Origin of the sequence: Arthrobacter sp. ISL-69 (genome assembly GCF_018613775.1) — a bacterium.
In the GTDB taxonomy this organism is placed as follows: Bacteria; Actinomycetota; Actinomycetes; order Actinomycetales; family Micrococcaceae; genus Arthrobacter.
Genome location: NZ_JAGGPO010000012.1, coordinates 1 through 56,522, shown reverse-complemented (window position 1 = coordinate 56,522; position 56,522 = coordinate 1). Strand labels below are relative to the sequence as shown.

At 65.6% G+C, this 56,522-nt stretch carries 54 protein-coding genes, 1 tRNA gene and 1 other RNA gene (1 of these 56 running past the window's edge); 37 read left to right on the top strand and 19 right to left on the bottom strand.

The window, feature by feature from the left end; genetic code table 11:
- Positions 1-789, top strand: the 3' portion of a protein-coding gene (locus tag J7I79_RS08295; RefSeq protein ID WP_214952497.1) for an ABC transporter ATP-binding protein. Its footprint begins 348 nt before the window's first position; the window shows 789 of its 1,137 coding nt (coding positions 349-1,137); the start codon falls outside the window, past its left edge; it ends in the stop codon at positions 787-789.
- A gap of 50 nt (positions 790-839) precedes the next feature.
- Here J7I79_RS08295 and J7I79_RS08290 read toward each other — a convergent pair whose 3' ends face one another.
- A complete protein-coding gene (locus J7I79_RS08290; protein WP_214952182.1) occupies positions 840-1,436 on the bottom strand; it encodes a YdeI family protein in 597 nt (198 codons plus the stop codon).
- A gap of 95 nt (positions 1,437-1,531) precedes the next feature.
- Between J7I79_RS08290 and J7I79_RS08285 the strand changes: the two genes are divergently transcribed.
- The 6 genes from J7I79_RS08285 (at position 1,532) to J7I79_RS08260 (ending at position 7,380) form a co-directional block, all read left to right on the top strand.
- On the top strand, positions 1,532-2,248 hold the full coding sequence (locus J7I79_RS08285; protein WP_214952180.1) for a VOC family protein: 717 nt from the start codon (positions 1,532-1,534) through the stop codon (positions 2,246-2,248).
- Between the two features lie 135 nt (positions 2,249-2,383).
- Entirely contained in the window at positions 2,384-2,923 is a 540-nt protein-coding gene (locus J7I79_RS08280; protein WP_028271117.1) for an NUDIX hydrolase family protein, read from the top strand.
- Between the two features lie 156 nt (positions 2,924-3,079).
- Positions 3,080-4,135, top strand: coding sequence for a DUF6707 family protein (locus tag J7I79_RS08275; protein WP_214952178.1), 1,056 nt, complete (start codon positions 3,080-3,082; stop codon positions 4,133-4,135).
- Positions 4,136-4,195: 60 nt separating this feature from the next.
- Positions 4,196-4,921 carry an SRPBCC domain-containing protein gene (locus J7I79_RS08270; RefSeq protein ID WP_214952176.1) on the top strand — a complete coding sequence of 242 codons (726 nt, stop codon included), beginning with the start codon at positions 4,196-4,198 and terminating at the stop codon, positions 4,919-4,921.
- 43 nt (positions 4,922-4,964) lie between these two features.
- Positions 4,965-6,269, top strand: coding sequence for a tRNA guanosine(34) transglycosylase Tgt (gene tgt / locus J7I79_RS08265; RefSeq protein WP_214952174.1), 1,305 nt, complete (start codon positions 4,965-4,967; stop codon positions 6,267-6,269).
- 145 nt (positions 6,270-6,414) lie between these two features.
- Positions 6,415-7,380: a type IV toxin-antitoxin system AbiEi family antitoxin domain-containing protein gene (locus J7I79_RS08260; protein WP_214952172.1), complete on the top strand. Its 966-nt coding sequence runs from the start codon at positions 6,415-6,417 to the stop codon at positions 7,378-7,380.
- 94 nt (positions 7,381-7,474) lie between these two features.
- On the opposite strand, the gene J7I79_RS08255 is transcribed toward J7I79_RS08260, so the two are convergent.
- Positions 7,475-8,170, bottom strand: coding sequence for a queuosine precursor transporter (locus J7I79_RS08255; protein WP_214952170.1), 696 nt, complete (start codon positions 8,168-8,170; stop codon positions 7,475-7,477).
- Positions 8,171-8,485: 315 nt separating this feature from the next.
- Between J7I79_RS08255 and J7I79_RS08250 the strand changes: the two genes are divergently transcribed.
- Entirely contained in the window at positions 8,486-9,328 is an 843-nt protein-coding gene (locus J7I79_RS08250) for a hydroxymethylpyrimidine/phosphomethylpyrimidine kinase (RefSeq protein WP_214952168.1), read from the top strand.
- Positions 9,329-9,474: 146 nt separating this feature from the next.
- On the opposite strand, the gene J7I79_RS08245 is transcribed toward J7I79_RS08250, so the two are convergent.
- On the bottom strand, positions 9,475-10,767 hold the full coding sequence (locus J7I79_RS08245; protein WP_214952166.1) for a serpin family protein: 1,293 nt from the start codon (positions 10,765-10,767) through the stop codon (positions 9,475-9,477).
- A 221-nt stretch (positions 10,768-10,988) separates the two neighbouring features.
- Here J7I79_RS08245 and J7I79_RS24205 point away from each other — a divergent pair, with 221 nt between their 5' ends.
- Positions 10,989-11,159: a hypothetical protein gene (locus tag J7I79_RS24205; protein ID WP_251042553.1), complete on the top strand. Its 171-nt coding sequence runs from the start codon at positions 10,989-10,991 to the stop codon at positions 11,157-11,159.
- A 283-nt stretch (positions 11,160-11,442) separates the two neighbouring features.
- Here the strand turns inward: J7I79_RS24205 and J7I79_RS08235 are convergent, their stop codons facing one another.
- Together J7I79_RS08235 and J7I79_RS08230 are read right to left on the bottom strand one after the other, a co-directional pair.
- The gene (locus J7I79_RS08235; protein WP_214952495.1) at positions 11,443-13,191 is read right to left on the bottom strand and encodes a pyruvate dehydrogenase; all 1,749 of its coding nucleotides are present in this window, start codon (positions 13,189-13,191) and stop codon (positions 11,443-11,445) included.
- Between the two features lie 248 nt (positions 13,192-13,439).
- Positions 13,440-14,834 carry an MFS transporter gene (locus J7I79_RS08230; protein WP_214952164.1) on the bottom strand — a complete coding sequence of 465 codons (1,395 nt, stop codon included), beginning with the start codon at positions 14,832-14,834 and terminating at the stop codon, positions 13,440-13,442.
- A gap of 369 nt (positions 14,835-15,203) precedes the next feature.
- On the opposite strand from J7I79_RS08230, the gene J7I79_RS08225 reads away from it, so the two are divergent.
- From J7I79_RS08225 to J7I79_RS08215, 3 genes are read left to right on the top strand one after another with little or no spacing between them, the layout of a single operon-like run.
- On the top strand, positions 15,204-15,872 hold the full coding sequence (locus J7I79_RS08225) for a response regulator transcription factor (RefSeq protein ID WP_214952162.1): 669 nt from the start codon (positions 15,204-15,206) through the stop codon (positions 15,870-15,872).
- Complete coding sequence (locus tag J7I79_RS08220) at positions 15,869-17,305, top strand: HAMP domain-containing sensor histidine kinase (protein ID WP_214952160.1); 1,437 nt, start codon at positions 15,869-15,871, stop codon at positions 17,303-17,305. Before J7I79_RS08225 ends, J7I79_RS08220 begins: the two co-directional genes overlap by 4 nt.
- Positions 17,302-18,321, top strand: coding sequence for a TAXI family TRAP transporter solute-binding subunit (locus tag J7I79_RS08215; protein WP_214952158.1), 1,020 nt, complete (start codon positions 17,302-17,304; stop codon positions 18,319-18,321). The genes J7I79_RS08220 and J7I79_RS08215 overlap by 4 nt, the downstream gene beginning before the upstream one ends.
- A 51-nt stretch (positions 18,322-18,372) precedes the next feature.
- Here J7I79_RS08215 and J7I79_RS08210 read toward each other — a convergent pair whose 3' ends face one another.
- Positions 18,373-19,887, bottom strand: a complete 1,515-nt coding sequence (locus J7I79_RS08210) for a helix-turn-helix transcriptional regulator (RefSeq protein WP_214952156.1) — start codon at positions 19,885-19,887, stop codon at positions 18,373-18,375.
- Between the two features lie 154 nt (positions 19,888-20,041).
- On the opposite strand from J7I79_RS08210, the gene aceA reads away from it, so the two are divergent.
- Positions 20,042-21,373: an isocitrate lyase gene (aceA, locus tag J7I79_RS08205; protein ID WP_214952154.1), complete on the top strand. Its 1,332-nt coding sequence runs from the start codon at positions 20,042-20,044 to the stop codon at positions 21,371-21,373.
- Between the two features lie 251 nt (positions 21,374-21,624).
- Positions 21,625-23,289, top strand: a complete 1,665-nt coding sequence (gene aceB / locus J7I79_RS08200; RefSeq protein ID WP_214952152.1) for a malate synthase A — start codon at positions 21,625-21,627, stop codon at positions 23,287-23,289.
- 195 nt (positions 23,290-23,484) lie between these two features.
- Here the strand turns inward: aceB and J7I79_RS08195 are convergent, their stop codons facing one another.
- On the bottom strand, positions 23,485-24,651 hold the full coding sequence (locus J7I79_RS08195) for a CynX/NimT family MFS transporter (protein WP_214952493.1): 1,167 nt from the start codon (positions 24,649-24,651) through the stop codon (positions 23,485-23,487).
- A gap of 107 nt (positions 24,652-24,758) precedes the next feature.
- Positions 24,759-25,991 (bottom strand): ROK family transcriptional regulator, encoded by a 1,233-nt coding sequence (locus tag J7I79_RS08190; RefSeq protein WP_214952150.1) that lies wholly within the window; start codon positions 25,989-25,991, stop codon positions 24,759-24,761.
- Positions 25,992-26,174: 183 nt separating this feature from the next.
- Between J7I79_RS08190 and J7I79_RS08185 the strand changes: the two genes are divergently transcribed.
- The 13 genes from J7I79_RS08185 (at position 26,175) to J7I79_RS08125 (ending at position 38,148) form a co-directional block, all read left to right on the top strand.
- Positions 26,175-26,915, top strand: coding sequence for a sugar phosphate isomerase/epimerase (locus J7I79_RS08185; protein ID WP_214952149.1), 741 nt, complete (start codon positions 26,175-26,177; stop codon positions 26,913-26,915).
- Positions 26,912-28,054: a Gfo/Idh/MocA family protein gene (locus tag J7I79_RS08180; protein ID WP_214952147.1), complete on the top strand. Its 1,143-nt coding sequence runs from the start codon at positions 26,912-26,914 to the stop codon at positions 28,052-28,054. The genes J7I79_RS08185 and J7I79_RS08180 overlap by 4 nt, the downstream gene beginning before the upstream one ends.
- Positions 28,055-28,101: 47 nt before the next feature.
- The gene (locus J7I79_RS08175; RefSeq protein WP_214952145.1) at positions 28,102-29,424 is read left to right on the top strand and encodes a sugar ABC transporter substrate-binding protein; all 1,323 of its coding nucleotides are present in this window, start codon (positions 28,102-28,104) and stop codon (positions 29,422-29,424) included.
- 63 nt (positions 29,425-29,487) lie between these two features.
- The gene (locus J7I79_RS08170; protein WP_214952143.1) at positions 29,488-30,501 is read left to right on the top strand and encodes a carbohydrate ABC transporter permease; all 1,014 of its coding nucleotides are present in this window, start codon (positions 29,488-29,490) and stop codon (positions 30,499-30,501) included.
- Positions 30,494-31,333 carry a carbohydrate ABC transporter permease gene (locus J7I79_RS08165; protein ID WP_104174058.1) on the top strand — a complete coding sequence of 280 codons (840 nt, stop codon included), beginning with the start codon at positions 30,494-30,496 and terminating at the stop codon, positions 31,331-31,333. The genes J7I79_RS08170 and J7I79_RS08165 overlap by 8 nt, the downstream gene beginning before the upstream one ends.
- Positions 31,334-31,421: 88 nt before the next feature.
- Positions 31,422-32,642: a Gfo/Idh/MocA family protein gene (locus J7I79_RS08160; RefSeq protein ID WP_396020179.1), complete on the top strand. Its 1,221-nt coding sequence runs from the start codon at positions 31,422-31,424 to the stop codon at positions 32,640-32,642.
- 1 nt (position 32,643) lies between these two features.
- Positions 32,644-33,645, top strand: coding sequence for a sugar phosphate isomerase/epimerase (locus J7I79_RS08155; RefSeq protein WP_214952141.1), 1,002 nt, complete (start codon positions 32,644-32,646; stop codon positions 33,643-33,645).
- Between the two features lie 6 nt (positions 33,646-33,651).
- On the top strand, positions 33,652-34,542 hold the full coding sequence (locus tag J7I79_RS08150) for a biopolymer transporter Tol (protein WP_214952139.1): 891 nt from the start codon (positions 33,652-33,654) through the stop codon (positions 34,540-34,542).
- Positions 34,543-34,546: 4 nt separating this feature from the next.
- Positions 34,547-35,572: a Gfo/Idh/MocA family protein gene (locus J7I79_RS08145; protein ID WP_214952137.1), complete on the top strand. Its 1,026-nt coding sequence runs from the start codon at positions 34,547-34,549 to the stop codon at positions 35,570-35,572.
- Positions 35,569-36,039, top strand: coding sequence for a heme-degrading domain-containing protein (locus tag J7I79_RS08140; RefSeq protein WP_214952135.1), 471 nt, complete (start codon positions 35,569-35,571; stop codon positions 36,037-36,039). Before J7I79_RS08145 ends, J7I79_RS08140 begins: the two co-directional genes overlap by 4 nt.
- Positions 36,040-36,049: 10 nt before the next feature.
- On the top strand, positions 36,050-36,607 hold the full coding sequence (locus J7I79_RS08135) for a GNAT family N-acetyltransferase (protein WP_214952133.1): 558 nt from the start codon (positions 36,050-36,052) through the stop codon (positions 36,605-36,607).
- A 159-nt stretch (positions 36,608-36,766) separates the two neighbouring features.
- Entirely contained in the window at positions 36,767-37,474 is a 708-nt protein-coding gene (locus J7I79_RS08130) for a DsbA family oxidoreductase (RefSeq protein ID WP_214952131.1), read from the top strand.
- Positions 37,475-37,524: 50 nt separating this feature from the next.
- Complete coding sequence (locus tag J7I79_RS08125) at positions 37,525-38,148, top strand: TetR/AcrR family transcriptional regulator (RefSeq protein ID WP_214952130.1); 624 nt, start codon at positions 37,525-37,527, stop codon at positions 38,146-38,148.
- Between the two features lie 4 nt (positions 38,149-38,152).
- On the opposite strand, the gene J7I79_RS08120 is transcribed toward J7I79_RS08125, so the two are convergent.
- Positions 38,153-38,818: a LytR C-terminal domain-containing protein gene (locus J7I79_RS08120; RefSeq protein WP_214952128.1), complete on the bottom strand. Its 666-nt coding sequence runs from the start codon at positions 38,816-38,818 to the stop codon at positions 38,153-38,155.
- On the bottom strand, positions 38,811-39,110 hold the full coding sequence (locus tag J7I79_RS08115; RefSeq protein ID WP_028272925.1) for a type II toxin-antitoxin system VapB family antitoxin: 300 nt from the start codon (positions 39,108-39,110) through the stop codon (positions 38,811-38,813). The genes J7I79_RS08120 and J7I79_RS08115 overlap by 8 nt, the downstream gene beginning before the upstream one ends.
- Positions 39,111-39,257: 147 nt before the next feature.
- Between J7I79_RS08115 and J7I79_RS08110 the strand changes: the two genes are divergently transcribed.
- Positions 39,258-40,172, top strand: a complete 915-nt coding sequence (locus J7I79_RS08110) for a hypothetical protein (protein WP_214952126.1) — start codon at positions 39,258-39,260, stop codon at positions 40,170-40,172.
- A gap of 241 nt (positions 40,173-40,413) precedes the next feature.
- Complete coding sequence (locus J7I79_RS08105; protein WP_396020178.1) at positions 40,414-41,889, top strand: stealth family protein; 1,476 nt, start codon at positions 40,414-40,416, stop codon at positions 41,887-41,889.
- A gap of 12 nt (positions 41,890-41,901) precedes the next feature.
- Here the strand turns inward: J7I79_RS08105 and J7I79_RS08100 are convergent, their stop codons facing one another.
- The 5 genes from J7I79_RS08100 to J7I79_RS08080 form a co-directional block, all read right to left on the bottom strand.
- Positions 41,902-42,843: a phosphodiesterase gene (locus tag J7I79_RS08100; RefSeq protein ID WP_214952124.1), complete on the bottom strand. Its 942-nt coding sequence runs from the start codon at positions 42,841-42,843 to the stop codon at positions 41,902-41,904.
- 195 nt (positions 42,844-43,038) lie between these two features.
- Complete coding sequence (gene fdhA, locus J7I79_RS08095) at positions 43,039-44,250, bottom strand: formaldehyde dehydrogenase, glutathione-independent (protein ID WP_214952122.1); 1,212 nt, start codon at positions 44,248-44,250, stop codon at positions 43,039-43,041.
- 305 nt (positions 44,251-44,555) lie between these two features.
- Positions 44,556-44,735: a hypothetical protein gene (locus J7I79_RS08090; RefSeq protein WP_214952120.1), complete on the bottom strand. Its 180-nt coding sequence runs from the start codon at positions 44,733-44,735 to the stop codon at positions 44,556-44,558.
- Between the two features lie 243 nt (positions 44,736-44,978).
- A complete protein-coding gene (locus J7I79_RS08085) occupies positions 44,979-45,464 on the bottom strand; it encodes a glutathione peroxidase (RefSeq protein ID WP_214952118.1) in 486 nt (161 codons plus the stop codon).
- Positions 45,465-45,561: 97 nt separating this feature from the next.
- Entirely contained in the window at positions 45,562-46,686 is a 1,125-nt protein-coding gene (locus J7I79_RS08080) for a peptidoglycan DD-metalloendopeptidase family protein (RefSeq protein ID WP_251042550.1), read from the bottom strand.
- 440 nt (positions 46,687-47,126) lie between these two features.
- Here J7I79_RS08080 and J7I79_RS08075 point away from each other — a divergent pair, with 440 nt between their 5' ends.
- Positions 47,127-48,038, top strand: coding sequence for an oxygenase MpaB family protein (locus J7I79_RS08075; protein WP_214952114.1), 912 nt, complete (start codon positions 47,127-47,129; stop codon positions 48,036-48,038).
- Between the two features lie 48 nt (positions 48,039-48,086).
- On the opposite strand, the gene J7I79_RS08070 is transcribed toward J7I79_RS08075, so the two are convergent.
- Positions 48,087-48,171, bottom strand: a tRNA-Ser gene (locus J7I79_RS08070).
- 416 nt (positions 48,172-48,587) lie between these two features.
- Here J7I79_RS08070 and J7I79_RS08065 point away from each other — a divergent pair.
- The 6 genes from J7I79_RS08065 (at position 48,588) to J7I79_RS08040 (ending at position 55,106) form a co-directional block, all read left to right on the top strand.
- Positions 48,588-48,914: a hypothetical protein gene (locus tag J7I79_RS08065; RefSeq protein ID WP_214952112.1), complete on the top strand. Its 327-nt coding sequence runs from the start codon at positions 48,588-48,590 to the stop codon at positions 48,912-48,914.
- 59 nt (positions 48,915-48,973) lie between these two features.
- Positions 48,974-49,070: signal recognition particle sRNA small type (ffs, locus tag J7I79_RS08060), an RNA gene on the top strand.
- 51 nt (positions 49,071-49,121) lie between these two features.
- Positions 49,122-52,283, top strand: coding sequence for a DNA polymerase III subunit gamma and tau (locus tag J7I79_RS08055; protein WP_214952110.1), 3,162 nt, complete (start codon positions 49,122-49,124; stop codon positions 52,281-52,283).
- A 141-nt stretch (positions 52,284-52,424) separates the two neighbouring features.
- Positions 52,425-53,024, top strand: a complete 600-nt coding sequence (recR, locus tag J7I79_RS08050; RefSeq protein WP_214952108.1) for a recombination mediator RecR — start codon at positions 52,425-52,427, stop codon at positions 53,022-53,024.
- A 22-nt stretch (positions 53,025-53,046) separates the two neighbouring features.
- Entirely contained in the window at positions 53,047-53,667 is a 621-nt protein-coding gene (locus tag J7I79_RS08045; protein WP_214952106.1) for a GNAT family N-acetyltransferase, read from the top strand.
- An 80-nt stretch (positions 53,668-53,747) separates the two neighbouring features.
- Positions 53,748-55,106 (top strand): aspartate kinase, encoded by a 1,359-nt coding sequence (locus J7I79_RS08040; protein ID WP_214952104.1) that lies wholly within the window; start codon positions 53,748-53,750, stop codon positions 55,104-55,106.
- Between the two features lie 82 nt (positions 55,107-55,188).
- Here the strand turns inward: J7I79_RS08040 and J7I79_RS08035 are convergent, their stop codons facing one another.
- Together J7I79_RS08035 and J7I79_RS08030 are read right to left on the bottom strand one after the other, a co-directional pair.
- Entirely contained in the window at positions 55,189-55,371 is a 183-nt protein-coding gene (locus J7I79_RS08035) for a hypothetical protein (RefSeq protein ID WP_104174145.1), read from the bottom strand.
- 147 nt (positions 55,372-55,518) lie between these two features.
- A complete protein-coding gene (locus J7I79_RS08030) occupies positions 55,519-55,746 on the bottom strand; it encodes a hypothetical protein (RefSeq protein ID WP_214952102.1) in 228 nt (75 codons plus the stop codon).
- Between the two features lie 80 nt (positions 55,747-55,826).
- Between J7I79_RS08030 and J7I79_RS08025 the strand changes: the two genes are divergently transcribed.
- On the top strand, positions 55,827-56,339 hold the full coding sequence (locus J7I79_RS08025) for a MarR family winged helix-turn-helix transcriptional regulator (RefSeq protein ID WP_214952100.1): 513 nt from the start codon (positions 55,827-55,829) through the stop codon (positions 56,337-56,339).
- Between the two features lie 5 nt (positions 56,340-56,344).
- On the opposite strand, the gene J7I79_RS08020 is transcribed toward J7I79_RS08025, so the two are convergent.
- Positions 56,345-56,522 (bottom strand): integrase core domain-containing protein (locus J7I79_RS08020; RefSeq protein ID WP_214952487.1); only part of this gene is annotated, 178 nt, incomplete at its 5' end.

Sequence of the window (56,522 nt, the reverse complement as noted above, 5' to 3'; positions counted from 1 at the left end):
AAGTTGTCCGGCGGGCGGCGGGAGGTTGCCGCCAGGGTCAACGAACTCCTGGAAATGGTGTCCCTCGACCCGTCCATGGCCAAGCGCCGGCCGCACCAGCTCTCCGGCGGGCAGCAGCAGCGCGTGGCGCTGGCCCGCGCCCTGGCCCGCGAACCGGAGCTCATGCTGCTGGACGAGCCGTTCTCCGCGCTTGACGCCGGCCTCCGCGTGGCCACCCGCCGCGCAGTGGCAAAGGTCCTCAACGAAGCCGGCGTGACCACCATCCTGGTCACGCACGACCAGGCCGAAGCTCTCTCCTTCGCCGACCAGGTGGCCGTGATGCGCGGCGGCAGGCTGGCCCAGATCGGCAACCCGTTTGTGGTCTACACACGCCCCGCAGACCGCGCCACCGCGGAATTCCTGGGCGACGCCGTCATCCTGGACGCCTGGATGGAAGGCTCTCTTGCCACCTGTTCGCTGGGCGGCATACCGGTGCGCAGGCCTCCGGCCCAGGGCCGCGTACAGCTCATGCTGCGTCCCGAACAGATCCGCATCGCCGAGGACGGCCCCATCCGCGGCGTGGTGGTGGATACGGACTACTTCGGCCCGGAAACCACCGTGCGCCTCAAGCTGGCCGTGCCGCCGGAACTGGCGGCCGGCGCCATCCCGGACCACCGTTTTCCCGGCGGCGGCGAAGTAATCACCATCCGGCACTGGAACGCCTCCATCGCGCGGCCGGGCATGGAGCTCTGCCTGCGTGTGGTGGGCGAGGCCGTGGCCTTCCCGGTGGATGCGAACGGGCAGGACTGACGCCGGGCGCCTACCGGGCCCGGGGCCCGGGCACCGGGCGCGGGGCCCGGCTAGTCCGCGGGGCGCTTCTTCTGCGGGTACGGGGTTTCGCCGCGTGCCAGCATCTCCACGAACCCCTTGATCTTGCGCTCCCGGGTGGCTGCCTGCTTGACCGAATTCGTCCGGTAAATCAGGGCGTACCGGTTCACCGACGTCAGCACGTCGAACATGGCCTGCGCCCGCGGTTCGGCCGCAATGGCGGCCGCCAGGTCCTCCGGCAGTTCCGCGGATGCCTGTCCGGAGTACGCAGCCTCCCAGCGGCCGTCCCCCTTGGCGGCGTCGACGGCGGCGCGGCCCGCCGCAGTCATCCTGCCGGCGGCCTCAAGCTTTTCGATGCGGTCCACGTTCCGTGCCGACCAGACACTCTTGGGCCCGCGGCGGGTCATCCGCTGGAAGGAGCTTTCGTCGTCGCGCCGTTTGCCCTGGCCGTCGATCCAGCCGAAGCACAGCGCCTCCTGTAACGCGGCTTCGTAGTCCAGTTCAGTGGTGTTGCCGCCCTTCTTGTGCAGCACCAGCCACACGCCCGGGCTGGTGGCATGGTGCTGTTCCAGCCAGGTGCGCCATTCGGCGGCATCCTTCACCAGGAGTTCCTCGAGTTCAATGGCCATGGCACCATTCTGCTCCACGGGACTCCTCATTCAAGGCGTGGCATCATGGCCATGTCACCAACAATTCTTCGTCAGCCTTCACCCCGGGAGATCCAATGCTGCGTGTCCGCCCCATCCATTTCACCTCGCGCCTGGACCAGTGGGAGCGGCTGCTCACCGACCTGGGAATGATCCGGACCGTCGATGACGGCTCCTGGAAGGAGTACGACGCCGGATCCGGCCGGCTGGCGCTGCACGCCGCCGAGGCCGGCTCCGCAGGGGACGGGACGACGGCGTTCGGCGTCGAAGTGGGCGACCTCGCCGAGTTCGCCCGGCGCACGAACGAGGCCGGAGTGGAAGATGGGACCTCGCCGGCCGAGCTGACCACGGCGGACCACGGCGACACCTGCCGGATCACTGGCGGGGACGGTTTCAGCTTCTTTGCGGACAAAGCCGCCCACAGCACCCAGAGCCCGGACGCCGATCCGGCGCTCGCCGTCGTCGAAGTCTGGTTCACTCCGGATGCCGCGGCCGCCGCACAGACCCTGCGCAATATGGGTGCCCGGCTGCGGCCGGTCCCGGATGACGACGAAACCGCGGATTTCACCGCGAAGAACGGCGGCGTGCTGATGGTGCGCCCCGGAAACGGCAACGCCCGGTCCGGCCTGGGCTTTGAGTACACCGGCGACTTGTCCGCCCTGCGGGACCGGCTGGCCGCTGCGGGCCACCAGGTCACTATGACGGAAGAGGCCTTCGGGCGGACACTGCACGTGGCCAACCCCGACGAGGTGGGCGCCGACGCTCCGGCGCTCTGGCTGTCAGCCCGGCACTGAGGGGCCTTTTGTCGGCGCCGAAGCCGCCGAACCGGCCGTCCTTGTCAGGATCGCGGCAGGGGAACCACTCGAATCCGTCCTCGCCGTGTGAAGTTGCGGCACGGGGTTCGGGCACGGATGGGGTAGAACTTAAGCATGAACGTGCGCACTCCTGACCCGAATCCCGGCTGGCTGTCCGATGAGGACCTCTTCGAAGCCCGGGGCCGGCTTCCCATGGTTTATGTGGAAGCCGTGCCCGTCCGCCTTGATCCCTTGGGGTTCGTGAACGAAGTCGGTACCCTGCTGCAGGCCGACGAGGACGGCACCATGGTCCGTTCCCTCGTGTCCGGCCGCGTCCTCTACCGCGAGACCATCCGCGCGGCCCTGCTCCGCCACATGGAAAAGGACCTGGGTCCGCTGGCGTTCCCGCAGCTGCCCATCAGCCCGGTCCCGTTCACCGTTGCCGAGTATTTCCCGGCGCCGTCCCACACTGGATTCACCGATGACCGCCAGCACGCTGTTTCCCTGGCGTACATCATCCCGGTCACCGGCGAATGCGAGCCCCGCCAGGATGCCCTCGAGCTCACCTGGATGACGCCCGAGGAGGTCCTGAGCCCGGACGTGCAGCTGGAATTCAGCGGCGGCCGCGGCGCCCTGGTCCGGCAGGCGCTCGCGTTCGCTGGAGTGGGCAGCTAAGCACGCCGCAGCGCCTTTCACTGGCGGCGGGCCTGGGGGCCGCTTACAGTGCTGCGGCACCTGCGGGGACGCTCGAAGGAACCCGGGCGTCCCCGACTTCGCGCGGGCCCCTTAGTAGACTGTAGGGCGGACCGCAAGAGAACTTAAGGACTCCCGATGACCCACCCCCCAGCCACCCAGCACTACAGTGAGCTCCAGGCTGGCTCTCTGCAGACCGGCCACCTCCTGCTTCTCCCCGACGGCGAACGGTCCGCCGAAATCCAGAGCGTCCTCGTGGAGGACGACGATTTCGGCACACCGGCCGTGGTCCTTGCAACCCTCACCGGCGGCGGGATCCTGCGCATCGCGGCCGGGTCAACCGTCCTGGTGGCAGGGCCCGGCTCCGCCTCTACCGGTGAGGCCAACGGCTCCCGTTCCGGTGCGGAAACGGTGTCCGAAGAGTCCGACGCCGCCACGTCGCTTCAGGTCGTTGAGCCCCCCGCCGCCCGGGCAGACTCCGCCGGGGAAAGCGGCGCCCCGGCGGCTCCCGCCGTCGTCGTGCCTCCCCGCCCGGCCACAACGCCGGCAACTGCCGCAGCCGCCGGTCCGAGCGAGGAGGAACTGGCACTGATCCCGGAGCCCTCGGGAACGCCGGAGTCCGTGGTTGGGGCCGCCGCGGCAGCACATCCGGACGCACTGGGCGTGATGCTGCTGAGCGACCGGCTGGCCAAGGGCATCAACACCAAATCCGGAAGCTGTCTCAAGGACCTCAGCGACCTGGCCCATGAACTGTTCGTCACCCTCAAGGATGCCGAGGGCGCCCTGGCCGTCGCGGACGTGCTCAACGTGCTGCCGTTCGACGGCAACCCCGGCCGGTGGACGTCCGTCGAGGCGGCGCTGGCCCTGTCCAGCTACATCTGCCGGCAGACCGGGAAAGAGGACCGTGCCGAGGTGTACGAAAAGCTCCTCCGCGCCCCCGACGCCATGGAAACGGACGCGTTCAAGTCCCGCATCAACGCCAAGATCCGGCAGCGCTCCCTCAACGAACCCAACCTGTACGACAAGGAAATCTTCCGGGCCATCGACAACTCGAACCCGGACGCCGAACGCGAATGGCGGCTGCTGCGGCTTGAGGCCCTGATGTTCCTGCGGGCGCACGGCGGCTCGGAAACCATCGGGTTGAAGGAGCTGGAGCGCCGGATCGCCAACGAACTGGAATCCGTCCGGGCTTGAGCCATAGGCCTTGGCCGTTTGGCCCTACCCCGGCGGCGCCTGGAGTTGTAGATTCACCCCATGACGAACAAACTGAGCGTTGTGATTAATTCCGATGCGCAGCAGGTTTGGACAATGCTGCGTGAACCGGCCAAGGTTGCCCAGTGGCACGGCTGGGAGGCCGAGGACCTGGCCGCCGAAATCAACGAAATCTATTTCAAGGACACCGTGGTTGAAGGCCCTGACCACACCAGCCTCACCGTGGACGGCGGGGATGAGTTCGCACTGAAACCCGTTTCCACCGGCACCCAGGTCAGCGTGACGCGGGCAGCCCTGGACCACAATTCCGAGTGGGCCGCCTGGGACGAGGACATCACCCAAAGCTGGCTGACGTTCCTCCAGCAGCTCCGCTTCGCCCTGGAACACCACCCGCACGGCAAGCGCCGCACGGCCTTCTTTTCGGTTCCCGGCGGGGACGGCTCCGCGATCGACAAGCTGGGGCTCCGGGATATCCCCGCGCCCGGTGAGCCGTTCTCGCTGACCCTCGCCAGCGGCGAGAAGATCTCGGGCAAGGTCTGGTACCGCACCAACCACCAGGTGGGGCTCACCGTGCACAGCTACGCCGAACACGGCGATGGCCTGCTGGTCGTCGCCGACCAGCCGCCCATCGCCGAGGTCAGGCCCGACGGCGGATCCATGGTCATCGTGTCCACCTACGAGCTGGGGGCACACCGGCTGGAGGAAATCCGCAGCAGCTGGGACAGCTGGCGGGCTGAGAACTACCCCACATCGGACCCCGTGCACTGACGGCCGGCTAAGTTTCGCCACAGGAAGCTGGCACACTTGAACCGTGCCAGCCAATACTGAACCTTCGCTCTCGTTCGAGCCGGGGGCCGCAGCCCTGCAGTCTGAGTTTTCCTTCGCCGTGGGCAAGCGCCTGAGTGAGACGTGTTCGCCGACGCCGGAGCAGGTGGCCGCCAACGGCGGGGAATTCCTGGGCCGCACCGGCACCATCAGCACCCCGCACGGCGAGATCCGGACGCCGGCGTTCATCGCCGTCGGCACTAAGGCCACGGTGAAGTCCGTGCTGCCCGAATCCATCGCCGAGCTGGGCGCGCAGGCGGTCCTGGCCAACGCCTACCACCTGTACCTCCAGCCGGGGGCTGACATCCTGGACGAGGCCGGCGGGCTGGGCGCCTTCATGAACTGGTCCGGGCCCACCTTCACGGACTCCGGCGGCTTTCAGGTGATGAGCCTGGGCTCGGGCTTCAAAAAGGTCATCGACATGAAGTCGGTTGATTCGTCCGGCCCGGATGACGCCGTGGCGCCGGGCAAGGAGCGGCTGGCCCACGTGGACGAGGAAGGCGTGTGGTTCAAGAGCCACCTCAACGGCGACCGGCACCGCTTCAGCCCCGAGATCTCCATGAACGTCCAGCACCAGATCGGGGCCGACATCATGTTCGCCTTCGACGAGCTGACCACGCTGCAGAACTCCCGCGGCTACCAGGAGGAGTCGCTGGAACGCACCCGACGCTGGGCCGAGCGCTGCATCACCGAGCACTTCAGGCTTACCGCCGAGCGGGCGGGCAAGCCCTACCAGGCGCTCTTCGGCGTGATCCAGGGCGCGCAGTACGAGGACCTGCGCCGCAAGGCCTGCCGGGACCTGGGCGCCATGAACTTCGACGGCTTCGGGATCGGCGGCGCGCTCGAAAAGGAGAACCTGGGCACCATCGTTCGGTGGTGCAACGAGGAGCTGCCCGAGAACAAGCCGAGGCACCTGCTGGGCATCTCCGAACCGGACGACATTTTCACCGCGATCGAGAACGGCGCGGACACCTTCGACTGCGTCTCCCCCACCCGGGTGGCCCGCAACTCGGCGTTCTACACCCCCGACGGGCGGTTCAACCTCTCCGGAGCCAAGTACAAGCGCGACTTCGGCCCGCTGCAGGAAGGCTGCGACTGCTATGCCTGCCTGAACTACTCCCGGGCCTATATCCACCACCTGTTCAAGGCCAAGGAGATGGTCTCGGCCACGCTGATCTCCATCCACAACGAGCGCTTCGTGGTGAAGATGGTGGACGACGCCCGGCTGGCCATCGAAGCCGGCAACTTCTTCGACTTCAAGGCCGAGACTCTGGGTCGCTACTACCCCTAGGGCCGGTCCCGCCCGCCATTTCGACGGTTCCCTGCGCGCTCGACGTCCAGAAACATCTAGCTGGCAGGGAACCGTCGTAACGGCGGTGTCCACATACGGGTGACTTACTCTGGGCCTCGGTCGCTGCAGAGGCAATGGTGGACACATGAACTCACGTTTCCGGGCTTTGCCGTCGACGGAGGACCTTTGGCGGACCGAGCAACTCCTGGAGCGCGGTCTGAATTCACGCTCTATCGCGAATCTGGTTCAAGGCGGAAGCCTCATCCGCGTGCGCCGCGGCTGCTACGCGCGCGGAAGCTGGTGGACGGGGTTGAACGCCACCACCCGTCGACGCCAACTGATCTATGCGCATGCGCACGCAACGCGCACGACGTCGAGCGGCGGCTTTGCGTACAGCCACACCTCTGGTGCCAGCCTGCATCGCCTCCATCTGTGGGGCGTGGATGACACGGTCCACCTGACTCAAGCGGGCTGCCCGGTCTCCCACGGACGCGGGGTGGCGGCCCATACGAGGCGCTTGGGCAGCCACGAACTGTCATTCGTGGATAACCTGCCATGCACCTCGTTGGAGCGGACGGTGGTGGACTGCTGCCTCATGTTCAACGTTCGCCAGTCCCTGATTCTGGTCGACCACGCTGCACGTCTGGGGGCTGACCTGCCACTGATCCGGGTCCAGTGCTCCGCGTTGGCGGGCCGCAACGGAGTCGTGGCTCTGCGCCGGGCACTCGAGCTAGCCGATCCGCGCTCCGAATCGGCCGGCGAGAGCCTAACCCGGGAATTAATCCACAGACTCAAGGTCGCGCCGCCGGAGCTGCAGCTCTTGGTGCGAACACCGTTGGGCGAGCACCGTCTGGACTTCGCATGGCCTAAGCCGAAGGTCGCCTTGGAGTTCGACGGCAAGACCAAGTACTTCGATTACCGGCCAACAAACGAGGTCGTGTTCGCCGAACGCCGCCGCGAGAAAGCGCTCATGGAACAGGGTTGGACCTTCCTCCGGATCGAGTGGAAGGACCTGTTCAACGAGGCAGAGTTCAAATACCGCTTACTCCGAGCGTTGGACCAAGGCGGGGCCCGACAGAAAGCTCCATTTCGACGGTTCCCTACTGGCTAGACGTTGCGAAACATCGGATGGGCGCGGAACCGTCGAAACGGCGGGGGCGGGGTGGACGGAACCCGGAGCGGGCCGCAGCCTATTCGGGAGGCGCTTACGCCCCGTAGCTCGGTTCGCGCTTCTTGATCCAGCCGATGGCCAGGGCGGTCAGCGGCACGAAGAGGAACTCCACCATGGTCTTGTAGAGGAAGCCCACCAGCACGTAGTTCACGAAGGTGCCGAAGTCCGTGATGCCGATGACCGACGCCGCAATGCTGCAGAAGATCAGTGTGTCCACGAATTCGCCGGCCACCGAGGAGCTCATGATCCGCGCCCACAGGGACTTTTCACCCGTGCGCGCCTTCATCTTCACCAGGATCCAGGAGTTGATGGTCTGCCCGGCCAGGAACGCCAGCAGTGAGGCCAGCACAATCTGCGGGACCGGGCCCAGCGCGCCCTCGAGCGCGGCCTGCTTGGAGGTACCGAAATCGTCGTCGAAGCCGGGCAGGGCAATGATCACCCAGTAGCAGATGGAGGCGAACACGGACAGGGCGAACGTGGTGATGATGGCCTTGCGCGCCACCTTGAACCCGTAGACCTCGCTGATGACATCGCCCAGGATATAGGCCAGCGGGAAGAGGAAGAAGCCGCCGTCCGTGATGATCGGACCGATCGCCACGCCTTTGGACGCCCCGATGTTGGACAGGATCAGCACCACGGCCATGAGGGCCAGCATGATGCCGAAGTAGGGGGAACCGATCGAGGCGAATTTCGGCGCCGCAGGGGCGGGGAAAGTCTTGGCGGTAGTCATGGGTGATCCATTCGGAGTGGTTCGCTCGGCTGCCCGGAAAGTCGGCGAGGAGATCGCTGCAGCAGCCGGCTGTATTAGCACTGGGAGAGGCTCCCGCGAACTGCTTCCGCCGGAACCGTTTTCCATTCTCGCATCACCGGGTGCGGCGCGGGCACCGGCCGGCGGAATCAACCAGAAATTTGAACACGTTCAGGTCTTGTGCGTGGGTCCATGTGGAGGATCTGTACCGCAGAGTGGGTGCGTGGACCACCGGGTTTGTTCACATTGGTCATACGCACAATGCGGCCTGTTTGGGCCCGGTGGCAGGATGGGTGGATGACTTCTGCCGCTGTTGAGACGTACCCTTCCGTTGCCCTCACCATTGCCGGGTCCGAAGCGACCGGCGGTGCCGGAGCGCAGGCCGACCTGAAGACGTTCCAGGAACTGGGCGTCTTCGGCATCGCCAACCTGACCTGCATCGTGTCCTTCAACCCGAACGACAACTGGAACCACCGCTTTGTCCCGGTGGACCAGCAGGTCATCGCGGACCAGCTGGAGGCGACGGCGGCGGCATACGGGGCCGCTTCGGGTGCGCCGTCCGTACTGGACACCATGAAGATCGGCATGCTGGGCAGCCCGGCCACCATTTCGACCGTTTCGTCCGCTCTGGCCTCGGGCGGGTTCACCAACGTGGTACTGGACCCGGTGCTGATCTGCAAGGGCCAGGAGCCGGGCCACGCACTGGACACGGACCAGGCACTCAAGACGCAGATCCTGCCGCTGGCCACGTTTGTCACGCCCAACCACTTCGAGGCGGAGTCGCTGTCCGGACTGGAGATCACCGACGTCGAGTCCCTCAAGGCCGCGGCCATCCGCATCCATGAGCTGAGCGGCGCCGCGGTGCTGGCCAAGGGCGGCGTGCGCCTGGCCGGACCCGGCGCCGTCGACGTCTATTACGACGGCGACACCCTGGAAGTCCTGTCCGCCCCCAAGGTGGGCGAAGTGGCCGTCTCCGGCGCCGGCTGTTCCCTGGCCGCCGCGGTAACGGCCGAACTGGCCAAGGGCGCGACCCCGCTCGAGGCTGCCCTCACGGCGAAGGCGTTTGTGACCGCCGGCATCCGCAACCGTATGGTCTCCGGCGCCCCGTTCGACGCCCTGTGGCAGGGCGGCCCGCGCTAGCTCTTCCCCGCCTTACCGGACGCTCTCTCACTTTTCGCACGAAAAACCGGGACGCTCTCTCACTTCTCGCACGAAAAACCGGGACGCTCGCTCACTGGCTGAGAGAGCGTCCCGGTTATCGTTGCAGGATCTGAGAGAGCGTCGGGTCAGGAGCGGGGGTCGGCCACCGTGCCCATGAACAGCGGCAGGCCGGTTTCCACGTGCACGATCTGATAGTGGAACGGCCGGTCGAAGGCGATGGTCCGCTCGGGCTGCGGCGGGGCGCTGGTGACCATTCCGTTGATCTGGGTGACAGCGGCGGCGATGGTGCCCTTTTCAGCGACCGTGATGTTGGCAGCCTGCGCCGCCTGGGTGATCATCATCTTGGGCTGGATTTTGTTGAAGTCCTCGGTGGTGTTGAGGGTCTTCTGCAGGCCGAGCGACTCAAACACCTTCCGCAGGTCAAAACTGCACTTGTGGTCCCAGCGGGGCAGCTGGATCTGCACTGCCTCAAGCGCTGCCGTGTCGAAGGTGTCCGTGATTTCCGTGAGCTTAGCCGCGCCGAAAGCCGCTGAGGCGGGGCGGGATCCGGCATCAGCTCCCGCATCCGGGAGGACCAACCGCATGACGAAACCGTCGGCGTAGGGAAGGTCCACGCCCTGCCAGCCGGCCCCTTCCGCGTACTTCATCTCCAGCTCGTTATGCATTGCCGGCGCTTCGATTTCCTCGCCCGCGGCTGTTGTGAAGGGCAGGTCCGAGGTGTCATTCGGGTCAAACGGCGCCCTCCAGGCGGACGCAAAGTACAGGGAATTGAGCAGGCTGAACGTGTTGTCTGGATCGTACTTTGCGGGGGCCTCCTTGATCCGGCCGCCCGTGTTCCTGTTCACCCACGCATCGATGGCGGGCTTCGTTGCACCCTCATCGCTGAAGTCCACGGGATACACGCCGGTTCCGTAGTGCCGGGCGAGAGTGTCCAGGAAGGACTCACCGGTGGGCACGCCCTTGTCCACGAACAGCCCGTTGGCGGCGTGCATGACAGGTTTCCGCGGCGGGTTGTCCTCATCCACTGCGCCTGGGTCGCCGTCGAACTTCTCGAGCGAGCCGAGAACAGCGTTCATGGCCTCATCGCGATTCTCCAGGGGAAGTTGCAGGACCCTGTCCATCTCCGCAGCAGTCTCGCCCGACGCGCCAGAGCGAAGCATCGCAAGCGCAATCAGCAGGCTCCCGGGTGAGGACACCACGTTCCCGTTGGAGCCGTCCCCGCCGTCGGCCAGCAGGGCCTCGCCGAGGCCCAGGGCGGAAGCCCGGAAGGAGCGCAGTTCGGCGGCATAAGCCGCCCGGTCCACCGAAACCCGCTCCACGCCGTCGGCCTTCAGCAGTTCCGGCGCCGATGCCGAGCAGGCGGTGAGCGCCACCAGGGCACCGGCCGTTGCGATCCTGGCAACGCGGAATGTCTTCATTTTCTCCCCCTTGGCCCTGCCTTGCCGGCACTTGGCGGGAATCCGCCTGTCTCCCTTCAGTCAACCAGCCTGCCCGCGGCAGGACGATGCCCGTAGGGTCACGGTTTGCCGTCGTTTTGGTCTCACCCCTCCGACGCTCTCCCACCATTCGCAACGTTTTCGCCAACGCTCCCGCACTTCCTTCGCGGGCGTATCCTCGTGACATGTCGGAGGAGCACTAAATGGCACAGCATTTCAACACCGTTGACGAGTACATCGCGTCCTTCCCAGCCGAGGTGCAGGGCATACTCCAGGAGGTCCGGCGCAGTTGCCGCTCGGCGGTGCCGCAGTCCGGCGAGATGATCAGCTACGGCCTCCCCACCGTCACCCTGGACAGCAAGTACGTGGTGTAGTTCGCGGGGTGGGCACACCATATTTCCGTTTATCCCGTGCCGGCCGGGGACGCGGACTTCCAGTCTGAGATCGCCCCGTACCGGTCAGCCAAGGGAACGCTGAAATTCCCGTTGGGCAAACCGGTCCCGTACGGGCTCATCGAAAAAACGGCGGCGCTGCTTGCAGGCGAGCGCCGCGGGCGGTAGCGGCCGGCTGTCGCCGCCGTCGGAAGCGTAAGACGCACGGAGGCGTACGACGGCGGGCGGCAGCGCCGCCGTCGTCCGCGGGAAGCGCTTGGGCGGACTACCGCCGCGGGATGTTCCGCAGGTTGCTCCGGGCCATGCTCACGGCCTCACCGGCGCCGCGGTTCAGGACCACTTTGGACATGGCGGTCGCGAAGCCAAGGACCTGCGACCCGGTGATCTTCGGGGGGATGGACAGCGCTTTAGGATCCGTGATGAGTTCCACCAGCGACGGTCCGGGATGCGCGAAGGCCTCCCGGTAGGCCTCCTCAATCCGGGCCGGATCGGTGACGCGGACGGCGTGGAAGCCGAGGGCGCGGGCGACGGCGGAGTAGTCGGCGTCGGGAACGTCCACGCCGAAATCGGGCAGCCCGTCCACGAGCATCTCGAGTTTGACCATGCCCAGGGTGGAGTTGTTGAAGACCACAACGTTCACGGGCAGACGGTGGGCAGCAACGGTGATGAGCTCGCCGAGCAGCATGGACAGCCCGCCGTCGCCCGAGACCGAAATGACCTGCCGTCCGGGGTAGGCCAGTTGCGCGCCGATCGCGTGCGGCAGGGCGTTGGCCATGGAGCCGTGCAGGTACGAGCCGATCAGCCGGCGCGTGCCAAGAGGGTTGATGTAGCGCGCGGTCCAGACGTTGCACATGCCGGTGTCCGCGGTGAAGATGGCGTCCTCCGCCGCCACCTGGTCCAGGATCGAGGCCGCGTACTCCGGGTGGATCGGCTGCTTCTTTTCCACCTTGCGCGTGTAGGCGCCCACGGCCTTGTTCATGAGCCTGTCGTGCTTCTTGAGCATCTGGTTGAGGAAGCGGCGGCTCTTCTTTGGAGCCAGCAGGGGCTTCAGCGCGGTGAGCGTTGGCAGCACGTCGCCATGGACGGCGATGTCGACGTCGGTCCGCCGACCCAGCCTGTGGGCGGCACGGTCCACCTGGGCGGTGCGGGTGCCGGGGAGGAACTGGTCATATGGAAAATCGGTGCCGAGCAGGATCAGCAGGTCCGCGTCCTCGATGCCCTCGGCCGCGGCGCCGTAGCCGAGCAGCCCTGTCATCCCGATGTCGTACGGGTTGTCGTACTGCATGAAGTCCTTGCCCCGCAGCGTGTGGCCGATCGGGGCGCCGATCACTTCTGCGAGGGCGACGACTTCGTCGTGGGCCCCTTGCGTTCCTGCCCCGGCAAAGATGGCAACCTTGTCGGCCGCGTTGATGGCACCGGCGAGCTCCCGGACGCTCACGGCGTCCGGGACGAGGGTTGCGCGCCGGAACGTCGCGGGCAGCGGCGTCTCGCCCGTTGCGTCCAGACCGGCGATATCGCCCGGGAGCGTGACGACGGCGACTCCCCCGAGCCCGACGGCGTGCTGGATCGCGCTGTGCATGACGCGGGGCGCCTGCTCTGCCGTGCTGACCAGTTCCGAGTACACCGAGCATTCGTTGAAGAGCCGGTCCGGATGGGTTTCCTGGAAGAAGCCGCTGCCGATCTGCTTGCTGGGGATGTGCGAAGCAATGGCCAGGACGGGGGCGCCTGAGCGGTTCGCGTCGTACAGCCCGTTGATCAGGTGCAGGTTACCGGGTCCGCAGGACCCTGCGCAGACGGCAAGACGGCCGGTCAGCTGGGCTTCCGCCGCGGCAGCGAACGCGGCGGCTTCCTCGTGCCGGACATGGATCCAGTCGATTCCGCCGTGCTGGGAGCCGCCCGTTTTGCGGACTGCGTCGACGATCGGGTTGAGGCTGTCCCCCACGATCCCGTAAATCCGCTGCACACCGGCAGCCTGGAGTTGTTCGATGAGCTGGGTGGCGAGTTCCTTGGCCATGAGTGCACTTCCCGCGATCACGTTGATGGGCTGACAGGTTGATCAACTGACAGGGCCAATATAGTCCCCACCATCCTCGGAACGCTCTCTCACTTAACACCCGAGACGCTCTCTCACTTTCCAGAAGAAAGTGAAAGAGCGACCGGGTTTTTCCTGCAGGATCTGCGAGAGCGTCCTGGTGGGGTGAGCGTACGACGGCGGGCGACCACCCGCCGTCGTACTCTCCTGGGAACCTCTGCCCCTGGACGCTAGGCGTCCACGAGGTCCTTGTCCTTGTCGTCGTCCTTGCGGGACTGCGACCAGGCGTCGCCCTGTTCGCGGTCCAGGTGCGTGGCCTTCTTGTTTCGCAGGGCGAAGATGTAGACCACCAGCGAGATGGCGATGGCGACGGTGACGTAGGTGAAGAACAGGTCCACCCGCTCGGCCTTCTGGAAGGCCGCGCCGAGCAGCGGAACCGTACCGCCGAAGAGTGAGTTGGCAATCGCGTAGCCCAGCCCCACTCCGAGGGCACGGATGGAGGCCGGGAACAGCTCGGCCTTCACGAGGGCGTTGATGGAGGTGTAGCCGCCAACGATCAGCAGGCCGCCCATCATGAGCAGGAACGCGGTGAACGGGTCCTTGGTGTTGGACAGGGTGGAGAGCAGCGGCCAGGTGAAGAGGACGCCGGTGATGCCGAACCATAGCAACAGCGGCTTGCGGCCCACCTTGTCCGAGATGATGCCGTACACGGGCTGGAGCAGCATGAAGATGAACAGTGCCCAGAAGTTGATCACCGACGTGTCGGTCTTGGCGATGCCGGACGTATCGTTCATGAACTTCAGGATGAAGTTGGTGTACGTGTAGAACGCCACCGTGCCGCCGAGAGTGACGCCGATGCAGATCAGCAGCGGCTTCCAGTACTGCGTGAACAACAGCCTCATGGTGCCCGGCTGGGCTTCGCCGGCGGCGACGGGCCTCTTGGCAGCCTCGACCTGCTCCGCGGAGACGGTTTCCTCCATGGAACGCCGCAGCCACAGGACCACCATGGCCGCCACGCCGCCGATGGCGAATGGAATGCGCCAGCCCCACTCGGTCAGGTCACCCTTGGGCATAATGTTCTGCAGGATGACCAGAACCAGGAGGGCCAGCATCTGGCCGCCGACCAGGGTCACGTACTGGAAGCTGGAGAAGAAGCCGCGGCGCTTGGACGTGGCGGCCTCGGACATGTAGGTGGCGCTGGTGCCGTATTCGCCACCCACGGAGAAGCCCTGGACCAGCCGCACGAGGACCAGCAGGATCATGGCCCAGATGCCAATCTGTTGCTGCGTGGGCAGGATGGCGATCGCGAAGGAACCAGCGGACATCATCGTCACGCTGAGCGTAAGCGCGGCCTTGCGTCCCTTGCGGTCGGCGTAGCGGCCGAAGAACCATGCGCCGACCGGCCGCATCAGGAACGAGGTGGAGAAGACGGCCATTGCCTCAAGGCCGGCCTGAAGATCGTCAGTGGCGTTGAAGAAGTGCGACTGGAAGTATGCCGCAAAAGCGGTGTAGACGTAGACGTCGTACCACTCCACCAGGTTGCCGGCCGAGCCTTTGAGGATGTTGCTCACGGCCCGGCGGGTCTGGGCTGACTCGCTCTGGACTTCGGTTTGCTGGGTGCTCATCGCTGAACCGTCCTTGACGGCGCCGCCACCGGTAACCGTTCCGGGCGTACTTTCGTGCTGTCCACGGCAACATTGCTCATGGTTCCTCCTCGACATCGGCAGTCACCGGAAAGCCGGGGACTCCATCCAAGCTATTCGTGATCCACCGCACAGCCAACGCCGGAGCGGAAGTCCTAACACTTCCTTAGGTTTAGCTCCCGGGTTGCCCAGATGGATCTGCGCTTGCCCTTGCATCTGCCCGCGCCCGGCGGGGCCTGGCCCGCGCATGGTGGGTTCCGGGCCCGTCGGGGCGGAAAATCGGTGGACGGGGTAATCTCCAAAGGCGGGCCGGGGAAGAAAACGCCGCTCATACGGAACAGGAAACAGGCCATGGATGTGCTCATCGTCGAGGACGACGACGCCATGGCGTCCGCCCTCGACGCGGCCGTGGTTTCCGCCGGACACACGGCTTCCCGGGTTGCCCGCGGAGCCGACGCACTCCTGGAACACCGGCGCTTTGAGGTCATCCTGCTCGATCTGGGCCTTCCCGACATGGACGGCCTCGACGTCCTGCGCAAGCTTCGCCAGGTCACACCCGTCCCGATCCTGATCCTCACAGCCCGCGACGACGAGCGCAGCGTGGTGCTTGGCCTGCGGTCCGGAGCCGATGACTACCTCGTCAAGCCGGTGAAACTGGTTGAGCTCCTCGCGCGCATCGAAGCCGTCACCCGGCGGGCAGGCCGCGCAAAGGACAACAGGCAGCGGACCATCGTGCTGGGCGAACTCGAGGTGGACCTCGAACGGCGTGTGGCCGCGATCGGGCCCAGAGTCCTGCCGTTGACCGCCACCGAGTTCGACCTGCTCGCGCTCCTGGCAAGCCACGCTGGTTCGGTGGTCACCCGGGAGCAGATCCTGGACGCGCTGTGGGGCGATGCGTTCCTTGCCTCCTCCCGATCCCTCGACGTGCACCTGACAGGCCTGCGGGCGAAACTCCAGATGCCGGGCTTCATCATCAACGTCCGCGGCGTGGGCTACCGGGTCGAGGCGGGTCCTGCGTGAAGCTGCGAGTCCTCGGTGTCCTTAGCATCCTGTCCGTCCTCATCGTCATCTTCGCCTCCACCGCCATCCTGACGTCGGCCGGCCGTGAGCTTACCCAGGAACTTCAGATCAACCGGGCTGCCGCCCTCAACCGCCTCGCGCAGGTAGCGTTCGACGCCGCCACGGACGGAGGAGACGCCACGCAGTTGCAGACCGAGATGGACAGATACTCGGAACTGTATGGGGAGGGGGTCCTGATCCGCCTCCAGGCAGGCACGCTGCGCTCGGGCGGCCTGAGCGAGGAGAGGGCAGACGTCCGCGATGCGCTGGCCAGGGCGAACCTGAACCTCAACGACACCACGCTCGCTCCGCTTCAGCCTTTCGGAACCGGTTCCGAGGTGATTTCACGCTCCTTCGGCAGCGCAAGCCAGGTTCTCGGCGAGGCGGTCCTGGAAGTGAACCTGGATGCCGCCCGGCAGAAGCTGCGGGAGCGGTGGCTCCTTGTCGGAGTCGCTGCCGCCGCCCTCACAGCAGTGCTCCTCCTCGGCGCCGCCCGCGTGACCAGGTGGGTGCTGCGTCCTGTGCACCGCCTGAATTCGGCGGTAACAGAGCTTGAGGCAACAGGGAGGACCGGCCAGCTTCCTGAGGACGGGCCGCCGGAACTGCGGGAACTGAGCCGTTCCTTCACCAGAATGGCGCGGACGGTCAGCGACAGCATCGACTCCCAGCGCCAGCTGATTGCCGACACGTCCCATCAGCTGCGCAATCCCGTGGGCGCCCTGCGGTTGAGGGTCGACTTACTGCAGCTTGAACTGCAAACAGCCCGGGAACACAAGGCCGCAGCCGGAGTACTGGCGGAACTGGAACGTGTGGAAGAGATCCTGGACGGGGTATTGAAGCTGGCCACGGCCGAGCACAGGGTCTTCGAGGACTCTGCCGGAGGGCCGCTGGGGACCCCTTCCCGCGGGCTCCCGGCGGTGGCTGATCCTTACCCTGTCCTGCAGGAAGAAACCGAACGGGCAGGACCTGCGGCACGGCGCAGCGGCTCATCCATCCTGCTGGACGATCCGCCGGACCCGGCGGTGCACATCGCCTGCAACGCCGCCGAACTGGCCCAGATGGTGGGGGAACTGATCAACAACGCCATCAAATACGCAGCCCCTGCCCGCATCTCGGTGGCGGTCAGGGTCCGCCCGGACGCGGTCGCCGTCGAAATCTCCGACGACGGCCCCGGGCTTTCTGCGGCGGAACGTGCTGCTGCCACAAGCCGGTTCTGGCGTTCCCCGCAGCACCGGGAGATCCGTGGCAACGGCCTGGGCATGACGATCGTGGACAAACTGGCGGGAGCCAACGGGGCCCGCCTGCTGCTGGCGGAAGCCTCGCCGCACGGCCTGATCGCACGCATCGAGTTTCCCCGGGCCGTGGCCCGGCCGGGTAAGGAGGGCACTGCATGACAGGCATGATGTCCGGAGGCCTTCCGCCGAGGCGGACCGCCCTCAAGGCCGGGCTGGCTGCCGGGCTGGCGGGACTGCTTTTGCCGGCCCTCAGCGCCTGCACTCCCGAGGACCGTCCGGGCACGGTGACCGTGGCCGGGGGTGAGCCGGGAGGGTTCTATCTGGAGTTCGCCACGCTGCTGGCGGAGTCCCTCCAGCGTCATGGAGTGGCAGACCATGCGGTGGCCCTGACTACCGGAGGCAGCCTGGACAACCTGGGTCAACTGCTGACAGGGCAGGCCACGTTCGCCGTCGCGCTGGCCGATGCCGCCGCCCAGCAGTTGGCAACACACGGCACGTCGGCCGCCGGAGTCACGGCCCTCGGACGGGTGTACGAAAATTATGTGCATTGCGTCGTGCGGAAAGGCAGCGGCATCCGCGACCTCGCCGGTCTGGCCGGGAGGACAGTGGCTGTCGGCGAGCCCGGTTCCGGGACCTCGTTGACCACTCCTCGCCTGATCGAGGCTGCCGGGCTGGGGTCCGCTGCTGTAGGCACTGCCTCCGCTGCCGCCACCGAAAAAACAGTGAACGTGCTGAACCTCGGGCTCAACGATGGCCTCGCAGCCCTGCAGGACGGATCAGTGGACGCCCTGTTCTGGTCCGGCGGCGTGCCAACGGCCGCGATCGCTGACAGCAACAAGGAGGCCGCCCTGGCATTCCTGGACCTCTCGGCGCTGATTCCCTCTATACGGACCCGCTATGGCCCCTACTACGACCGCGTGCTGATCCCTGAGGGCAGCTACGAGGGCATTCCCGCTGTCTGGACGGTGGGTGTGGCGAATCTCCTCCTGTGCCGGAACGACCTGGACGGGAGAACCGTGAAGAGGACCGTCGAACTGCTGGTGGGGCACGCCGAGGAACTGATCCCCCGCTCCAGCCTGGGGGTCCAGTTCCTCAGCCCGGAGTCGCTGATCAACACCGCCGGCCTGCCGTTGCACCCGGCAGCCGCTGATGCCTACCGGGAACTCCACGGGTAAGGCTTTTCACCGGCCGGGCGTGCAGAGGTCCGCTCAGCGCCCGGAGTGCCCCTAGCTCCCGGAGTGCGCCTGCAGGAACGAATACACCTCGGTCTCGTCCACACCCGGGAAAGCTCCCGGAGGCATGGCGGCCAGCAGGTGGGAGTGCGCCCGGGCGGACGGCCAGGCGTTGCCCGCCCACTCCGAGGTCAGCGCGGCCGGCGGGCGACGGCAGCAGTTCTCGTCCGGGCATGTTGACTTGGACCGTTCGGTGGTTTCACGCCCGCGGAACCATTTCACCTGCGCGTACGGCACCCCGACCGACAGCGAGAACTCGCCGTTCGCGGAGCGCTCGGTCCGGGCCGTGCACCAGTACGTCCCCGCCGGGGTGTCCGTGTACTGGTTGTACGCACTGAACTTGTCCGCCACGTCGAACACCATGCGGCTGGTCCAGTATTTGCACGACGGCTGGCCCTCGATGGCGCCGGTGTGGTCCTGCGGGAACGTCACGCCGTCGTTCTCGTAGGCCTTATAGATGATGCCGCTCTTATGGGTCTTCTGGAAGTGGGTGCGGATGTCCAGGTGCTGGGTGGCCAGGTTGGTGAACCGGTGGGCGGCCGTTTCATAGGACACGGCGAAGGCATCCCGGACGTCCTCCACGGCGATTTCCTTGGCTTGCTTGGCTTTCTGCAGGAAATCCACGGTGGCCTGCTCCGGGAGCATCAGTGCTGCCGCGAAATAGTTGGTAGCGACGCGCTGCATCAGGAAATCCCCGTAGTTGTTGGGGGTCTGGTGGCCCAGGACGTAGTGGCCCAGCGCCTGCAGGAGTACCGACCGGGGGTCGTGGTCCGAGCGCTGGTTCTGCGTCAGGTAAATTCGGTGGTTCTTGAGATCCGTCACGGAACGGGTGGAATGCGGCAGGTCTCCCACATGGTGGAGGGTGAACCCGAGGTGACCGGCAATGTCCGCGATGACGTGATGCGAAAGCGGACCGCTGGTGTGTCCCACCGAGGCCAGGACCTTCTGCGCCTCGGCCTCGTACTCCGGGAAGTAGTTGTTCCGCTCCCGCATCATGGCCCGCAGTTCAGCGTTGGCACGGCGGGCCTCTTCGGGCGTCGCCACCTGCTCATTGAGTTTGCGCTCCAGCTCGTGCTGCAGGCCCACCATGGACTCCAAAACATCCATCGGGAGCCGCGAACTGATGCGGATTTTCGGCAGGTTGAGGGACTCGTAGATGGGGCTGCGCTGGTACCGCTCCAGCTCGATCTCCAGCGCCGCACGCCGGTTTGCCGGCTCCGCCCCGAGCAGCTGGTCAATGGTCACGCCGAGTGCCGTCGCAAGCAGCTGCAGCAGCCCCAGTTTCGGTTCACGCTTACCGTTCTCGATCAGGCTCAGCTGGCTCGGTGCGGTCCCGACGGCGGCACTCAGGTCATCGAGTGTCATGCCGGCCGCTTTGCGCAGGTGCCGCACGCGGCGGCCCAGGCTGATGACGTCCACCTCGGGGGCGCCAGGGGACAACGGCGGCGTGGCGGCTTTGCGGTTCCAGCTTGTAGGGGACATTTCTTGAGCATACGGGAAGAAGTGCACTTCTTTCCATAGTTTTCATCTAGTAACCCAATTGAAAGTGCTGAAAAGTAGATCTCACGGAAAGAAACACCGCACCGGTCCGGGCCGGCCCCCACTGCAAAGGCGCAGGACGGGGTCGGCCCGGACAAACCGGAGCACAAACAAGGAGACAACGATGACTGCAGCATTTGAGCCCACCCAGCAGACGCCCGAAGAGCAGGCCGCGGCACTGGAGCTCGAGTGGGCCGCCAACCCCCGCTGGGCAGGTGTGACCCGTGACTACAAGGCAACGGACGTCGTCCGACTCCGCGGCCGTGTCTCTGAAGAACACACGCTGGCCCGCCGCGGCTCCGAGAAGCTGTGGAAGCAGCTGACCGAAGAGCACAAGGAAGGCAAGTACACCAACGCCCTCGGCGCCCTGACCGGCAACCAGGCCGTGCAGCAGGTCAAGGCCGGCCTCCGCGCCATCTACCTGTCCGGCTGGCAGGTTGCCGCCGACGCCAACAACTCGGGCCACACCTACCCGGACCAGTCGCTGTACCCGGCCAACTCGGTTCCCACCGTGGTCCGCCGCATCAACAACGCCCTTCTCCGCGCCGACCAGATCGAATTCTCCGAGGGCATCCAGACCGTTGAGGACTGGATGGTGCCGATCATTGCCGACGCCGAGGCAGGCTTCGGCGGACCGCTGAACGCCTACGAACTCATGAAATCCATGATCCAGGCCGGCGCCGCTGGCGTTCACTGGGAGGACCAGCTCGCTTCGGAGAAGAAGTGCGGCCACCTCGGCGGCAAGGTGCTGATCCCCACCCAGCAGCACGTCCGCACCCTGAACGCGGCCCGCCTGGCCGCCGACGTCGCCGGCACCCCGTCGGTGGTCATCGCACGCACCGACGCGGAGGCAGCAACCCTGATCACCTCCGACGTCGATCCCCGCGACCAGGAATTCGTACTCCGCGAAGGGGGACAGCCGGTTCGTACGGCGGAGGGCTTCTACAAGGTCCGCAACGGCATCGAACCCTGCATCGCCCGCGCCAAGGCCTACGCCCCGTATTCCGACCTCATCTGGATGGAAACGGGCACCCCGGACCTCGAGCTGGCCCGCAAGTTCGCCGAGGCCGTCAAGGCCGATTTCCCGGACCAGATGCTCTCCTACAACTGCTCGCCCTCGTTCAACTGGCGCAAGCACCTGGACGACGCCACGATCGCCAAGTTCCAGCGTGAACTCGGCGCCATGGGCTTCACGTTCCAGTTCATCACCCTGGCCGGCTTCCACGCCCTGAACTACTCGATGTTCGACCTGGCCCACGGTTACGCCCGTGAAGGCATGAGCGCCTACGTCGAGCTCCAGGAAAAGGAATTCGCCTCCGAGTCCCGCGGCTACACCGCGACCAAGCACCAGCGCGAAGTCGGCACCGGCTACTTCGACGACATCGCAACTGCGCTCAACCCGAACGCATCCACCCTCGCACTGGTCGGATCGACCGAAGAGGGCCAGTTCCACTAACCTTCGCCGCCGAAGGTGAACGGTTCATGCCGCTCACCGAAAGGCACGACGGCGGCGGCACCCATGGTGCCCATGCCATCGGGGCTGGGAAAGGTGATCCGGAAGCGTGCGTAAAAGGGGCCCCGTCCCCGCCCTGGCCGAGCTCTGCGAGGCCAGGGCGGGGACGGGGAATAGCACGCAGAGGATCGCCTTTTTCGGCCCCACACCGCACCCCCGCCGTCGAACATCTGCTTCTCCGAGGAGAGATTGAAATGAACAGCTTCACTGACAACTTCACTATCAACGGGATCACGTTGACCGCGCAGCCGATTTGCCGGCAGGGCGAGGTTCTTACTCCGGATGCTTTGGCGTTTGTTGCCAAGCTGCACCGGGCCACCACGGAACGGCGGCAGGAGCTGCTCCAGGGCCGCCGCAACCGGCGGGCCGAGATCGCCAAGGGGCAGGACCCGCGGTTCCTCCGCGAGACCGAGTCCGTCCGCAATGATCCGAACTGGCGCGTCGCTCCCCCGGCTCCTGGCCTGGAGGACCGCCGCGTGGAGATCACCGGCCCGGTGGACAAGAAGATGACCATCAACGCGCTGAACTCCGGCGCCAAGGTGTGGCTGGCCGACATGGAAGACTCCTCCACACCGTCGTGGCGGAACGTCATCCAGGGCCAGCTGAACCTTACGGACGCACTGGAACGCCAGATCGACTTCACCTCCCCGGAGGGCAAGGACTACAAGCTCCGTCCGGCCGGCGAACTGCCCACCATCGTGGTCCGCCCCCGCGGCTGGCACCTGCCCGAGAAGCACATGCTCATCGACGGCGAACCGATCGCGGGCGGCATCGTGGACTTCGGCCTGTACTTCTTCCACAACGCCCGCCGCCTGCTGGCCCAGGGCAAGGGCCCGTACTTCTACCTGCCGAAGATCGAAAACCACCTCGAAGCACGGTTGTGGAACGATATCTTCATCCTCGCCCAGGACCTCATGGGCATCCCGCAGGGCACCATCCGCGCCACCGTGCTGATCGAGACCATCACCGCCTCCTTCGAGATGGAGGAGATCCTGTACGAACTCCGCGACCACGCCTCGGGCCTGAACGCCGGCCGGTGGGACTACATCTTCTCCCTCATCAAGAACTTCCGCACCCGCGGCCCCCGCTTCGTCCTCCCGGACCGTGTACAGGTGACCATGACGGCCCCCTTCATGCGCGCCTACACCGAGCAGCTGGTACGGGCCTGCCACAAACGCGGCGCCATGGCCATCGGCGGCATGGCCGCCGCCGTCCCCAACCGCAAGGACGAGGCAGCCAACGCCATCGCCTTCGAGAAGGTCCGCGCGGACAAGACCCGCGAAGCCGGCGACGGCTTTGACGGCTCCTGGGTTGCCCACCCGGACCTGGTTCCGGTGTGCCGCGAGGTGTTCGACGGCGTCCTCGGCGACCGGCCGAACCAGCTGGAACGCCTCCGCGAGGACGTCACCCCCGATGACCGTGCGCTGCTGGACATCGCCTCCACCACCGGCACCATCACCGAACAGGGCATACGGAACAACATCGAGGTAGGGATCCGCTACATCGAGTCCTGGCTGCGCGGCAACGGTGCCGTGGCCATCCACAACCTGATGGAGGACGCCGCCACCGCGGAGATCTCCCGCTCGCAGATCTGGCAGTGGATCTACTCCCACGCCATCACGGACCAGGGCGAAATCATCACCCACGACTGGGTGGAGGACATGCTCGACCAGGAATTCACCAAACTCGAACGCTTCGAAGGCGACCGCTTCGCCGACGCCCGCGACATCTTCGAGGAAGTCACCCTGGCCGACGCGTTCCCCACGTTCCTGACCCTCCCCGCCTACGCCCGCTTCCTGCACGAAGCCCGCGACGGTTCCGACGGACCGGTCGAGGACGCGGAGCTGGCCGCCGCCTAGGAATCGCCAGAGTTTCCGTTTGCCGGGCTGCCACGCCGTCCGCAACAGGCACCCCGAAATCCGGGGAGGCGGCCCGGCAACGGAACCACCATTAGGCGCGAACTGGCAGCTAATGACCCGAAAACCTAAGTTTGAGGGCGTTAGCTGCCAGTTCGCGCTTTTTGTGGGGTGAAAGTACGACGACGGCGGGACGCGTCAGCGCGTCTTCGGCACCTTGCGCACGGAGAGCGTCGTGCCCAGGAAGAACGCCGCCACCGAGCCGAGGATCAGCAGCATCGGGTTGGTCCAGGACCCGGAAAGCCCGTGGACATAGCCCAGGAGCGTCGGGGCGGCAGCGCCAACCGAGTACCCCACGCCCTGGACGATGGCGGACATCCGGCCGGCGGACGCCTGGTCGCGGGCCAGCTTGATGATGGCAATGAAAATGAGCGTGATGCCGCCGCCCTGCGCCGCGCCGCCCACCGAGGACCAGAGCCACCACAGCTCCGGGGCCAGCAGCAAGCCAAGGGGAACCGTTAGCCACATCGTGCCCAAGGTGACCGCCACCGCCGTCGTACTGGCAAATCTGGCCACCATCGGCACGCCGAGGCCGCCCACAATGGCGAGGATCTGGAAGAGGGAGGACCCTGCGCCGGCGGCGGAGGGTGCCATGCCCAGTTCGTCGGTCAGAAACGTGGGCAGCCACGCCGTGACGCCGTAGTAGGAGAAGGCCTGCCCCGCAAAGCCCGCCGTCAGCCCGACGGTGACCCAGCGGGATACCGGCCCGCCGGCCGGGCGGGGACCGGCTTTTTCAACGGCCGCCGGGACAAAGGCATTGCGTCCCACGGACATCACCCAGAAAACCGTCGCGGCCACGGCGAAGAGCCCGCTGGCCGCGAGGGACAGCCGCCACCCGGCAAGCTCGGCCAGGGGCGCGGTAACCACGGACGTGAGGAAGGAGCCGATGTTCAGGGCAGCCGTGTAGATGCCCATGGCCGTGCCCTGGCGCCGCGGTGAAAAGTCACGGCGAATGATCAGCGGGACAGCGATGTTGCCGATGGTGATGGCCACGCCGATGATGACCGTTCCGGCCAGCACCAGGGCGCCGTTGCCGGCCGAGCGGACAATAACACCGGCCAGCACCCCGAGCAGGGTAAGCATGATGGCGAACTCGGCGCCGAATTTTCGGCCCGCGAACGAGGCGAGCGGCGCCGCCAGGGAAAAGCACAGCACCGGAATGCCGGTCAGCAAGCCCAGTTCCACGGGCGAGAACCCGAGGTCCTGCTGCATCGGGCCCACCACGGGGGCAACAGCCACGAACGGGCCGCGCATGTTCAGCGCGATGAGTCCGATGCTCGCCAGCAGGATCCAGCCGCGCGGCATCCTGGCAAGGATATTCGCCGTCACGAGGCGGGCTGCGGTTTGGTGCGGGAGCTGGAAATCCGTGTCATCAATTCATTGCTATCACGCCCGCAGCCGCATGACGGGCCTTATCCCGTTGCCTGCAGGGTGGCTTCTATCACGGCGGGAGACAGCACATGCTGCGTGACCATCTGGCTGGCACCAAGGATGGCCGCCTGGTCCCCGGCCATCGAGAGCGCTATGCGCAAGTGTGATGTGGCCAGCGGCAGGGACCGCCGGTAAACGACTTCCCGGACGCCAGCCATCAGGTGCTCACCGGCCTGGCCCAGGCTTCCGCCGATCACAATCACGGACGGGTTGAGCAGGTTGACCACTGTTGCGAGCACGTCCCCAACATCGCGGCCGGCCTGGCGCAGCGCCTGGATCGCCTGGAGGTTGCCCTCGGCGACGAGCCGCAGGACATCCCCGCCCTTTTCGGCAGCCAGTCCCTGGCGGGCCAGTTCCCGCGCCACCGCCGGACCGGACGCCAGTGCTTCAAGGCAGCCGTAGTTGCCACAACGGCAGAGGACTTCATCGCCGCGCGGAACCCGCACATGGCCAAGGTCGCCCGCGGTTCCGTTGGCGCCGCGCTGCAGTTCCCCGCTGCTGATGATGCCCGCACCGATGCCGGTGGCCACCTTGATGAACAGGAAGTTGTCGTGTTCCGGCCAGTACGCCGTGCGTTCGCCGAGGGCCATGATGTTGACGTCGTTGTCCACCAGCACCGGGACCGGCAGCGAGCGCTGGACGTAGCGGACCACGTCGAACCCGTCCCAGCCGGGCATGATGGGCGGCTTCACCGGCATCCCGGTGGCGTGCTCCACGGGGCCGGGCAGCCCGATCCCGATGCCCGCAAGGTCTGAGGGAGTCCGGCCGGCCTCGCTGAGGAGCATCTTGCCTTCCTCAACCACCCGGCCAAGGACGGCTTCCGGACCGTCGGCAACGTCCTGGACGAGGCGGTGCTCGGCGAGGACATTGCCGCCCAGGTCGGTGACGGCAACGATCACGTGCGTGGCGCCGACGTCGACTGCCAGGACAGCGCGGGCGGCCGGATTGAAGGCAAAGCGCGACGGCGGCCGGCCGCCGCTGGAGCTTGCCTCCCCGGCAGGTCCCACCAGCCCGGAAGAGATCAGCGCATCAATGCGAGCGGCAACTGTGGAACGGGCAAGCCCGGTGGTCAGGGCCAGTTCGGCGCGGGTGCGGGCCCTGCCGTCACGGAGGAGCTGGAAGAGATCTCCGGCCCGGGAAAGATTTCCGGCACCGTCGGCAGCAGTGTCGGTTCCGGGCTCGGTTCCGGGCTCTTTTCCAGACGTTGGACTCATGAGTCAGTGATAGCACGAAGCTCTTATGCATGTCACGCCGTCGAAAGATTGTCGATAACTTTTCAACTTTTGCTTGACGATCGACAAAAGTAGTTCTAGCTTGATGTGTGAGCGGTGTCACCTGAGCCTGAGTACGATCCGGGACCGGTGGCCGCCCTCTTACCCCAACGACGAGGAGAGACAGTGTCATACTCGATCCAGCTCTACACGGTCCGTAAGGCCCTTGAAGAGGATCTCGCTGGAACCATCCAGCGCCTGGCTGAAATCGGCTTCACCATGGTTGAGCCCTACCGTTTCGTCGCCAAAGCCGCTGAACTCAAGCAGGCCTTGGCAGAGAACAATCTCACGGCCCCGTCCGGCCATGCCCCATTGCTCAGCGATGACCAGGACGCCATCTTCGCCGCCGCACAGCAGCTGGGGATCGGCACCGTCATTGACCCGCACGTTCCGATCGAGCGCTGGAACACGATCGAAGACATCAAGGAAACCGCCAAGCAGCTCAACGCAGCCGCCGCCAAGGGCGTTGGCTACGGAGTCCGCGTCGGATACCACAACCACTGGTGGGAAGTGGAGTCCGTGATCGACGGCAAGACCGCGATCGAACACCTCGCCGACAACCTGGCCCCGGAAGTTGTCCTGGAACTCGACACCTACTGGGCTGCAGTGGGCGGCCAGAACCCGGCCGATCTGCTCGCCCGCCTGGGCGACCGGGTCAAGTTCATTCACATCAAGGACGGTCCCGTCACCTCCGATCCGTCCAGCCAACTCGCCGTCGGCGACGGCAAGATGCCGATCTGGGACGTGCTGGACGCTGCCCGCTCGCTCGAAGCCGCCGTCGTGGAACTCGATGATTTCCAAGGCGACATGTTCGACGCCGTACGGGACAGCTACAACTACCTCAGCGCCGGGAAGGTCTCCGCATGAGCCACGCAGCAGGAACCGCCTTTGGCCCCCTGGGCTCAGGCCCGGTCGGCGTCGGCATCATCGGCGCAGGGGTGATCAGCAGGCAGTACCTGGACAACCTCACCAGTTTCCCGGATGTCCGGGTCATAGCGATCGGGGACCTGTTCGAGGAGGCCGCGGCTACACGGGCCGCCGAATACGGGATTCCAAACCACGGCGGCATCGACGCGGTCCTGGGCAACCCCGACGTCGAGATTGTCATCAACCTGACGATCCCGGCAGCGCATGTCGAGGTGGCCACCCAGGCAGTGAACGCCGGCAAGCATGTCTGGAGTGAAAAGCCGTTCTCCTTGGACCGGGAAAGCGGTCTGGGACTGCTCAAGGTCGCTGACGCCGCCGGCGTCCGGCTGGGCTGCGCCCCGGATACGTTCCTCGGCGCCGGCCTGCAGACGGCCCGACGGATGATCGAGCGCGGCGACATCGGCACCCCGCTGACCGCCTTGACCCTGATGCAGTCCCCCGGCCCGGAATCCTGGCACCCCAACCCCGCCTTCCTGTTCCAGGACGGGGCCGGACCCCTGTTCGACATCGGCCCGTATTACCTGACCACCCTCGTCCAGACCTTCGGCAGCATCCGCCGGGTGGCCGCATTCGGTTCGAAGTCCCGGGAAACCCGTGTGATCGGCTCCGGGCCCAAGGCCGGCGAGGTATTCGACGTGACGGTCCCGACGCATGTCAGCTCCATCCTGGAATTCGAGGATGGCGAATCGGCCCAGAGCATCTTCAGCTTCGATTCACCGCTCAAGCGCGCAGGGTTTGTCGAGATCACCGGCTCCGACGCGACGATTGCGTTGCCGGATCCGAACAACTTCGACGGCGACGTCCGGATCTGCGCGATCGGCTCCGACGACTGGACCGCAGTCCCGTCCGTCGGCTCCACGGCCAGCCGCGGCGCCGGGGTGCTGGAAATGGCCCGCGCCATCCGCGAGGGCCGGCCTCACCGGGCACAGGGTGAGCTGGCTTTCCACATCCTCGACACCATGGCCTCGATCTCGGAGTCCATCGACAACCGCGCCTTTGTTGATGTCGAAAGTTCCGCCGCCAAGGTCCCGGCCCTGCCCGAGGACTGGGACCCGACGGCTGCAACCCTCCCTGCCTAGCCCCACCCCGCATCAGCCCCAGCTCGACGACGAGAAACCGGAGCACCATGAAAAATCCCCTGAAAGTCCTGTCGGCGTTTGCCGCAACGGCTGCCATGGCACTCAGCCTGAGCGCCTGCGGCGGCGGCAGCAGCCAAGCATCCAGCGACACCATCACCTACTGGGCCTCTGACCAAGGCAACAGCCTGGATGACACGGCAGCCAAGCTGAAGCCGTCCCTGGACCGTTTCACCGAGAAGACCGGCGTCAAGGTCCAGCTGGAAGTCATCAGCTGGACTGATCTCTACAACCGCATCCTCACGGCAGTCACCAGCGGCGACGGCCCCGATGTCCTGAATATCGGCAACACCTGGGCCGTAACGCTTCAGGAGACGGGTGCTTTTGAGCCCGTCGAGGGCGAACTGCTGGAAGCGGTTGGCGGCAAGGACCGCTTCCTGAAGACCAGCTGGTCAACCGGTGGCGCCGAAGGCAAGACCCCGACATCGGTGCCGCTGTACGGCCTGGCGTACAACATGTACTACAACACCAAAATGTTCAAGGAAGCCGGCATAGCGAAAGCGCCCACCACCTGGGACGAGTTTGTGGCCGATGCCAAGAAGCTGACCAAGGACACCAACGGTGACGGCAAACCGGATCAGTGGGGCTTCACGGCCGCCGGAGCATCCGTGTCCGCCAACTCGCACCAGGCCTTCGTCCGGGGACTCCAGAACGGCGGCACTCTCTTCGATGCGGAAGGAAAGCCGACCTTTGACAGCGATCCCCAGGTCGAGGGTGTCAAGCAGTTCGTGGACCTGATGGCAACGCAAAAGGTGATGTCGCCGTCGGACGCCGAGCTCAGCCAGGGAAGCCAGAAAGTGGACAACCTTATCAACGGCAAGGCTGCCATGATGTTCGATCAGAGCCCGCTGAAGAACTTCGCCGCCCGCGACTTCAAGGACTGGGGTGTGGCCCCGATCCCCATGATGACGGCCGGCGCCACCGGTGATGCCGGCACCCAGAGCCACGTCGCCGGGATCAACCTGAGCGTCTTCAAGAACAGCGACAACAAGGCAAATGCCATCAAGCTGGCGGCTTTCCTGACCAGTGACGAAGAGCAGATCGCGCTTAACAAGGCGTACTCCTCGCTGCCCGTGGTGACCACCGCTTCGAGCGACGCGGCATTCCAGACCGAGGAGGTCAAGGCAAAGAACGATGCCCTGGCGAACCACTCGCTGCCCATGCCGCTGATCGCCAAAGAGGGCCAGATGGAGACCCTCACCGGCACGGCAATCAAAAACCTCTTTGCCAAGGCAGCCACCGGGACTGTCTCCGAAGATGACATCCGGGCGGCCCTCAAGGACGCCAACAACCAGATGGCCGCGGCCCAGTAACCAGGCCCTGCGAGTGGGGGTACCGCTGAACCGCGGTGCCCCCGCTCCGGCAAAGGAGTTTCCATGTCCCATTCAGCATTGGACAGCGGCCCCGCCGCTGCAGGCAGCGCACCTGCCGTTGACCCTGAGCCTGGCCAACCGAAGGCCGCCATCGCACCGCCAATACGCAAGCGGCGCCGCTCATTCCTCCCCTATGGCCTGATCCTCCCGGCCGCGATCCTCGAACTCCTGATCCATATCGGCCCTATGCTCCTGGGCATCTGGATCGCCTTCATCTCCCTGAACCAGCTCAATCTCACCAACTGGCTCAACGCCCCCTTCGTGGGCCTGCAAAACTTCGTCAACGGACTCAACCCCGAAAGCACCATCGGACAGGCGTTCTTCAGCACAGTGGGCCGGACCCTGGTCTACACCATCCTGGTGGTTGGTTTCTCCTGGGTGCTGGGCATGGCAGGAGCAGTGTTCCTTTCGTCCAACTTCAAGGGCCGCGCGCTCCTGCGCACGTTCTTCCTGGTCCCTTATGCACTCCCGGCCTACGTCGGAACCATCGCGTGGGCCTTCATGTTCAATCAGCGGGACGGCGCCGTGAACCAGATCCTGGTGGACACCTTCCATCTTTTCGGTGACGAGCGGCCCTTCTGGTTGCTGGGCGAGAACTCGTTTGGCGCCATGATCGTAGTGAACGTCTGGCAGCTGTGGCCCTTCGCGTTCCTCATGCTGATGGCGGCCCTCCAAAATGTCCCCACCGATGTCTACGAAGCAGCGGCCATCGACGGCGCTTCATTGTGGCAGCAGTTCCGCACCATCACGTTGCCCATGGTCCGGCCGGCCAACGGTGTGCTGCTGATGGTGATGTCACTCTGGACCTTCAACCAGTTCAATATTCCCTTTGTGCTCTTCGGTGCCTCGTCTCCGAAAGAAGCCACCCTCATTTCTCCGCTGATCTACCAGAACTCATTCGGCAGCTGGAACTTCGGCCTGGGCGGCGCCATGAGCGTCCTGCTGCTCATCGCCCTGTTCATTGCCTCCGTTTTCTACATCCGCATGGTGCTGCCCAAGGGGGCCGACAATGATTGAGACCCGCAACTTCCGAATCCTGAGGAACGTGGTCCTGACCATCCTGTCCCTCTGGGTGGCCATCCCCCTCTATGTGGTGGTGTCCACGTCGCTGAAACCGCTCAAGGACGTCTCCGGGCTGTTCCAGTGGATCCCGCGTGAAATCACTGCCTCCCCGTACCTGGACATCTGGACCACGGTGCCGCTGGCCAAGTATTTCCAGAACAGCCTCATCATCACCATCTGCGCCACGGCCTGTTCCGTAACGGTCGCTGTCCTGGCCGCCTACGCCATCGCCCGGCTGCAGTTCAAGGGGAAGCGGGCCTTCAGCCTGACGGTCCTGTCCACGCAGATGTTCCCCGGCATCCTGTTCCTCCTGCCGCTCTACCTGATCTTCACCCAGATCCGGAACATGACGGGATTGCAGCTGCAGGGGTCCTATCTTGGGCTCATCATCACCTATATGACCTTCACGTTGCCCTTCGCAATCTGGATGCTCAGCGGGTACTTCGCGTCCATCCCGAAGGAGCTGGAAGAGGCTTCGATGATCGACGGCACCGGCCGGATGGGCGCCCTCTTCCGGGTCATCCTCCCGGTAGCCAAGCCGGGCATTATTGCGGTGGCGGTGTACTCCTTCATCTCAGCCTGGGGAGAGGTGCTGTTCGCCTCCGTCCTGACGAACGAGGCCACCAAGACCCTCTCCCTGGGCCTCAAGGCCTATGCCAGCGAATCCGATGTGTTCTGGAACCAACTCATGGCCGCTTCCGTGGTGGTCAGCCTGCCCGTCCTGATCGGCTTCATCCTGGTCCAGAAACACCTAGTCGCAGGCTTGTCCGCCGGCGCGGTCAAATAGGCCCAGAAGTAAACCAACCACCACCGTTACCCGGGCCAGCCGAGCAAGCGCCGTTCGCGGCCAGCCACCTTAGTTGAGGAGCATCATCATGAAGACGGCGCACACGCCACCGCTGTCGGAGGACAGCACCACCTTCGGCACCACCCCGGACAACTCTCCCCTGGGCGTGGCGATGATCGGCTATGCGTTCATGGGCAAGGCCCACTCGAACGCCTGGCGGAATGTCGCGTCCTACTTCGACGTTCCGGCCTTCGAGCAGAAAGTGCTCGTGGGCCGGGACGCCGGGCAGGTCGCTGCGGCCGCGAATAAGTACGGCTGGGCGGAGTCCGCGACGGACTGGCGCTCGGTCCTGGACCGGGACGACATCCATATCGTGGATATCTGCGCCCCGGGCTGGATGCACGCCGAGATCGCCATCGCCGCCCTCGAAGCCGGCAAGCACGTCCTCGTGGAAAAGCCTTTGGCCAATACGCTGGCCGAGGCCGAGGCCATGACCGACGCCGCCGCGGCGGCCCGCGCCAGGGGCGTGCAGTCCATGATCGGCTTCAACTACCGCCGCGTGCCGGCCCTGGCCCTCGCGAAGGAGCTCATCGCCGAAGGCCGGCTCGGGACGGTGCGGCACGTCCGGGCCGCCTACCTGCAGGACTGGCTCTCCGACGCCGAGTCCCCCATGACCTGGCGCCTTCGCAAGGAAACCGCCGGATCCGGCGCGCTGGGCGACATCGCCTCCCACGCCATCGACCAGGTCCTCTACCTCCTGGACGGCACGGTCACCGAAGTCACGGGCCGGCTGCACACCTTCGTGGACCGCCGCCCCGGCCCGAACGGTCCGGAAGAAGTCACGGTCGACGACGCCGCCTGGGCCACGCTGACGCTCGCCTCCGGGGCCGTCGCCTCCGTGGAAGTATCCCGAGTGGCAACTGGCCAGAAGAACTCCCTCAAGTTGGAAATCTACGGCGACAAGGGCACCATCCTGTTCGACCTTGAGGCGTTGAACGAACTCGGTTTCCTGGACGCCACCGCCCCCGTGCGGGAGCAGGGCTTCCGGAGGATCCTGGTCAACGAACCCGAGCACCCCTACATGGCGGCCTGGTGGCCGCAGGGCCACGTCATCGGCTGGGAGCACACTTTCACGCACCAGATCCGTGACTTCCTGACGGCCATCAGCGCCGGGGAGGCACCGTCGCCGTCGTTCGAGGAAGGCCTCAACGTCCAGCACATCCTGTCCGCCGTCGAGGAATCAGCGGCCGCCAAAAGCTCACTTATCCAACTGAATACTTCCACCAGCACCGCCACCAAAGGAGCCTGACATGTCCCGCCCGTACACCCTGTTCACCGGCCAGTGGGCCGACCTCCCCTTCGAGGAAGTCGCGCGCCTGGCCTCCGGCTGGGGCTACGACGGCCTCGAGATCGCCGTCTCCGGGGACCACCTGGACGCCTGGCGCTGGGACGAACCAGGCTACGTCGAATCAAAGCTCGCCGTCCTGGAGAAGTACAACCTGAAGGTCTGGGCCATCTCCAACCACCTCAAGGGCCAGGCCGTCTGCGACGATCCCATCGACTTCCGCCACGAAGCCATCGTCGGCTCACGCGTTTGGGGCGACGGCGACCCCGAAGGCGTCCGCACCCGCGCCGCCGAGGAAATGAAGCACACCGCCCGGCTCGCCAAAGCCCTCGGCGTGGACACCGTCGTCGGATTCACCGGCTCCTCCATCTGGCAGTACGTCGCGATGTTCCCGCCCGTCCCGGAAAAGGTCATCGAGGCCGGCTACCAGGACTTCGCGGACCGCTGGAACCCCATCCTGGACGTCTTCGACGAATGCGGCGTCCGCTTCGCCCACGAAGTCCACCCCTCCGAGATCGCCTACGACTACTGGACCACCGTCCGCACCCTCGAAGCGATCGGACACCGCGAAGCGTTCGGCCTGAACTGGGACCCCTCCCACTTCATGTGGCAGGGCATCGACCCCGTCTCCTTCATCTGGGACTTCAAGGACCGGATCTACCACGTGGACTGCAAGGACACCAAGCTCCGCCCCACCGGCCGGAACACCGTCCTCGGCTCGCACCTGCCCTGGGGCGACCCCCGGCGGGGCTGGGACTTCGTCTCCGCAGGCCGCGGCGACGTCCCCTGGGAATCCTCCTTCCGTGCCCTCACAGCGATCGGCTACACCGGCCCCATCTCCGTGGAATGGGAAGATGCCGGCATGGACCGCCTCCACGGCGCCCCCGAAGCCCTCGCAGCGCTGAAAAAGTTCGACTTCCCCGCCTCCCAAACCAGCTTCGACGCCGCCTTCAGCAGCAAGGACTAGGCAGAAATGATCCGCACCCTCCAGCCCGGCCAGCGCTGCGAGGTCTGGATTGCGTCCGTCACCGGAGAGTCCCAGCTCGTGTACACGACGGATGATGTCCTCCTCGAGGCACCGAACTGGACCCTTGACGGTTCGTCGCTCGTCCTCAACGGGGACGGGAAGCTGTGGACGCTGGACGTGTCCGAGGGCGAGCCCACGGAAGTCCCGCTCAGCGGCATCCCCGACCTCAACAACGATCACGTCCTGGCACCCGACGGCACCGGCATCTTCCTGTCGGCGAATGACGGCCACATCTACCGTGCTTTGTTGGACGGCGGACCGGCCCAGCGCATCACCGGCGACGACGGAGGTTTCCACTTCCTCCACGGCGTCAGCCCGGACGGATCCCAGCTGGCGTACGTGGGCATCGAGGCGGGCGACTTCACGCAGCCCGGTCGCCTGATGACCATAGCGTCCGACGGCGGCGCTACCGCCGCCGTTGACGTCGGCGCGGGACACTGCGACGGGCCCGAATATTCGCCCGATGGGAAATGGCTCTACTTGAACACGGAGTCCTTTACGTCGACACCCGGCCACGCCCAGCTCGCCCGTATCCAAGTGGACGGAGGAGGCTTCGAGCGGCTCCTCGAATCCGACACCGTCGACTGGTTCCCGCACCTGTCCCCCGACGGGCAGCTGGCCACCTGCATCCGGTTCCCCAGCGGCACGGTGGGCCACCCCGCGGACCTGCCGGTCGGCGTCGTGCTTGTCTCGACCGATGACTGGACAACGCCACTGCACACATGGCCACTGTTCGGCGGCCAAGGTACGCTCAACGTCAACAGCTGGTCGCCCGATTCCACCCGGTTCGCGTACGTCGCGTACCCCCTCAGCGATTCCGAAACTACAAAGGACTAAGTACGTGACCACCCCCAACACTGGCACCTCTGACGGCAGCGTCCGCTGGGGAATCCTCGGCACCGGCTTCATCGCAGGGCTCCAAACGCAGGACCTGAACGAGAACGGATTCACGGTGCAGGCCGTGGGTTCGCGCACCCTGGAATCGAGCAAGGCGTTCGGCGACAGGTTCGGCATTCCCACCGCGCATGACAGCTATGAAGCACTGGTTGCCGACCCCGACGTGGACGTCATTTACATTGCCACGCCTCATCCGTTCCACCATGCGAATGCGCTGCTGGCCCTGAACGCCGGAAAGCACGTCCTGGTGGAGAAGGCATTCACCATCAACGCCCGCGAAGCGCAGGAGATTGTTGAGCTGGCCGAGTCCAAGGGCCTTGTAGCGCTGGAGGCCATGTGGACGCGGTTCCTCCCGCACATGGTCCGTCTTCGCGAGATCATCCAGGAAGGCACCATCGGCGAGGTCCGGAAGGTGGTCGCCAGCCACAACCAGAGCCTTCCCAAGGACCCTGCCCACCGGCTGAACGACCCCGCGTTGGGCGGTGGGGCGCTGCTGGACCTCGGCATCTACCCGATCTCTTTTGCCTTTGACGTCCTGGGCACCCCGGAGCGTATCCAGGCGAGCGCCACGATGACGGCGACACGCGTGGACGGCCAGACGGCGGCGATCTTTGACTATGCCGGCGGTGAGCAGGCCCTGGTGGACTGTGAGATGGACGCTGCAGGAGCGAATCGGGCCGTCATCATCGGAACGGAGGGGTGGATCGACATCGAATCCGTTTGGTACAACCCTGTGCCCTTTACCGTTTACGGCGTCGATGGCGATGTTGTGGAGCGCTTTGATCAGCCGGTGAACAGCCGGGGGATGCAGTTCCAGGCCGCCGAGCTGGAGCGCCTGATCCGGGCTGGAGCCACGTCCGGGACCATCCTGCCGCCGGGCGAGAGCGTGGCCATTATGGCCGCCATGGATGAGATCCGCCGACAGATCGGCCTCAGCTACGAAGCTGACACGGTAGTTGGCACGAAATGACTGATTCTGCCCGCCTCGCTGAACTGAAGCAGCACGAGGAAGAGCTTGTTTTCGCGAGCTTCGACCATCACGATGCCTGGCGGCTCGGCTCGCTGATCGCCAACCGAGCAATCACCGAGGGCCATGCTGTTGCCATTGATATCCGCCGGCACAACATCGTGCTCTTCCGCTGTGTCCTGCCCGGAGCCACGGCCGACCAGGAGGAATGGATCCGCCGCAAGTCGGCCGCCGCCCTGCGCTTTGAGCACAGCACGGCGCTGCTCACCGAGCAGTTCACGGACTACGACCCCACCCAGGGCGGCTGGCTCGCGCCGGAGGACTACACGCTGGCCGGAGGGTCTTTCCCTATCCGTGTCCGAGGCACTGGCGTCGTCGCCGCAGTGACGGCATCCGGGCTGTCCTCCGAAGACGACCATCAACTGGTGGTCGACAGCATCAGGGCGTACCTGAAGGAAGCCGCGGACTAGAGTTTTAGGCATGACGCACACCATCCGGAAAGCAACCGCGGACGACGCCGGACGGCTGGCCGGGCTTGCCGCCGTCACCTTTCCGCTCGCCTGCCCGCCGGACTCCTCCCCTGCCGATATCGCGGCGCACCTGGCCGCGACGCTCAGCGAAGCGAACTTCCGAAGTTACTTGGCGGACCCCGGCATCACGGTCCTGGTGATCGATTCCGACGGCGACCTCCGCGGCTACAGCATGCTCGTGGACCGTCCGGCCGGGGATCCGGACGTTGCCGCCGCACTGACCGCCCTTCCGGCCACCGAGCTCAGCAAATGCTACGTCCACCCCGACCACCACGGGCAGGGTACCGCGGCTGAGCTGATGCACGCCAGCCTCGGCGAGGCCGCCGCCGCGGGTGCCCGCGGAATGTGGCTGGGAGTCAACAGACAGAACGCCAAGGCCATCCGCTTTTATGAGAAATCAGGCTTCCGGAAGGTCGGCACCAAGTCGTTCACCCTGGGAACCACGGTGGAGCACGACTTCGTGATGGAGCAGGCACTCCCCCGCCCCGAAGCGCGAACGGACACTTAAGCCCCCCCAGCGAAGCCCCCCAGCGCGAAGCGCGAACTGGCAGCAAATGCCCGCAAATCCGCGTTTTGAGGGCGTTAGCTGCCAGTTCGCGCTCCCGGCAGTGACCAAAGCGACATGCCGCCGGGGAATGGATGCAGCGGGAACCCGGTTGTTGGCAGCATGAAGATTGAGATCTGGTCCGATGTCGCGTGCCCCTGGTGCTACATCGGCAAGCGCCGTTTCGAAGCAGCCCTGGCCGAATTCCCGCACCGCGATTCCGTGGAGGTGCAGTGGCGCAGCCACCAGCTGGACCCGACCCTGCCCGAGCACTACGACGGCACCGAACTGGAGTACCTCAGCACCCGGAAGGGCATGGCGCCGGCGCAGGTCTCGCAGATGTTCGAACATGTGGCTGAACAAGCCAAGGGTGAGGGGCTCAACTACCGGTTCGACGCCGTCGTGGTTGCCAACAGCTTCACCGCCCACCGGCTGATCCACCTGGCCGCCGCCCACGGCAAGCAGGATGCCGCCAAGGAACGCCTGCTCAGCGACCACTTTGAGCACGGCAGGGACGTCGGCAACCGGGAGTACCTCACATCCCTGGGCCTGGACCTGGGGATCGACGCCGCGGAGCTGGATGAACTGTTCACCACGGACAAGTACGCCGACGACGTCCGGTTCGATTTCGAGGAGGGCCGCGCCCTGGGGATCAGCGGCGTGCCGTTCTTCGTGATCGACCGGAAGTTTGGACTCTCCGGCGCCCAGCCGTCGGCGATGTTCAGCCAGGCACTCAACCAGGCATGGCAGGAGAAACAGCCCCTCGTGATGGCCGGCACCGGCAGCGACGGCGGCGCCGAAGCGTGCGGCCCCGACGGCTGCGCCGTCTGACTCCGGCCCGGTTGCCGTGGTTTGCTGACAGATCACTGTAAAGTGTCTGTATGCCTAGGATTTCGGCCGCCACGAACGCTGCCCAACGAGCCGAGACCCAACGCCGCATCCTGACCGGGTTCGGCGAGCTCCTCTTCACCCACGGCCTGCCCGGGCTCACCATGACCGATGTTGCCCGCCATGCAGGCATCGGACGCACCGCTGTGTACAACTACTACGCGGACATCGAAGAGCTGCTCATCGCATACGCCCTGGACGAAACCGAACGCTTCCTCTACGGCCTCCGGGAGTCCCTGCAGTCCCTGGAGAACCCGGTGGCGCGCCTGGCCCTGTATGTCCGCGCCCAGGTGGAGGACCTGAGCCGCCGCCACCTTCCGCCGGGCCCGGCGATGGCCGCTGTGCTTTCGCCGGCGTCCTTCTCGAAGCTGGCCGACCATGTGGGCGAGCTGAGCCTGCTTCTCCAGGACATCCTTCGCGACGCGATGGCGCAGGGCTATCTCCCGGCGGCGGACATCGTGCAGCTGGCGCAGCTCATCCACGGCACCCTGTCCTCCAGCGCGGCGCGCGGGGACGGCAGTCCGGAAGCAGTGCTCCGCACTGTTCGGTTCATCCAGCTGGGCGCGGGGGCACGGTTCGACGGCGGCGGCCTTCCCGTGCGGTTCAGCCAGCCATAGTCCCTTACCCGGCTTTGGGGATCACCGGCCACTTGGCGCTGTCCACGATCCGGCGGCTCTCGCGCGGGCAGCCAAGCTTGCCGGGCGTCTGGTCCACCAACTCGGGCCCTGTCAGCTCCTTGAAATCACCCGAAAGGATCACGTCCACGCTGCCGTCGGAACGGCCGTCCTGGAAGTAATCCGATTCCGGCAGGTTGCGCTGGACGCTGAAAGCGGCCGACTGGCCGGCGGCCCCGGAAACCACTGCAGCCACGCCCCGGTAGCCGGACTGGGTGTTGCCCACGTCGGCCACCGCGAATTTCCTGGCCAGGAACTCATCGGCCACGGAACGGGCCAGGCCCGGCCGGTTGGTGGCGTTGTAGACATTCAGGCTGACTTTGTCGTTCGGCGTGTAGTCAAAAGTCGCCGTGGGGCACGCCGACACCGACGATCGGCTGCTCTCCGCCGTCGGGATCTTGATCTGCCCGTTCATGATGGCCAACGCAACGATAATGGCGGCGATGATCAACCCCACCAGCAGCACCAGCACCATGCCGTGCAGGATTCGGCGGCGCAACCGGACGGGGTTGTCCCCGGCGTCTTCCGGCTCAACGAATGTGGCTCTGAGTTCCCTTCCGGAAACCACGCGGTGCCCGTGCAGGACGGTGATGTCCTTGGGTTTCTTAGCCATCTATCACCAGCACACGGGCGTGGATGGCGGTGCGCTGGTGCAGTGCGGTCCGGACAGCACGGTGCAGCCCGTCCTCGAGGTACAGGGTTCCCCGGTATTGCACAACGTGGGGAAAGAGATCGCCGAAGAACGTGGAATCCTCGGCGAGGAGAGCCTCGAGGTCGAGCGTGCGCTTGGTGGTCACCAGCTCATCGAGCCGGACAGGACGCGGCGGAAGCGCGGCCCACTCCTTGGGGGTGTTGTAACCATGGTCGGGGTAAGGGCGTCCCTCGCCCACAGCTTTGAATATCACCCTGCAAGCCTATGGAACTTGCCCGTCCAAGGGAACGAATGACCCAGTGCTGCGCCAAGGTTGTAGCCAAATGGTGACCATTGGCTGCCGGCGACGCAGCAAGGCAACATTCAGCGCCGTGCCGCCCCGGACTGCCAGAATGGAGCTATGACTGCACCCGAGAACCCAGCTGCCGCATCGCCGTCGGCTCCTCCCCTTGCCCTCCTGCTCGACGTCGACGGCCCGGTGGCCAGCCCCGTCACCCGCGATGTTAAGCCGGAGATCATTGCGGACATGGTGGCCCTGGCCACGGCTGGGATTCCCGTCATCTTCAACACCGGCCGTTCGGACGCATTCATCCGGGAACAGGTGATGGAGCCGATGATCGCGGCCGGCATGCCCGCCGGAACAGTCATCCACGCCATCTGCGAAAAAGGCGCCGTCTGGTTCAGCTACACGGCTGCCGGGCCCGGCCCCGTGCACGTAGATCACGAGCTGGCCGTCCCCCGCTCCTACGGCGACGACGTCCGCCGGCTGGTCTCGGAGGACTACGCAAAACACATGTTCTACGACGAAACCAAGCGGGCCATGGTGTCGGTGGAACAGCACATCGACGTGCCGAGCCAGGACTACCTCGACGAACAGAAACTGTTCGACACCGACGCCATGGAGCTGATGGCCCGCCACGGACTGGGTGTGGTCCGGCTGGACCACCATGCTCCCGATTCCGACGACCAGATCGATTACCGGGTGGATCCGACCATCATTTCCACGGACATCGAGTCCGTGCGCCTCGGCAAGGACCTGGGTGCCAGCCGTGCCGTGGAGCTGCTCGCGGCGCAGGGCATCCGGCCGCTTGCCTGGCGGACGGTGGGCGATTCACGCACGGACTACGCCATGGCTGACTGGCTGCACCACAACGATCACGAGGTGAAGCATGTGGACGTCCGGCCTGCCGACGGAGTGCCCGTCAAGCCGTATGCGGTCCTGACGGCGGCCGACTTGGGGCTCGCCGAAGACGTGATTCACGACGACGCCGGCGGCGCGTTCCTGCACAGCTGGCGGGATGCCCTGGCCGGCTAGCCACGGCGTCCCCGTCGGTGTCGCGCCCGGTACGGAGGCCGGCATCCGGGATTAGTCCAGTTTTTTTACGCGGGTTATCATGCAAATAGGACCCCTATAGACGACAGCTCGGAGAAACACCATTACAGACGCACTGGTTCAGGATGAGATCTACTACGGAGGTCAGCCTTCCGACGACGGCGGGAGCCACCCCGAGGTAACGTCGCCGGCCGCTGTTGCACGGCTGAAGAATCGCCCCGACGTGGTCCGCCACCGGGGGCGTTATGCGCTGATCAATTCCACCCGTACGCCGTACCAGGCCATGGTGGAGGACCTGCTGTTCATCCGCAATGTCCTCGCCAATGCGGGCCTGGACTATCTCCTGGTCCGCGGCAACAACCACCGGCCCGTTATTGCGCTGGACTGGAAGGACCGGAAGAAGCTCCGGGCCGCGCTGGTGGAGGCGTGCCGCAACGAGCCCGTTTACTCCATGACCGTGGACGCCAAGAAGAAGTCCTCCGTACTGGTTGCCGACGGCGAGCTCTCCATCAACCGCAACGCCCGCATCTTCCGGCTCTACCGTCCGCGGGTGGAACCCGACGGCGGTTTCGAGTTTGGTTCGTCCGCCGGCGTGCAGATCGAGCTGTGGAGCTTCGAAGGCAACCAGCTGATCCTGCCGATCGAAAATTCCCTTACCCGCCGGACCATGCTCACCACCGACGCCGTGCGCGGCACCGTGGAACGCTACGGCCACACCTGGCCCACCATCGAGAACATGTTCGCGGACCACGCCAGCGACATCAGCTTCGACATTGACATGGTTTTTTCGTGGGTTGACGGCAGCTCCCCGGAATACATCGCGGCGCGGCGTGCCCGGATGGCCGGTGTGGTGGTGGGCGAGGGCGATGACCATGAGGCCCGCTTCCGCCAGATCGACGAACTGAAGTACGCCCTGCGCTCGGTGTACATGTTCGCTCCGTGGGTGCGGCGCATCTTCATCGCCACGGACTCCCCGGCGCCCGCCTGGCTGGCTGACCACCCCACCGTGACCATTGTGCGCAGTGAGGAGTTCTTCGCGGACCCGTCGGTGCTGCCCACGCACAATTCGCAGGCCGTGGAGTGCCAGCTGCACCACATCGAGGGACTCTCGGAGCACTTCCTGTACTCGAACGACGATATGTTCTTCGGCCGCGCGGTTGGACCGGACATGTTCTTCACCCCGGGCGGCGTCACCAAGTTCATTGAGGCGGAAACCCGCATCGGCCTGGGTGACAACGACGCCGAACGCAGCGGGTTCGAGAATGCGGCCCGGGTCAACCGGAAGCTGCTGTGGGACCGGTTCGGCCGGATCACCACCCGCCACCTGGAGCACACCGCCGCCCCCTTGCGGCGCAGCGTAGCGGCCACTATGGAGGAGGAATTCCCGCAGGAATTCGCCAAGACCGCAGCCAGCAGGTTCCGTGCGGCGGACAACATCTCCGTGACAAATTCCTTCTACCACTACTACGCCCTGCTGACCGGGCGGGCGGTGACCCAGACAGCGGCGAAGGTGAGGTACGTGGACACCACCGCCCGCGCCGGCCTCAATTACCTGCCGAAGCTCCTGTCCAAGCGCAACATGGATTTCTTCTGCCTGAACGACGGCAGCTTCCCCGAAGTGGAAGCGGAGGAACGCGCCAGCCTGGTCACGGAATTCCTCGAAAAGTACTACCCGATCAAGGCGCCCTGGGAAAAGTAGGGCTACCCAGCCTCAGTTGCCCACTCGGATCATGGGGATGCTGTGTGTGGGCGGGTGCCCTTGCGTTTTGGCCTTCCGCGGAATCCGGATGCCGGCCGCTGCCAGCCGCCGCTGGGTTTCGGCCGCCGTTACGACCTCGCCCACTGCTGCTGCGCTGCCGACGGGAACAACGGAATGTACGATCGTGTGCTCGTAAACGTGCACGAGGTTGAAGGCCTGGCCTCCGTCGCGGGGCCGGGTGCCGCCCACGGGTACGTTCAGGTCCTGGGTGTAGCAGGTGGCGGAGGCCACCGATACGGGGATGCCGGCGAAGCTGGCTGTGGTGGAGTAATGCAGGTGTCCGGCCAGGATGGTGCGGACATCCGAGTTACGCACTACCGCTGCCAGGGCCGCCTGGCCGCGTAGCTCCACGAGGACAGCCAAATCCAGCACGGAGGGAACCGGAGGATGGTGCAGCGCCAGGATGGTGCCGTCCGGCGCGGGCGTCTCCAGTTCCGCGGCGAGCCATGCCAACTGCGCCTCGCTGAGCTCACCGTGGTGAAATCCCGGCACCGAGGTGTCTAGTGTGATCACCCGCAGGCCGTTGATGAAGTAGCTGTGGTCCACCGGCGAGTCGTTTCCGGTCTGGTCGAGCAGCCCGGTGCGGAAGTTTTCACGGTCGTCGTGGTTTCCCATGGCCCAGATGACCTGGGCGTTCATCGCCTTGCAGGCTGGCTCCACGATGGCCCGCAGCTTCGCGTATGCCTCGGGTTCACCCTGGTCCGCCAGGTCGCCGGTGAATATCACGGCTTCCGGGCGCGCCCCTGAGGCTTTGACTTCCTCAAACAGTTGTTTCAGGCGGGATTCGCTGTCCACTGCGCCATAAAGATGATCCGGACCTCCCAACAGGTGGGGGTCGCTCAGGTGGAGTAGAAAATGACGTGGCCGGGGGTGTTCGGCCTCGATGAGCTCCATTACTGCCTTCGTGGTTGGTTGGAAGCGGCGCCTCCAGTGTCCCTCTCAGTAATGTCTATCCAATCAGACATTCGGCCAACAATGTGCAAACTCCAGTACGCATGTTGGAAAATTCGGTAATAACGAGTAGTCCGGCGGACACCTACCCGCCTCAGTATGTGTCCGCCGGCGCGTGGCTACTCAGGTACCTGGCGGCTAGCTCAGGTAGCCGTTCGGATTCAGCACATATTTCGTGGCGGCACCGGCGTCGAATTCGGCGTAGCCCTTGGGCGCGTCCTCCAGGCTGATCGCCCTGGCATTAACGTTCTTAGCGATGTGCACCTTGTCGTGGAGGATCGCCATCATCAGCTGGCGGTTGTACTTCATGACCGGACACTGACCGGTGGTGAAGCCCAGCGACTTGGCCCAGCCCGTTCCCAGACTGATCGAGAGCGAACCCTTCTTGGCCGCCTCGTCCACACCGCCCGGGTCTCCCGTGACGTACAGGCCCGGAATGCCCAGTGCGCCGCCGGCAGCCGTGATTTCCATCAGCGAGTTGAGCACCGTGGCAGGGGCCTCCTGCGCTCCGGCACCGTGGCCGCGTGCCTCGAAGCCCACCGCGTCAACGCCGCAGTCGACCTCCGGAACGCCCAGGATCTGCTCAATCTGGTCAGCCGGCCCGCCCTTGGTGAGGTCAACGGTCTCGCAGCCGAAGCTGCGTGCCTGTGCGAGCCGCTGCTCGTTCAGGTCGCCAACGATCACTGCCGCGGCACCCAGCAGGTGGGCACTGGTTGCAGCAGCGAGGCCGACGGGGCCCGCGCCCGCAATGTAGACGGTGGACCCCACCCCGACCCCGGCCGTGACTGCGCCGTGGAACCCAGTGGGGAAGATGTCGGAAAGCATGGCCAGGTCCAGGATCTTGTCCAGCGCCTGGTCCTTGTCCGGGAACTTGAGCAGGTTCCAGTCCGCATAGGGCACCAGGACATAGTTGGCCTGGCCGCCCACCCAGCCGCCCATGTCGACGTAGCCGTAGGCGCTTCCCGGCCGGTCCGGATTGACGTTGAGGCAGATTCCGGTCTTGCGTTCCTTGCAGTTCCGGCAGCGGCCGCAGGCGATGTTGAAGGGAACGGAACAGATGTCCCCCACTTTGATGAATTCGGCGTCGGGGCCCACTTCCACCACTTCGCCGGTGATTTCGTGGCCTAGCACGAGGTCCGGAGGCGCCGTGGTGCGTCCGCGCACCATGTGCTGGTCGGAGCCGCAGATGTTGGTGGCGACCGTTTTGAGGATGACGCCATGGCGCACAGAACGGCCGACGTTGGCGGGGTTGACGCCCGGGCCGTCCTTGAGTTCGAAGCTGGGATAGTCAATGTCGATCAGTTCGACTTTGCCCGGTCCCTTGTAGGCAACGGCTTTGTTCCCTGTCATCTCTTTCCTCCTGGCTTCACGGGCACCCAAACGGGTGCCCTGCTGTGATTCACGAAGTACTGATGCGCCCTCCCCTGGCTGGCATGAGCCGGCCGTACCATCCTGCGATGCTGCGCCGTCAAAGCCGCGCAGCAGGGTTGCGGGAAGCCGGAGGGTCCAGCCAGTCTAGGCCGGGGGGATGGTGCGTAACAGGGACCAAAGTCCCGCCTATGCAGTTGGCGGGACCACGGCGGCGGATGACCCGGACAGGCCGCTCCGCCGCCGTGCTTCCAAACCTTACAAACAGTGCTTCCAGACGGTCCGGCCTACGACTCCAGGACCAGGAGCTGGGTTTTGTCCGCGTCCCAGCGGACCCATACTTCGTCCTCCGGCGCGAAACTGGCGGCGGAGTCGGAGCTCAGCTCACGCAGCTGAAGGTCATGGCCACGCCAAAGGAAGGTGTGCCGCCGGATTGGCTGGCGTGGTGCGGGGTCCTGATCCCTCATCAGCAATGCGGGGACCGACGGCGGCGGTTCGCGCAACGCCGTCCATCACCGAACCGGCCGGATGGATCTCAAACTCAGCCGTCAAGCGGCCGTTGGGGTGCCGCAACTCTAACTGAAGTTGCTCATTAGTCAACGGTTGTAGTTCTTTAATAAACAAACCATGTATTTTCGGCTGCCTCGGGGGAGCAAAACCCCGGCACAATGTGCCGGGGCTCTTCCGTTGGATGGATCGTTGGCCTTCCATCAGGCGAGGGCGTCCTCAATGGCCGCAATGACCTCTGGTGAGTCGGGCTCCACCGTGGGGGCGAAGCGCGCCACTACCGCGCCGTCGTGGCTTACCAGGAACTTCTCGAAGTTCCACTTGACCAGGCCGGGCAGCGGGCCGTTCTTGAACTGGGTGAGCTCGGCATAGAGCGGGTGCTGGTCCTTGCCGCGGACGTTCGCCTTGGCGGTGAGCGGGAAGGTCACGCCGAAATTGCGTTGGCAGAATTCGGCGATGTCGGCGTCATTTCCCGGTTCCTGCCCGGCGAACTGGTTGCAGGGCACACCCAGGATCTCAAAACCCTGGTCCCGGAACTTCCCGTAGAGCAGTTCGAGGCCGGCGTACTGGGGCGTAAAGCCGCATTGGGAGGCCACATTGACCACCATCACCACGTTCCCCTTGAAACGGCCAAAATCGGTCTCCGTTCCGTCGTTGAGTGTCAGCGGAATGGAGTAAAGGGAATTCACGGAGGGCTTCCTTAGAAATGGGTCTTGGCTGTCATTTATGGACAACGGCCAAGCGTACGGGTTCGTGCCCTCGCGAAAGTTTGTTCCGGACTTTACGTCACGGCGTGGGGGTGGCCGTGCCCGTCGGGATCGGTGCCGGCTGGCTGTCAGTGGGATCAGGGGCGGTGCCGGGTTCGGTGGTCATCGTGGCAGTGGGCTCCGGTACGGGGGCCCCGGTCGGCTCCTGTGTAGGCTCCTGTGTTGGCTCGGCGGTCGGCTCCGCCGTGGAGGTGAACGTCGGTGCGAACGTGGGAGTGGGGGTCGGCGTCGCAGTGGGCGTGGCCGACGCGGCAGATCCTGTCTGCGGCGGCGCAGGTGTGGTCGTCGCAGACGGTGCGGCGGTCGCCGTCGGCGTCGGCGTTGCGGTCGGCGTCGGGCTCCCCGGTGTCGTCGGGGAAGCGGAAGCGCTCGGCGTCGCAGTCGCGGTGGACGACGGCGTCTGCGTCGCCGATGCCGACGGCGTCCCTGTCGCCGTCGCGGACGGCGTTCCCGCGACGGGCGCCTCTGTTTCCCCGCCCGTCACCGTATGCGAGTTATCTGCAGACACGGGGATGGCCCACGTCGGGTCTCCTGCGGGGGCATTCGCACCGGGCGCGTAGCTGATCATATCGATGTTCCCGAGCTGGTCCAGCTGTTTGATGGGCAGGAGCTTCCACTCGAGCGGGTTGGCATGGACTCCGTTGCGGATGGTTTCGAAATGCAGATGGCACCCCGTGGACGAACCGGTGGTGCCAACTTTCGCGATAACTTCGCCCACCTGGACGGAGTCCCCCTTCTTGACGGCGATGCCTTCCAGGTGGTTGTAGGTAGTGATCAGCCCGTTGCCGTGGTCGATTTCCACGCGGTTGCCGCCGCCCCAGGGGTGCCAGCCCACGGCCCGGACCACACCGGCGTCGGCCGCGTAGACCCTTGTGCCGCACGCGGCCGCGAAGTCCTGGCCCCAGTGAAACTCCCCCGCGGTGCCGGTCAACGGGCTGACCCGAAGGCCGAAGCCCGAGGTTTCGTTCAGCACTTCGAGCGGCGCCATCAGCGAGCCGGCCGGGGGGCGCCTCAGCTCGTCGGAGGCAACGTTCAGTTCGTGCTTGCCGCTTCTGGATGTGGTCCGGATGTCACTGCGGCTGAAGGAGAGCAGGGCATTGGCATTCGCAGAGATGCTTTCGGGGGCAATACCCAGCGGTTTCATGAAAGCGCTCGGCCAGGAGGATGCCATTGCCGGACCGCCCACTGCGGCCTGTTCAGAGGCTGAAGCGACCACAGCCGGCGGCGCAGAAGCAGGTCCTTGGAGGCCAAAAGCGATCACGCCAAGCGTCGAGACCGCGCAGACGCCGAGTAGCCGCGCGGCGGCTAGGCAAGGCCTGGCGGGATGTTCCTCGTGTCCATATCCCCAGTGATTTCCCACGTGCTGACTCCTGCGATAGGCCCGCCAGACCCCAATCTCGACGGACTTACGTTTCCTATGGGACCACAGCCCCATGACCTCTGGGAACCCCCGACGCTGATCCTGTTCGGGCACTCCCGCGGAATTCCGGCGTTGCGGGCCAGAATTCCCAGCATGCTCACAGCTCCCGGGCGTTGCGGACCCGCCCGCAGTTCCGTTTCCGGCCGCGTGCGCGAGAATAAAGCATGCGCAATGTCCTCAGGGATTGGCAGGCCGAGCTCAAGCAAACTCTTACCGGGTCCAGGGACGCAGTGCCTGGCTGGGTGCCCCGGCTGGAAGAGGGCGACGACGCCGGATATCACCTTCCGGGGTCCGCCGTCTGGGCTGTCCATGGGTCGATGACAACCATCGTGGCTGGCATCCGGGCGCTCCTGATGCAGGCCCTGCACCCGGGCGCCCTCGCCGGCGTCTATGATCACTCGCGGTTCCGCGAAGATCCCTTGGGACGGCTTGCCGGAACCATCCGGTGGATCTTCACCGTGTCCTATGGCTCCACGGCCGCGGCGCATGAGGCGTCCGACTGGGTACTCCGGCTGCACGAGTCGGTGCGCGGCGAGTATGTGGACGGCCATGGCGTAGCCCGGAGCTACTCAGCCAACGACCCCGAACTGCTCCGGTGGGTGCACATCGCGTTTACGGACGCATTCCTCTCCGCCCACAAAATCTGGGGCCGGTCCATCCCCGGCGGACCGGATGCCTACGTCCGCGAGTGGGCACAGGCCGGCCGGCTGATGGGAGTGGGTTCGCCCCCGCTCAGCGAAGCGGAGATGCGGCAACAGCTGGACAGCTGGTACGACGACGGCGACCTCCGCTCCGATGAGAGGGTCGCCGAGATCGTGGCGTTCATCCGCAACCCGCCGCTTCATCCTTCGCTGCGCCGCGGCTACAGCATGCTGTTTGCCGCCGCTGTTTCCAGCCTCGAACCGAAATACCGGGACATGCTGGGACTCCGGACGCCGCGGCTGGGGCCCTTTCCGTTTCCGGTGCGGCTCGGCACCAAAGTGGCTCTCGCCGTCGTCCATGTGGCCTTGGGCAGGGTTGGGCAAAGTGAACAGGCCGCGAGGCGGCGCCTTCGCCGCCTCGGGTTTAACGCCTAGCCGGGCCGGAAAGCAAAAAGGCCCCGGTCCGAGGACCGGGGCCAAACGCGGAGAATGGGGGATTTGAACCCCCGAGGGCGTTAACCCAACACGCGTTCCAGGCGTGCGCCATAGGCCGCTAGGCGAATTCTCCAGTAGCTTCTGAATCAAAAGCAGATACTAGAGTACCTGAACTTTTCGGCATCACCCAATTGGGCCTAATTGCGCGTTACGTCAACGCATTCAGCGGCCGCCCGCGGGCACGGGTTCCGCGGGCCGGCGCGCCCGTGAGTCACGCCAAGAAAGTGCCCGCGAAAAGTGCCCTTAACGTCAAAATGGACGCCCCCAATGCGCCCACTCCGCCGGAACACCGTTGAGCTGCCGGGTCCGGCCCTCGCGCCAGGCCCTGCAGCTCACAACCTTGAGCTCAAGTTGAGATTGCCCCAATCGGTGTACATATCCATGGTCCGCCTTGTGCCGATGATAAGCAAGGGTTGCTACTTGAATCTCGGCGGACCGTTACCTAGTTGTGCTGCTCTCCGCTCCTTCAGTTACTGGGAGGATGGGCGTATGACGCAGCTCCACGCCCTGGTGACCTACGTTCCCGCCGATCACGCGGAGGCGGTCCTCACTGCGTTAGGTGATGCCGGCGCCGGACGGATCGGCAACTATTCGCACTGCGCATTCACTGCCCCGGGCACCGGCCGGTTCACGCCCCTCACCGGGTCCCGTCCTTTCATCGGAGCAGTGGGCCAAAGCGAACAGGTGCCGGAAGTCAGGATCGAATGCGTCGTGGAGGCAGAGCTGCTCGATGCAGTGGTTCTTGCCCTGCGTTCCGCCCACCCCTATGAGGAACCGGCGCTGATGAGCTGGGAAGTGAACGGGCACCGCTCCTGACCGAACACAGGCCCTCCGCCGCCGGTTCGGGGCACACGAAATCATCGGGTAAACTCATTGACGGCCCCTCATGTGGCGTCATCCTGTTGAACTCCCCCAGGACCGGAAGGTAGCAAGGGTAAATGGGCTCTGGCGGGTGCATGGGGGGTCTTTACTATTCCCCCACAGGGCGGCAAACTGTCAGCCCGGATTGGTAGGGTTTTCTCTGTGAGTGTTACAACCGCCCTTTATCGCAGATACCGTCCAGACTCGTTTGCTGACGTTATCGGGCAGGAACATGTCACAGAGCCGCTGATGACGGCGCTGCTAAAGAACCGCGTCAACCACGCCTACCTGTTTTCCGGTCCGCGCGGCTGCGGAAAGACTACTTCGGCCCGCATCCTGGCCCGCTGCCTGAACTGCGCCGAGGGCCCCACAGACACTCCCTGCGGCAAGTGCCCCAGCTGCGTTGAACTGGCCCGCGGCGGCTCGGGTTCCCTCGACGTAATCGAGATCGACGCCGCGAGCCACGGTGGCGTCGACGACGCCCGCGACCTTCGCGAACGCGCCACGTACGCCCCCGTCCGGGACCGCTACAAGATCTTCATCATCGACGAAGCCCACATGGTCACCTCCGCCGGCTTCAACGCGCTGCTCAAGATCGTGGAAGAGCCGCCGGAACACATCAAGTTCATCTTCGCCACCACGGAGCCGGACAAGGTGATCGGCACCATCCGTTCGCGGACCCACCATTATCCGTTCCGACTGGTTCCCCCCGAGCCCCTCATGGCGTACCTTGAGCTGCTCTGCAACCAGGAAAACGTTCCCGTGGCCCCCGGAGTGCTGTCCCTGGTCATCCGGGCCGGTGGCGGTTCGGTCCGTGACTCGCTCTCCGTCCTGGACCAGCTGATGGCCGGTGCCGGCCCCAACGGGCTGGACTACGAACTTGCCGTGGCACTCCTTGGCTACACCCACGCGTCCCTGCTGGACGACGTCGTGGAAGCCGTGGCCGCCTCGGACGCCGCCACCGTCTTCCGCGCAGTGGACCGCGTCATCCAGACCGGCCACGATCCCCGCCGCTTCGTCGAGGATCTCCTCGAACGCTTCCGCGACCTCATCATCGTCCAGGCCATGCCTGAAAGCGCCCAATCGATCCTGCGCGGCATGCCGGCCGACCAGATAGCGCGCCTGCAGAACCAGGCGCACAACCTTGGCGCAGCCGAGCTCTCCCGCGCTGCAGATGTCACCAACACCGCCCTCACAGAGATGACGGGCGCAACGTCGCCACGGCTTCACCTTGAGCTGCTGTGCGCCCGTATCCTCCTCCCCAGCTCCGAGCAGACTGAACGCGGTATCGCCGCACGGATCGACCGTGTTGAGCGACGCCTGAACTACGGCGGCAACGACGTCGGGGCTCCGGCGCCGGCCCCCGCTCCTGCGACTTCCCCGGCACCCGCTTCCGTCCCCGCGGCGGCCGCGACTTCCGGCCCGGCACCCGCACCTGCTGCTGCCCGGCCAGCCGCAGCACCGGCACCTGATCCCGTGGCTGACGTGCAACCTGCAGCAGCCCGCAGCGAGGCGCCTGCACGGGAATCCCTCACCCCGCCCCGGGTCTCCACGGCCGACTGGCCCGTTGGCGAGCCGGCAACTGCGAACCGTGGCATGTCCGGCCAGGCCCCTTCCCGTCCGGCGGCTCAGCAGCCGGTGGCGGCCGCTCCGGCCCCCGCGGAGCCTGCACCGGCACCGGCATCATCCGAGCAGCCGCCGGCGGCGGCTCAGCCGGTACCTGTGAGGACCGAAGCAAGGCAGCCGACGGCGGAAAGCCCGGTTCCGGCGGCCGGCCCCGGCGGCGACGTCGAGGTCCTTCGCCGTGCCTGGCCTGACGTCCTGCAGACCCTGAGCAAAATCAAACGCAGCACCTGGGCCCTCGTGGAACCGAATGCCCAGGTGGGCCAGTTCGACGGCCACGTGCTCACTCTGGCCTTCACCACTTCCGGACTCGCCGGTGCCTTCGGACGGGCAGACCACTCGGAAAATCTCCGCCAGGCAATCCACAAAACCGTCGGCATCGACTGCCAGATTAACGCGGTGTCCGGCGGCGCCAGCAGCTCAGCGAGCTCTGAGCCAAACCCAAAAGCACTAGGTAGCCGGGATACTCAGGCGACCCCAAAAGCACCAGCCGGCCGGGAAACTCCGGCGACGTCCGCTGACGTTGCCTGGGGGCTTGCCCCTGCGGCGCCGGTAGCAGACGCTGCTTCCGACCGGACACCTGCAGCCGAGGCCTCCGCTGATGCCCCTGCCCCTCAACCGGGGACCGGCTCGGCGCCTGTACGCGCCGCCGCTGCCGGCTCAGGATCGGACGACGATGCTGGCACCGCCGTGACTTCCAGCGCCGCGAACCCGGATCTGCGGCCTGCCCCGGCTCCGCCGGCGCCGCCGTCCCTCGACGACGTTTCCGGTTCCTACAGTTACCCCGACGACGACTGGGGTCCGCCCCTGGACGAAGATGCCCCTCCGATGGAGGAAGAACCGCCCATGGACTGGGCGCCGTCCGCTCCGGTGCAATCACGTCCGGTCCAGCCCGGCCCTGCGTCGGCCGGCACACCGGAACGTCCGGCCGCGGACGGCCAGCAATCAAGCCAGCTACCGGCCAAGAAGTCATCCGTAGGCGGCACTTCAGCGGGCGGGACAAGCAAGACGACCACCGACGATCCGTGGGCCCGCGCCATGGAAGAGGCGCCCGGCGTCTGGTCCGTGGTTGCTGAGTCGAACGTGGGCAAGTCCGTGGAAAACCCGGACATGGCCGGGCAGCCAGCTGAGCCGGAATCCCCGACGCCCCACTACGAGCCTGCTGCAGCCCAGCTCCCCCGGGCCGCCGAGACTCCACAGGACACCCCGCCGCTCCAGTCCGACGAAGCCCAGCGCCCGGCAGAGATCCGTCAACCAGTAGGGGCACTCTCCGGTGCGGGCAGTTCCTCTGCGGGGTGGGCGCCGTCCGCGCAGTACGGTCCCGCAGCGGCGGCCGACCCGTCAGCCACGATGCCGGGCCCCGATGTCCGCAGCGTCGCAGCTGCACCTGCACCTGCACCGGCGGCGTACGTGTCCCCAGCGCAGGCAGCTCATGCCCCGGCAGCCACCCCCAGCGCGACGTTGAAGCAGAGCCTGTACCAGCGGCTCTCCAACAGCCCTGAGGCCGAAGCAGGCCGGGCCAAAGCCCCTGCGCGCCAGGCGGATGCCACCAAGACCTACGTCCAGGACATCCCCAGTGCGGATGACGAAACGATCGAGGAATCGGGCGTCTTTGGACGCGCCGCCGTCGAGCGTATTCTGGGCGGAAAGCTGGTGGAGGAACGGTCGCTGGACGGAAGCCCGCTGCCGCCCCGCTTCTAGCCCGCCGCCGGTCGGGCGCGTCTTTTCGGCGGCACCCGACGGAGTGGTTTCACGCCGTCGGCCCCCTGCGGAGAACGGACGCCGAAGACCAGCACCCGCCAACTTGCGATTCAAACAAACGAGTTAACGAACGAGGACATTGTGTACGAAGGTGCAGTTCAAGAGCTGATCGACGAACTTGGCCGCCTTCCCGGCGTGGGGCCCAAGTCCGCCCAACGGCTGGCATTCCACATCCTCGAAGCGGACCCGCAGGATATGAAGCGGCTTGTCGACGCCATCACCAACGTCAAGGAACGCGTGAAATTCTGCACCGTTTGCGGCAACGTCACGGAGCAGGAACTGTGTAACATCTGCCGCGACCCGCGCCGCGATCCGTCTGTCATCTGCGTTGTGGAGGAATCCAAGGACGTCCTGGCTGTTGAGCGCACCCGATCCTTCCGCGGCCGCTACCACGTCCTCGGCGGCGCCATCAATCCCATCGCCGGTGTCGGGCCGGAACAGCTGCGGATCAGGGAGCTCCTTAACCGGCTCAACGACGGCGCCATCCAGGAGATCATCATCGCCACCGACCCCAATCTTGAGGGAGAGGCCACAGCCACCTATCTGGCCAGGATGCTGAAATCGATCGGGATCGCGGTCACCAGGCTTGCCTCCGGGCTGCCGGTGGGCGGCGACCTGGAGTACGCGGACGAGGTCACTCTGGGGCGGGCGTTCGAGGGCCGCCGTAACGCGCTGAGCTGACCCGGCCACCAACCGGCAGACCATGCAACCGATCCCCTACCTCGTCACGGAACGCCTGGAACTGCGCCCCCTGACGGAATCCGACGCCGTCGCCCTGCGCGGACTCCGGGGTCATCCCGATGCGGTCCGCTATTTGTCGCACCAGCCATTGAGCGCCGTACAGACCGATCTCCTCCTCGCCGATTTGCTGACCCAGGCGGAACGCTCCACAGCGGATTGGTTCCATATCGGCTGGGCCGTGGTGCTCCGGTCAACGGGTGCGGTGATCGGCGACGGCCGCACGTGGAACACACCGGAACCGCCGCTGCCGGGCAGCCTGCCCGCCCGGCATGCCAGCCTCGGTTACCTCCTCCACCCGGACCACCACGGCAAGGGCTACGGCAGCGAAGCCGCCGCGGCGCTGGTCCGCTGGCTCTTCACCGAAAGCGGCACCGACACCATTTTCGCCGGCGTCTACGAGCCCAACACCGCCTCCCGGCGCCTCCTCGAACGCCTCGGCTTCGTCCGGGATCATTACTTCACCGCCGCCCAGGACACCCACGGCAAGGCGCTGGCTTCCTGGCGCTACCGCTTGGCCCGGGAAGGGTGGGGCGCCGGGCCACCATACGGTCACAATTCCACGCCGCGCGGCTCCCGGCGATAAACTGGGCACATCAGTTACGCCGTCGCGCCGTTAGGTTGCTTGGCCCCGGAACCCCGATTTGATCCAGTGAGGGTGCGCGCATGAGTATGCCCACTACCGAAGTGAAGACCGAAAATCAGCCGCATGTGGTGCCCATCGCCATCGGCCGCACCAAGCAGCTCATTGTGCAGAAATTCGGCGGCTCCTCGGTTTCTGACGCGGACGGCATCAAACGGGTGGCAAAGCGTGTAGTTGACGCGCAGAAGGCCGGCAACGAAGTAGTTGTGGTGGTCTCCGCCATGGGCGACACCACCGACGAACTCCTGGACCTTGCCGCGCAGGTCACCGATTCGGCCCCTGCGCGCGAAATGGACATGCTCCTCTCCGCCGGTGAGCGCATCTCCATGGCCCTCGTGGCCATGGCCATCAACAAGCTCGGCGCCTCGGCCCAGTCCTTCACCGGCTCGCAGGCAGGCATGATCACCGACGGCATCCACGGCAAGGCGCGCATCATCGACGTCGACCCGCACCGGATCCGCACCGCCCTGGACAAGGGGCATATCGCCATCGTGGCCGGCTTCCAGGGGATGAGCCGCACCACCAACGAGATCACCACCCTGGGGCGCGGCGGCTCCGACACCACGGCAGTGGCCCTGGCCGCAGCGCTGGACGCTGACGTCTGCGAAATCTACACGGACGTGGACGGTATCTACACCGCGGATCCCCGGGTGGTCGCCTCCGCCCAGAAGATCGACCGTATCTCCAGCGAAGAAATGCTGGAACTGGCCGCTTCCGGCGCCAAGATCCTGCACCTGCGCTGCGTGGAATATGCGCGGCGCTTCGGCGTGCCGTTGCACGTGCGTTCCTCATTCAGCCAGAACGAAGGCACCTGGGTCATGCCCGGAGCCGACGACAAGATCACGACCCAAGAGGGAGTTGCCTTGGAGCAGCCAATCATCTCCGGCGTTGCACACGACCGTTCCGAAGCCAAGGTCACCGTGGTGGGAGTCCCCGACATCCCGGGCAAGGCTGCCGCGATCTTCCAGGTGATCGCCGACGCACACTCCAACATCGACATGATCGTCCAGAACGTTTCCACGCACGGCACGGGCCGGACGGACATCTCCTTCACGCTTCCCATCGTGGAAGGTGCCGACGCGCTCACTGCCCTCCGTGCCGCCCAGCCGGAAATCGGCTTCGAAAGCATCGAATACAACGAGCAGATCGGCAAGCTGTCCCTGATCGGCGCCGGCATGCGTTCACACCCCGGCGTATCGGCCACGTTCTTCAAAGCCCTGTCTGACGCCGGGATCAATATCAACATGATCTCGACGTCGGAAATCCGCATCTCCGTGGTGACGCACGCGGACCTGCTCGACGATGCGGTCCGGGCCATCCACAAGGCATTCGGCCTGGACAGCGAAGACGAAGCAACGGTGTACGGCGGCACCGGCCGCTAGGGCTTCTTAGCTCCCATCACAAAAGAACGGCACAGCGGCAGGTCCGCTGTGCCGTTCTTTTGTGTGCAGTTCTATCCGCGGGCTACGTGATGTCTTCCTTGCGAACCGCGTAGTGGTGGCCCTCGGAATCTGTCTCTACTTCGAAGTGGGCGAGGTCCTCTTCGGAAGCAGCCTCAAAGTCGTCGTGCTTGTGAACAACAGGTGCCGCAGTATCACCCCGCGTGGCTGGTCCGAAGAAGAACCGCAGCTTGTCGGTCTTGCTCATAAACCGCTGAATCGCCTTTGCCACGATCCCCACCCCCTTTCCCTTGCTCGGGTCAAGCAGTGATGCGTTGGCCGGTAGGTGCGTGTGCCCATATTTTACGCCCGCGAACGCAAAAAGGCCCCTGGGGTGCGGGACCCTGAAAACGGTTTAGCGATGGGACTTGTCGTCCGGGTTCCGGGGCACCACATACGTGCTGCCGTCCGGCCTGCGCATCGTTTCCCACTGCTGCGACTCCGCTTCGCGGCGGGCAAGGAGGGCCTTGTTCTCGTCGGTCATCTCGTGGCCAAGCGCACTGCGGTTCGCGGGCCCGAAAATGGCCCGGAGCCTGCCTGTGGCGCGCATGAACCTTTGGGCTGCATTTTCCTTGTTGGCCATTGCGGAATCCCTTTCAGAACGGTCGAGTTCAATCCAGTGTACGCTAATCATTAGTGCACTAACGATTGAGGGGAACCCGGATGAACCAGCGCCCGGCCGCGGCCATCGAAGCGTCTGACGAAGACCTCCTGCTGGAGCATCAGCTCTGCTTCGCCCTGACGGTAGCGTCCCGGAACGTCGTGGGCGCCTACAAACCGGTGCTGGACAGGCTGGGGCTGACCCACCCGCAGTACCTCGTGATGCTCTGCCTGTGGGAGTCCAGCCCGCGCTCGGTGCGCGACATCAGCGAAGCCCTGGCCCAGGAACCCGCCACCATTTCACCGCTCCTGCGCCGCCTTGAAACGGCCGGCTACATCACGCGCGGCCGCGCCGCCGGCAACGAGCGCGCACTGGCCGTCGGACTCACCCCGAGCGGCGCAGCCCTCCGGCAGCAGGCGACGGCGGTCCCCGGAACCATGATGGAACGGCTGGGCCTGACCAGGGATGCCGTAGGCCATCTGCACCAGGCCATGATGGACCTGATCTCAGCCACTAAAACCGCAGCCGAACGTGATGCGGCCGGACGGGGCGCTGGCGCCCAGCCCGGCGCCTAGCTGTATTAACCACGGAGGTTGGTGACGCGGCTGGCGGGTGGTTGACCCTTGAGTGAGGTGTGGCCTCGGTTGTGATTGTAGTGGTGCAGCCAGGCCGGGAAAGCGGCAACACGCTCGGCCTCTGAGGCGTATGGCCGGGCGTAGGCCCATTCGTTGAGCATGGTGCGGTTGAACCGCTCGACT

Excerpts from the sequence above, each read along its gene's own strand:
- fdhA (WP_214952122.1), bottom strand. The coding sequence starts at position 44,250 with ATGACAGGGAACAAAGCCGTTGCCTACAAGGGACCGGGCAAAGTCGAA.
- J7I79_RS08215 (WP_214952158.1), top strand. The coding sequence starts at position 17,302 with ATGACAGGCATGATGTCCGGAGGCCTTCCGCCGAGGCGGACCGCCCTC.
- J7I79_RS08045 (WP_214952106.1), top strand. The coding sequence starts at position 53,047 with ATGCAACCGATCCCCTACCTCGTCACGGAACGCCTGGAACTGCGCCCC.
- J7I79_RS08190 (WP_214952150.1), bottom strand. The coding sequence starts at position 25,991 with ATGAGTCCAACGTCTGGAAAAGAGCCCGGAACCGAGCCCGGAACCGAC.
- aceB (WP_214952152.1), top strand. The coding sequence starts at position 21,625 with ATGAACAGCTTCACTGACAACTTCACTATCAACGGGATCACGTTGACC.
- J7I79_RS08225 (WP_214952162.1), top strand. The coding sequence starts at position 15,204 with ATGGATGTGCTCATCGTCGAGGACGACGACGCCATGGCGTCCGCCCTC.
- J7I79_RS08290 (WP_214952182.1), bottom strand. The coding sequence starts at position 1,436 with ATGGCCATTGAACTCGAGGAACTCCTGGTGAAGGATGCCGCCGAATGG.
- J7I79_RS08230 (WP_214952164.1), bottom strand. The coding sequence starts at position 14,834 with ATGAGCACCCAGCAAACCGAAGTCCAGAGCGAGTCAGCCCAGACCCGC.
- aceA (WP_214952154.1), top strand. The coding sequence starts at position 20,042 with ATGACTGCAGCATTTGAGCCCACCCAGCAGACGCCCGAAGAGCAGGCC.
- J7I79_RS08175 (WP_214952145.1), top strand. The coding sequence starts at position 28,102 with ATGAAAAATCCCCTGAAAGTCCTGTCGGCGTTTGCCGCAACGGCTGCC.
- J7I79_RS08135 (WP_214952133.1), top strand. The coding sequence starts at position 36,050 with ATGACGCACACCATCCGGAAAGCAACCGCGGACGACGCCGGACGGCTG.
- J7I79_RS08040 (WP_214952104.1), top strand. The coding sequence starts at position 53,748 with ATGAGTATGCCCACTACCGAAGTGAAGACCGAAAATCAGCCGCATGTG.
- J7I79_RS08140 (WP_214952135.1), top strand. The coding sequence starts at position 35,569 with ATGACTGATTCTGCCCGCCTCGCTGAACTGAAGCAGCACGAGGAAGAG.
- J7I79_RS08170 (WP_214952143.1), top strand. The coding sequence starts at position 29,488 with ATGTCCCATTCAGCATTGGACAGCGGCCCCGCCGCTGCAGGCAGCGCA.
- J7I79_RS08150 (WP_214952139.1), top strand. The coding sequence starts at position 33,652 with ATGATCCGCACCCTCCAGCCCGGCCAGCGCTGCGAGGTCTGGATTGCG.
- J7I79_RS08245 (WP_214952166.1), bottom strand. The coding sequence starts at position 10,767 with ATGAAGACATTCCGCGTTGCCAGGATCGCAACGGCCGGTGCCCTGGTG.
- J7I79_RS08155 (WP_214952141.1), top strand. The coding sequence starts at position 32,644 with ATGTCCCGCCCGTACACCCTGTTCACCGGCCAGTGGGCCGACCTCCCC.
- J7I79_RS08110 (WP_214952126.1), top strand. The coding sequence starts at position 39,258 with ATGACTGCACCCGAGAACCCAGCTGCCGCATCGCCGTCGGCTCCTCCC.
- J7I79_RS08260 (WP_214952172.1), top strand. The coding sequence starts at position 6,415 with ATGAACTCACGTTTCCGGGCTTTGCCGTCGACGGAGGACCTTTGGCGG.
- J7I79_RS08035 (WP_104174145.1), bottom strand. The coding sequence starts at position 55,371 with ATGAGCAAGACCGACAAGCTGCGGTTCTTCTTCGGACCAGCCACGCGG.
- J7I79_RS24205 (WP_251042553.1), top strand. The coding sequence starts at position 10,989 with ATGGCACAGCATTTCAACACCGTTGACGAGTACATCGCGTCCTTCCCA.
- J7I79_RS08275 (WP_214952178.1), top strand. The coding sequence starts at position 3,080 with ATGACCCACCCCCCAGCCACCCAGCACTACAGTGAGCTCCAGGCTGGC.
- J7I79_RS08075 (WP_214952114.1), top strand. The coding sequence starts at position 47,127 with ATGCGCAATGTCCTCAGGGATTGGCAGGCCGAGCTCAAGCAAACTCTT.
- J7I79_RS08160 (WP_396020179.1), top strand. The coding sequence starts at position 31,422 with ATGAAGACGGCGCACACGCCACCGCTGTCGGAGGACAGCACCACCTTC.
- J7I79_RS08250 (WP_214952168.1), top strand. The coding sequence starts at position 8,486 with ATGACTTCTGCCGCTGTTGAGACGTACCCTTCCGTTGCCCTCACCATT.
- J7I79_RS08270 (WP_214952176.1), top strand. The coding sequence starts at position 4,196 with ATGACGAACAAACTGAGCGTTGTGATTAATTCCGATGCGCAGCAGGTT.
- J7I79_RS08165 (WP_104174058.1), top strand. The coding sequence starts at position 30,494 with ATGATTGAGACCCGCAACTTCCGAATCCTGAGGAACGTGGTCCTGACC.
- J7I79_RS08255 (WP_214952170.1), bottom strand. The coding sequence starts at position 8,170 with ATGACTACCGCCAAGACTTTCCCCGCCCCTGCGGCGCCGAAATTCGCC.
- J7I79_RS08100 (WP_214952124.1), bottom strand. The coding sequence starts at position 42,843 with ATGGAGCTCATCGAGGCCGAACACCCCCGGCCACGTCATTTTCTACTC.
- J7I79_RS08120 (WP_214952128.1), bottom strand. The coding sequence starts at position 38,818 with ATGGCTAAGAAACCCAAGGACATCACCGTCCTGCACGGGCACCGCGTG.
- J7I79_RS08235 (WP_214952495.1), bottom strand. The coding sequence starts at position 13,191 with ATGGCCAAGGAACTCGCCACCCAGCTCATCGAACAACTCCAGGCTGCC.
- J7I79_RS08025 (WP_214952100.1), top strand. The coding sequence starts at position 55,827 with ATGAACCAGCGCCCGGCCGCGGCCATCGAAGCGTCTGACGAAGACCTC.
- J7I79_RS08030 (WP_214952102.1), bottom strand. The coding sequence starts at position 55,746 with ATGGCCAACAAGGAAAATGCAGCCCAAAGGTTCATGCGCGCCACAGGC.
- J7I79_RS08080 (WP_251042550.1), bottom strand. The coding sequence starts at position 46,686 with ATGAAACCGCTGGGTATTGCCCCCGAAAGCATCTCTGCGAATGCCAAT.
- J7I79_RS08125 (WP_214952130.1), top strand. The coding sequence starts at position 37,525 with ATGCCTAGGATTTCGGCCGCCACGAACGCTGCCCAACGAGCCGAGACC.
- J7I79_RS08180 (WP_214952147.1), top strand. The coding sequence starts at position 26,912 with ATGAGCCACGCAGCAGGAACCGCCTTTGGCCCCCTGGGCTCAGGCCCG.
- J7I79_RS08090 (WP_214952120.1), bottom strand. The coding sequence starts at position 44,735 with ATGAGGGATCAGGACCCCGCACCACGCCAGCCAATCCGGCGGCACACC.
- J7I79_RS08280 (WP_028271117.1), top strand. The coding sequence starts at position 2,384 with ATGAACGTGCGCACTCCTGACCCGAATCCCGGCTGGCTGTCCGATGAG.
- J7I79_RS08195 (WP_214952493.1), bottom strand. The coding sequence starts at position 24,651 with ATGCCGCGCGGCTGGATCCTGCTGGCGAGCATCGGACTCATCGCGCTG.
- J7I79_RS08065 (WP_214952112.1), top strand. The coding sequence starts at position 48,588 with ATGACGCAGCTCCACGCCCTGGTGACCTACGTTCCCGCCGATCACGCG.
- J7I79_RS08130 (WP_214952131.1), top strand. The coding sequence starts at position 36,767 with ATGAAGATTGAGATCTGGTCCGATGTCGCGTGCCCCTGGTGCTACATC.
- J7I79_RS08285 (WP_214952180.1), top strand. The coding sequence starts at position 1,532 with ATGCTGCGTGTCCGCCCCATCCATTTCACCTCGCGCCTGGACCAGTGG.